The following is a 56,550-nucleotide window of genomic DNA, read 5'->3' as shown; positions in this document are numbered from 1 at the left end:
TCGTGGCTCAGCACCTGGTCGGCGGGAAGGCGCCCGCCCAGCACGGCGTGCACGGTGGCCACATGCAGCAGGCCCTTGCCGGTGAAGCTGCCTTCGGCAAAAAAATCCTGGTACACGTCAGACGTCATGGCGCTGTAGGGGTCCAGCCCCTGCTGGCCCGCAAACAGCCACTGCCACAACGAGGTGGTGGCATGCGTGGGCAGTGGCGCAAGCACCCGGGGCTGCAGGATGCCGTAGCCCTGCACCACACGCTGGCTTGTGGCATCCAGGCGGGGCTGGTTTTCGGGGTGTTCGGCCACGCCCACCAGGCTGCGCAGACGGCCCGGGGGCAGTTGCGTATCACTGTCAAGGGTGAGCACATAGCGGGTCTGCAGTGCCAGGCATGAGAGTTCGCCCAGGTCGATGAAGGCGCCGGATACTCCGGTGGCGAGTGCTGCCACCAGCTGTTCGAGCTTGCCGCGCTTGCGCTCCCACCCAATCCACTGCTGCTGCGTGGGGCTGTAGGTGCGCGCGCGGTGCAGCAGCACAAAACGCGGTGTACCGCCCGTGGTGGGCGGGTGCTGCGCATTCAGGGCCAACATCAAGCCCTCGGCGTGGGCCAGCAGCGCGCCGTCTTCGGGCAGGTCTTGCACATCGGCATCCACACCGTCGGTCAGCAGCGCAAACTGCGCACAGGGCTCGGGGTTGGCCAGGTAGTGCAGGTGCAGGCGGTGCACCAGCCGGTCGATGGTGCCGGTGCTGCTGAGCAGGGCCGGGATCGCCACCAACACGCGAGCCGAAACCGGAATGCCCGCTGGCAGCAGGTAGCGTGGCATGTAGGTGGGCCGCACGGATTCGCCAATGAGCCGGTTGACCACGGCCACCACAATCTCGGACACGGGAAGCAGCAACAAGACAGCCAGCAGCGCCAGGCCCGCAAGATGCGCTGCGCTGGCAGAGGGTTCTGGTGGGAAGCCCCACAGCGGCGCCATCAGCCAGGCCAGCAGGCCGAGCGAGCCCAGCAGCAAGGCGCCCAGGTACAACGGCACACGCGACATGCCCACGGCAGAACGCCACAAAGCCACTGCATCGGCAGCATGGCGGCGTGCGCCCAGGGAGTGCTCCAGCTGGCTGCGCCCTGCGCCTTGCAGCCAATAACCTGCCAGCGCCTTCACACCTCCAGGCACATCCTGAGACTCATGGTCTGCGCTCGACATCAACGCCAGCAGCGTCTGTGCGACCGCCGCCTCGCCCAGCCCGCTGCGGGCCGACAGGTTTTCTATGCCGTGCAAGGTGGTGTTGCGAGTGGACTCGTCTTCAGCCGCGAACACAGGCGACTGCAGCATGGCGCGCAGCACCAGGCTCGTCTGGCTGATGATGTCGGACCAATCGGCCGCGCCAATCAAGCGCAGCGCCGTGACGGCATTGCCCATACTCAGCTGGTCGGCAGCCTGGTTGATCTGCTGCTGGGCCTGCAGCGCCACCAGGTCGGGCACAGCGGTCAGCAACCAATGCTGCACCGGCAACAGCGGTAGCCCCGGTGTGTGCCCCCCCGGCGTTCTGCGACCTGCCATGGACTGCGCCAGATGGGCCAGGAACACAGGGGCCACGCCGCGCTGCGCCATGGTGGCGCACGCAGCGTCGAGCGTGTCGGCCGTCAATGCTTCGCAGCGGGTGGCACACAGGCTGGCCAGCTCCTGCGCAGCCTTGTGGCTGGCCAGGCGCTCGGCCAGGCGGCGCAAGTTCTCCACCAGCACCACGCGCAGGGTGGTGGGCAACGCCCAGAGTTCACCCTGGCTCAGCTCGCGGGTCTCCTGGTAGGCGTTGAGGTAGTGCACCAGCAGCGATTCATCAAAGGCACTGTCGGTGTGGGCCACAAACGACCACGCCACGCCGTACACACGCGGCAAGCCTACCAGTGGGGCGTCTTTGAGCACCGGCAGCGATCGGTAGTAACGCGGTGGCAGCCCGGCCCGGATCTCCTTGAGCTGGCTTTCGATCAGATGGAAGTTGTCAAACAGCCATTCAGCGGCGGGGCTGATGGCATGCTCATCGTGCGGCGCGTCAAACAGGTAGCGGTACGCGGCCCGCAGCGCGCGGATATTGCTCTGCAGGCGCGGGTAGAACGTGGTGCGGCCAAAGGGCGCCTTGCCCGCATCGTGGGACGTGCCCAGGTGCCGGCCATGCTCTTCGAAGCGGGCCACACCAAACACTTCGGCCCGCAAGGGCTCCAGCACCGGGCCTGCCCGGGCATCGAGCATGCGGTCCAGCGCGGAAGGAACCCAGGGCCATGGTGTGCGTATGCCCATGTGCGCGCCCCCTACCGCACCAGCGATACGGCCCCCGCCAGCAACGTGACCAAGAGTGCAACGGTGACCACATGCTCGGCCACCAGGGCCTGCAGCCATGCAGCGCCGGCGAGCAACTGGTCCAGCGGCCCGCGCAAGGCGCCACAGTGCGCCAGATGTTCACCCAGGTGGGAAAGCTCCAGCAGCGATATGTCTGCTGGCTGCCCGACGCAAGACGTGTCCCACGCAGAGGCAAGGGTAGGTGGATGGGACATGGGCGGCTCCTGGTACACAAGTGAATGGCGCCACCGCATTGCGGCAGCGCTCTGATCCTCTTGTACAAGGGGCTGGGGCCGGGTGTCTGTGCGGTGTCGAACAAACCTCCCGCGCAGGCGTTTTCAACGCGGTGGCAACAGGCCAGCAAAACCGGTAGTCACCAGTCAAACAGCGACGCGGTTCCGCCCGGACACGCGCCTTCGATCTGCAGCATGCGCAGCTTGGTCAGCGCGCCGCCACCCGCCGAAAACCCGCCGGGCCGGTCGCCCGCCGCCAGCACGCGGTGGCATGGCACCAAGGGCGCAAACGGGTTGTGGCCCAACGCCTGACCCACGGCACGCGCAGCACCTGGCTCGCCCAGCGCGGCTGCCATCTCGCCATAGGTCATGGTCTTGCCGGGCGGAATACGGCGGGCCAGTTCGTACACACGGGCGTGGAAGGGTGGCACGGTATTGAGCGCCAAAGGCACATCGCACAGGTCATCGTGCGCACCTTCGAGCAGAGCCACCACGCGCGCCGCCCAGGCGGCCACCTCGGGTGGCATCACACTTTCAGCAAGCTGCGGAAACCGGCACTGCATGCGGGCACGCGTCTGCAGCTCGCTTGCATCTTCCGGCAACTGCGCCCCCACCAACTGCGCCCCCTGCCACGCGATGCCACAGTGGCCGATGGCAGTGGGGAACAGCGCATAGCCGCTTGCGGGTTGGTGCGCTGAATCGATGGTGACCAGCTCAGCAACCATTTGCTATATTTTTAATAGCTTTCAGCACATATATATCAAGCGCCTGGTGCTTATTCAGCCCTCAGAGCTGCCCGCAGCTGTGCACCCAGCTCGGGCTTGGCGGCAAACGGGTCTGTGGGGTTGCGGCCCATCATCACGTCTTCCATGCGCGTCTGCACCGAAGCCAGGGCCTTGGGGTGGCTGTAGATGTAGAACTGACCTTGTGCCGCTGCATCGAACACTTTTTGCGCTACCTCGGCGGCGGTCACCTTGCCGCTGCCCACGGCCTTGTCGCTCATGGCCTGACCGATGAGCTGGCTCTTGGTGGGCTTTTCGGCAGGCAGGTCGCCGGGGCGGTTGCGGTGGCTTTGGTTGATGCCGGTGGGCACAAAGAACGGGCACAACACGCTGGCGCCGATCTGGTCAGTGACCAGCGACAGATCCTGATACAGCGTTTCCGACAGGCTGACCACTGCGTGCTTGCTCACGTTGTAGATGCCCATGTTGGGCGCCGCCAGCAGGCCCGCCATGCTGGCGGTGTTGATGATGTGGCCGCGCCAAGTGGGGTCGGCCTTGGCCGCTGCCAGCATCATGGGGGTGAACAGACGCACGCCGTGCACCACACCCCACAGGTTCACGCCCAGCACCCACTCCCAGTCCTTGACCGAGTTTTCCCACACCAGGCCGCCCGCACCCACGCCTGCGTTGTTGAACACCAGGTGCGGTGCGCCAAAGCGCTGCTGCACGTCGGCGGCGAGTTGCTCCATCTGCGCAGCGTTCGATACATCCACCTTGCGGGCCAGCACCTGGCTACCTGCGGCCTGCATCTCGGCAGCGGCGGCGTCCAGCGCGTCCTGCTGCACATCCACCAGCACCAGGTTCATGCCGAGGCGGGCACCGATGCGCGCGCATTCCAGGCCAAAGCCCGAGCCTGCGCCGGTGAGGACGGCGGTTTTACCAGCAAAGTTGTCGATCATATTTTTTGTCTCCTAGGGATTGTCGATGGATGATGGGGTGCGATCATGAAACACGGGGCGGCTCTGATGCTGGCACACAGCTTCGACCAACGCCGCCCGAACGCGCAGAACGAATCGGGCGCGATGCGATAAAAAAGGCCGCTGTTGTTCAGGACGCCGTCGGCCGCAACACGTAGCCGATGCGGGGGAAGTGAACGTGCACCGTGCCCGCGCGCGGGTCGGTGCGCCGCAGCGTGTAGCGGGTGCGGGTGGCGGCGATCAGCTCGCCCTCGGTGGGCTCAGTGCCAAAGCTCTCGGCGGAAATAGTGACCGGGCTGCCCAGCGGAATGCCGTGCTCGTCCTGGAACACGTCATCCGTCAAGGGCAGAGGGTCCATGCCTGCAGCCACTGTGATGGCGTCGGCGGCACTGAACTTCTCCATGCGGCCGTGGCCCAGCGCAGCGATGCGGTCCATCCACTCCAGCACGGCGGGTGTGGCGGCAAAGATGTCAGCCATCACCGGCACACACTGGCGCGTGAACCACAACGGGTGATAAGCAGCAAAGTCGGCCAGACAAGGCTCTGCGCCAAACAAAAAATCATGCTCTTCAGCCATGTGGGCGATGCGGCGCAGGTACGAGCGGTAGGCGGCGGTGGCATCGGCCGGGCGCAGGCGCTGCATGCCAGCGCTCATCTCGCGGCGGTCTTCGCCAAACACTTGCGCAGCAGCAGGCGGCAGGTTGGCAAACAACACGGCGGCGCCCTTGGGCTGCAGGTTGTAGGCCATGGCAGCCCAGAACAGCGTGGTGTCGGCCCACTGCGCAAACACGCGCGACACGCCTTTGAGGTGCGGCGGGTACAGCACAGGTTCGGGATGCTCGTGCTCCAGCACATCACAGATCAGGGCTGAGTCGCAATAGATGTCGGCACCAATCTGCAAAAACGGCGTCTTGCGATAGCCCCCCGTCAACGCCACCACATCGGGCTTGGGCATGACGCTGGGGATGATGACGGACTTCCAAGCCAGTTGCTTGAAGCCGAGCACCGCACGGATCTTTTCAGAGAACGGTGACGAGGGGTAGTGGTGCAGGATGAGGTGGGACATGGGGTTCTCCGCAGAAAAAATGTGTCAAGCAGGCAAGGCGCGTGAGAGCAAGGTATCCAGATCGACGCCCGTACCCAGCGTGCCAAAGCTGTAGCCCCAGTCTCCGCCCAGGCGCGATTCGCAGAAAGCGCCGAACACTGCGCTTGGGGCACTGCGGTACAGCAGCGCGGCCTGAACGGCCAGGGCCACGTCCTGCGCGAGGCGGCGGGCCTCGGCCTCGGTGGTCATGGCGTCCACGCGCAGGGGCAGCGCACTGGCCATGCGGTCCAGCGCCGGGTGGGCGCCGCGTGCGGGGGCCAGTTCGTCAGCCAGTGCGGCAGCGGTGTCTGCGCGGCGCACGGCGCGCAGCAGGTCCAGCGCCATGATGTTGCCCGCACCCTCCCAGATGGAGTTGAGCGGCATCTCGCGGTAGATGCGGGACATCACGCCCTCGCCGCCCTCTTCCACATAGCCGTTGCCGCCCAGGCATTCCATGGCCTCTTGCGCAAACACGCTGCCACGTTTGCAGACCCAGAACTTGGCCACGGGCGTGAGCAGGCGGGCCATGATGGCCTCGTGCTCGCTCTTATCCTTGTGGTCAAAAGCGCTTGCAAGCCTGATGGATAGCGCGGTAGCCGCTTCACTTTCAAGAGCAAGGTCGGCCAGCACGTTGCGCATCAGTGGCTGCTCAATGAGCTTCTTGCCAAAGGCCGAGCGCTGGCGCGTGTGGTGCAGCGCAATGCTGAGCGCCTGCCGCATGAGGCCGCTGGTGCCCAGCGCGCAGTCCAGCCGCGTCATGGTGCCCATCTCCAGGATCTGCGCCACCCCCCGGCCCTCTTCGCCCACGCGCCATGCCATCGCGTCGATGAATTCGACCTCGGAGCTGGCGTTGGCGTGGTTGCCCAGCTTGTCCTTGAGGCGCTGGATGCGGATAGCGTTCACGGTGTCGTCCGGCAGCACACGCGGCAGGAAGAAGCAGGTGAGCCCGCCGGGTGCCTGCGCCAGGATCAGGAAGGCGTCGCACATGGGGGCCGAGAAGAACCATTTGTGGCCGGTGATGCGGTAGCGTGCGCCCCAGGCATCGTCGCCATCGTGCACAGCCTGTGTGGTGTTGGCGCGCACGTCCGATCCGCCCTGCTTCTCGGTCATGCCCATGCCCATGGTGAGCGCGGATTTCTGCGAGAACAGCGCCAGGTGCGGGTCGTACTGCGTGGCTGCGAGGCCCTTGCTCCAGTCCGCCCACACGGCTGCATTGCCCCGCAAGGCAGGCGTGACGGCGTAGCTCATCGACACAGGGCAAAGAATGGAGGGCTCGGCCTCAGTGAACAGCATGAAGCCTGCAGCCCGCTCGATATGGGCGTGGCCCGTGTTCTGGCGCGACCAGGGCGTGGCATGCAGGCCGTGGCGCAACGCTGCGCCCATCAGCGCGTGGTAGCTGGGGTGGAACTCCACCACATCGGTGCGGTGGCCGAAGCGGTCGTGCGTACGCAGCTGGGGCTTGTAGGTGTTGGCAAGGCGCGCATGGGTGGCCATCTCCGCCGAACCCATCTCCGCACCCAAGGCCGTCAGGCTCGCCAGCGGCAGGCTGGGGGCATGCAGGCGCAGCGCGTCCTGCAAGGGCTGGTTGGTCATGAAGAGGTTGGCATCGGCCCAGGGCGTGCTCTGGTTGAACACTTCATGGGTGGCGGCAGGGCTGGCAGCGGTCATGGCGGCTCCTCAGACGGTGGGGCTGTCACCCCGCCTCAGCATTTCAACGTGCGGGATATCGTCTTCCAGGTACTCATCGGACACGGCCACAAAGCCCAGGCTGCCATAGAAGCCCTGCAGATGGGCCTGCGCGCTGATACGGATGCCCTGCCCCGGCCACGCCTGGCTGCAGCGGGTGATGCCTTCCTGCATCAGCGCCCGGCCCGTGCCGTTGCCACGCGCTTCCTTGGCGGTCACGACGCGGCCAATGGAGGGCTCGGGGTAGTTCACACCAGGGTCCGCCACGCGCAGGCAGGCCTGCAGCACGCCCATCTCGTCGTAGCCCAGCAAGTGGTAGGACTGCTTGTCCGCTCCGTCCGGGTCCTGGTAGGGGCCCTGCTCCAGGATGAACACCTTGCAGCGCAGGGCCAGGGCGTCATGCAGCGCATGCACGCCCAGGTCATCGAAGCGGCACCAGGTCCACTTCAGCATCATCAGATCAGCTTGACCAGTTGCTTGCCAAAGTTCTTGCCCTTGAGCAGGCCCAGGAAGGCCTCGGGCGCGGCGGCAATGCCTTGGGCAATGGTTTCGCGCGGGCGCAGCTTGCCGGTGCCGACCAGCGTGCCCAACTCCTTGAGGGCATCAGGCCAGACTTCCATGTGCTCGCTGACGATGAAGCCTTCAACCTTCATGCGGTTGATGAGCATGAGCGCGGGGTTGGCCATGGGCAGCGGTGCACCGTCGTAGCCGGCGATCATGCCGCACAGGGCGATGCGGCTGAAGGCGTTCATGCGCAGCATGACAGCGTCCATGATCCAGCCGCCCACGTTCTCGAAGTAGCCATCGATGCCGTTGGGGCACGCTTCCTTCAGGGCCTTGGACATGGCCTTCACGTCGCTGTGCTCTTTGTAGTCGATGCAGGCGTCAAAGCCCAGTTCTTCCACTGCGTACTTGCACTTGTCGGCACCGCCCGCAATGCCCACCGCGCGGCAGCCACGGGCCTTGGCCAGCGCGGCAAAGGCGCTGCCCACGGCGCCCGTGGCGGCGCTCACCACCACGGTGTCGCCTTCCTTGGGCGCGATGATCTTGACCAGGCCGTACCACGCTGTCACGCCCGGCATGCCTACGGCGCCCAAGTAGTGCGACAGCGGTACATGGGTGGTGTCCACCTTGCGCAGCGCACCGGGCTGCTCGGCATTGACCACGCTGTATTCCTGCCAGCCGCCCATACCCACGACCTTGTCGCCCACGGCGTACTTGGGGTGCTTGCTCTCGGCCACTTCACCCACGGTGCCGCCGATCATGACTTCGCCCAGCGCCTGCGATGCGGCGTAGCTCTTGCTCTCGTTCATACGGCCGCGCATGTAGGGGTCCAGGCTCAGGTAGTGGTGGCGCACCAGCACCTCGCCGTCCTTGAGCGCGGGCGTGTCAGTGGCCACCAGCTTGAAGTTGCTGGCCACCGCTTCGCCCTGGGGGCGGTTGTCGAGAACGATTTGTTGGTTGCGTGGCATGAAAAGCTCCTTCAGAAAATTAAATACTATGTTTTTGATAGCTACCAGTACATATAGACAATGCGCCTGCAGGCGAAAAGGCTTTAAACCACTGGCTCAGTCGGTAGAAATGACCTTGAGGTCATTGACATTGCGCCCGTCCACCGGCAGACGCTTGACGTACTTGAACGTGCCGGTGGCGTGGCAGCACACCTTGCCTTGGGCGTCGTACACCGTGCCCTCGGTGAACGCCATGGTGGCGGTGCGGTGAATCAACCGCCCCTTGGCCAACAGCGGTCCGCGTGCGGGCTGCATGAAGCTGGTCTTCATCTCGATGGTGACCACACCCATGTCCGGCGTCACGCTGCGCGCGGCCGTGGCCATGGTCACATCCAGCAACGTCATCGACGCGCCGCCGTGGGTCACGGCAAACGAGTTCAGGTGCTCGGGCTGCGCCTCGTAGCGCAGCTCGGACTCGCCGTCCTCCATGCGGTGCAGCGTGAAGCCAAGGTGGCTGACAAAGGGGATTTCGACACCAAAACTGATCAAGGTTTTTTCCTTTGGAAATGTAGGTCGCAACGGGCGCGGCACAGGCGAGGGACGCAGAGCAAGGGCCGCCCCGCAGCGATTGCGTCGTCCCCCTTCCCGAATCGCTCAGCGATTCGAGAGAAGGGGGAAGCGGCGCAGCCGCTCAGGGGGATCTTCACCCGCCAGTCACAATGCTCACGCCGCCGTCCACCGCCAGCCACTGACCGGTGATGTGCTTGCCCGCATCCGACGCATACAGCGCGCACAGGCCCTTCAGGTCTTCATCATCGCCCAGGCGGCCCAGGGGGGCGTGGGCCGCCAGCGCTTCTTCGCCCATGGCCTTGAGTGTGCCCACCGTCATCTTGCTCGGGAAGAAGCCCGGGCAGATCGCGTTGACGCGGATGTTGTAGGCCCCCCATTCGGCCGCCAGCGCCCGTGTGAAGTTGATCACCGCGCCCTTGGAGGTGTTGTAAGCAATGGTGTTCATGCCCTTGGGGTTGCCGCCCAGGCCGGCGATGGACGCCACATTGATGATGCTGCCGCTGCGGCGGCCGATCATGCTGTGCTTGGCGATGTGCTGGCTCAGGATGAAGTACCCACGCACGTTGAGGTTCATCACCTTGTCCCAGGCCTCCACGGGGTGGTCTTCAGCCGGAGAGCCCCAGGCCGCGCCCGCGTTGTTGACCAGGATGTCCACATGGCCCAGGCGCTGCAAGGTCTCGTCGGCCAGGCGGCGGATGTCCTCTTCCTTGGCGCAGTCGGCGGCAATCCAGCGCGCGTCGATGCCTGCGGCTTGCAGGTCGGCCGTGGCTTCCTCCAGGTCAGACGCCTTGCGCGAGCTGAGCACGATCTTGGCGCCCGCCTCGCCCAGCGCGTGGGCCAGTTGCAGGCCCAGGCCGCGCGAGCCGCCGGTCACCAGGGCGGTCTTGCCCGTCAGGTCAAACAGTTGTTGGATGGTGCGTGTCATATGAATGTCTCCTTGGATTTTTGCCAGTCGATGGATGTTCTCGGACCACAGCCCGGCGCTGGAATGCGCCAGCCAGGGGGTGGAATACAGGCGGCCATTGTGCGGCGCCAGAAGGCTGCATTGTGTCGCCGCCGCGTCCGCTCCGCACGGGGCCCGCCAGGTGGCTGCAGCGGTGCCGCAGCGTCAGCCCTGGGGGTCGGCCTTGAGCCGCGCACGCACGGCAATCAGCACCACGCCCGCGGCAGCCACCACGCCCCCGCCCACCATCAGCACCCAGCCCGTGGCCGGGTCGGTGCGGGCGGTGGCAATGCCCAGCACCAGCGTGAGCAGGCCGCCGTAGATCAGGGCCCAGATGATTTTGTGCAAGCGCTGCAGGGTGTGCGCGGCGGCCATCAGAACGCCTCTTCAGGAAAGCTGGCGCAGGTCGCGTCGCGTGCGCTGACCACTTGCAGCCAGGCGCCGATCTTGGGCAGCTCGTAATGGAAGAAAAAGCGCATGGCGCCCATGCGGCCCACGCTGGCGGGCTGTGCCAGGGCTGCATCGGCCGCCAGGGTGGCCAGCGCCACGTCCAGCCACACCCAGGCCAGCACCGTGTGGCCAAAGGCCTGCATGTAGGGCACGGCGTTGGACAGCGCATCAGCGGGTTGGCCCGTGGCCCAGGCGGCCTTGGTGGCAGCGCCCACGTCCTGCAGCGCCTTGCCCAGCGCGTTGGCGTGGGCAGCCAGCGCGGGCACCTGGATGGCGCGCTCGATGGTGGCGTTGATGCGCCCGGCCAGCAGTTGCAGGCCACGACCGCCCTCCATCAGCACCTTGCGGCCCAGCAGGTCCATGGCCTGGATGCCGTGGGTGCCTTCGTGGATCATGTTCAGGCGGTTGTCGCGCCAGTACTGCTCCACCGGAAAGTCGCGCGTGTAGCCGTAGCCGCCGTGGATCTGGATGGCCAGGCTGTTGGCCTCCAGGCACCATTCGCTGGGCCAACTCTTGGCGATGGGGGTCAGCACCTCCAGCAGCAGGCGGGCCTCGTCGGCCGCGGCGGCATCACCCGTATGTTGCTCGTCCACCAACCGCGCGCAGAACAGGTTGAGCGCCAGCGCGCCCTCGCCATACGACTTTTGCGCCAGCAGCATGCGCTTGACGTCTGCGTGCTCGACGATGCGCACCTGGGGCTGGGCGGCGTCCTTGACCACCGCTGCGGCGCCGTCTTTCGGACCTTGAACTGGGCGGCCCTGGGGTCGGTTCTTGGCGTAGTCCAGGCTCGCGTAGTAGCCCGCCAGGCCCAGCATGGTGGCAGCCATGCCGATGCCGATGCGCGCCTCGTTCATCATGTGGAACATGCAGTGCAGGCCCTTGCCGGGCTGGCCGACCAGGTAGCCCACGGCGCCTGCCTGACCACCCACGGGGTACTTGCCCTCGCCAAAGTTCAGCAGCGTGTTGGTGGTGCCGCGCCAGCCCAGCTTGTGGTTCAGGCCCGCCAGCGCCACGTCGTTGCGCACGCCGGTCAGCTGGCCGTTGGTGTCCACCAGCTTCTTGGGCACGATGAACAGCGAGATGCCCTTGGTGCCGGGCACCAGCTTGCCGTCCGGCCCCGGAATCTTGGCCAGCACTAGGTGCACGATGTTTTCGGTCAGCTCATGGTCGCCCGAGCTGATCCACATCTTGTTGCCCTTGAGGCGGTAGCGGGGACCGAGCGGGTCGCTCTCAAAGCCCTCGCCATCCGGCACGGCGCGTGTGGCCACGTCGGACAGGGACGAGCCCGCCTGTGGCTCCGACAGGCACATGGTGCCCGACCAGCGGCCGTTGAATTCATTGAGCGCAAACACCTGCTTTTGCAGGTCGGTGCCATGCACCATGAGCAGGTTGGCGTTGCCCGAGGTCAGCAGGTTGGAGCCAATGCTGATCGAGGCGGCCGCAAAAAAACTGTTGGCCGCAGCCTCCACCGTGTAGGGCAGCTGCATACCGCCAATGTCGTAGTCCTGCGCGGCGCTCAGCAGGCCCGACTCGGCGTAGGCGCGCCGTGCTTCGTAGGTGGCTTGCGGCAGCACCACGCGCAGCGTGCCGTCGGGCTCGGTCTCGGTGCGGGGTTCTTCGGTGTCCACCACGCGGTTGAAGGGGGCGTACTTCTCGCGGGCGATGCGCTCGGAGGTATCGAGCACCGCGTCGAAGGTTTCGCGCGAGTGGTCCGCAAAGCGCTCGCGGGCTTGCAGCTTCTCGGCGTCGAGCCACTGGTACAGCAAGAAATCGACGGTAGGGCGTAGGCTCATGGCATTTACATTCAAAATGGCTTCTAGCGCTTATCCATCAAACGCTAGCAGCTATAAAAAGAGGAGCTTCACAGTCCATAAAAAAACCCCGGTACAGCATCACTCAACACAGTGGCACTGCACGCGGGGCTGTCCCGGTCGCGAAACCGCTGCGGGGTCAGAACACTTCAAAGATACCCGCAGCGCCCATGCCGCCGCCAATGCACATCGTTACGCACACCTTCTTGGCGCCACGGCGCTTGCCTTCGATGAGGGCATGGCCCGTGAGGCGCTGGCCTGACACGCCGTAGGGGTGACCCAGGGCGATGGCGCCGCCGTTCACGTTCAGACGGTCCGCCGGGATTCCCAGCTTGTCGCGGCAGTACAGCACTTGCACAGCAAAGGCTTCGTTCAACTCCCACAGGTCGATGTCCTGCACCGTGAGGCCCAGCTTTTTCAGCACCTTGGGCACGGCAAACACGGGGCCGATGCCCATTTCGTCAGGCTCGCAACCGGCCACCGCAAAGCCGAGGAAACGGCCCAGGGGCTTGAGGCCCTTCTTGCTGGCGTACTCTTCGCTGGCGATCACGCAGGCGCCGGCGCCGTCGGAGAACTGGCTGGCATTGCCGGCCGAGATCAGGCCACCTGGCAGCGCAGAACGCAGGCCACTGATGGCCTCCACCGTCGTGCCTTCACGCGTGCCTTCGTCGCGGCTCACCGTCACTTGCTTGGTGATCAGGCCCAGGGTCTTGTCAGCCACACCGGCCGTCACCGTGATGGGGGCGATTTCTGCATCGAACAGGCCGGCAGCCTGGGCCGCACAGGCCTTTTGCTGGCTGCCCGCACCGTATTCGTCCATGGCTTCGCGGCCGATGTTGTAGCGCTTGGCCACCTGCTCGGCGGTCTGCAGCATGCTCCAGTAAATCTCGGGCTTTTGCTTGGCCAGAGCCAGGTCCTGGATCATGTGCAGGTTCATCTCCTGCTGCACGCAGGAGATGCTTTCGACACCACCGGCCACGAACACATCGGCTTCGCCAGCGATGATGCGCTGGGCGGCCATGGCAATGGTCTGCAGGCCCGAAGAGCAGAAGCGGTTGACCGTGACGCCGGAGGCGGTGATGGGCAGACCGGCCTTCAAGGCGATCTGGCGCGCGATGTTGCTGCCGGTGGCGCCTTCGGGTGTGGCGCAACCCATGATGACGTCGTCCACGTCAGCGCCATCAATGCCGGCGCGCAACACGGCGTGCTGCACGGCATGGCCGCCCAGGGTGGCGCCATGCGTCATGTTGAACGAACCCTTCCAGCTCTTGGCGAGTGGCGTGCGGGCGGTGGAAACAATCACTGCGGAGGTCATGTGAATTCCTTTGATTCTTTAGATGGGTGCACGCGTGCGGCTTACTGGAAGGCCTTGCCTTCAGCGGCCAGCTTGGCCAGCAGCGGAGCGGGCTTCCAGAACGCTGCGTCATCCAGCGGGTTCTTGGCAAAACGGTCCATGGCCTGCACCACGTTGAACAGACCCACTTCGCTGGCGTAGTGCATGGGGCCGCCACGGTGAATGGGGAAGCCATAGCCGGTCAGGTACACCATGTCAATGTCGCCGGACTTGCTGGCAATGCCGTCTTCCAGGATGTGCGCGCCTTCGTTGACCAGAGCGAACACCAGGCGCTGCACAATTTCTTCGTCCGAAATCTTGCGCGGCGTGATGCCCAGTTCCTTGCGGTGGTCTTCGATCATCTTGTTGACCAGGTCGCTCGGGATAGCGTCGCGCTTGCCGGCCTGGTAGTCGTACCAGCCTGCGCCGGTCTTCTGGCCGAAGCGGCCCAGTTCACACAGCTTGTCGGCCGTACGGCTGTACTTCATATCGGCACGCTCCACGGCGCGGCGCTTGCGGATGGCCCAGCCGATGTCGTTACCCGCCAGGTCGCCCATGCGGAACGGGCCCATGGCAAAACCAAACTTCTCGACGGCCTTGTCCACCTGCTGGGGCGTGCAGCCTTCGTCCAGCAAAAAGCCGGCCTGGCGGCTGTACTGCTCGATCATGCGGTTGCCGATGAAGCCATCGCACACGCCCGACACCACCGAGGTCTTCTTGATCTTCTTGCCGATGGCCATCACGGTGGCCAGCACGTCCTTGGCAGTCTCTTTGCCGCGCACCACTTCGAGCAGCTTCATCACGTTGGCAGGGCTGAAGAAGTGCATGCCCACCACGTCCTGCGGACGCTTGGTGAAGGCCGCAATCTTGTCCACATCGAGCGTGGAGGTGTTGGAGGCCAGGATGGCGCCGGGCTTGGCTACAGCGTCGAGTTGCTTGAACACGGCTTCCTTGACGCCCATCTCCTCGAACACGGCTTCGATGATGAGGTCGCAGTCCTTGAGATCGTCGTAGCTCAGCGTGGTGCTCAGCAGGGCCATGCGCTGCTCGTACTTGTCCTGCTTGAGCTTGCCCTTCTTGACCTGGGCTTCGTAATTCTTCTTGATCGTGGCCACGCCACGGTCCAGGGCTTCCTGCTTCATTTCCAAAATCTTGACGGGAATGCCGGCGTTCAGGAAATTCATGGAGATGCCGCCACCCATGGTGCCCGCGCCAATCACGCCCACCAGCTTGATGTCGCGCTTTGGGGTGTCGGAGGCCACGTCGGGGATCTTGCTCGCCGCACGCTCAGCCATGAACAAATGGCGCAGCGCACGCGACTCGGGCGTCCACATCAGGTTGATGAAGATCTCGCGCTCGACCAGCATGCCCTCGGCAAACTTCTTCCTGGTGGCGGCTTCGACCGCGTCCACACACTTGGCGGGCGCGGGGAAGTTCTTGGCCATTCCCTTGACCATGTTGCGCGCGAACTGGAAGTAAGCATCGCCTTCGGGGTGCTTGCAGGGGAAGTTGCGCACCAGCGGCAGCGGACGGGTATCCGCCACGCTCTGTGCAAACGCCAGGGCTTCTGCCGCAAGCGACTCTGCCGATGCGGCCATCTTGTCGAACAGTTTCTGGCCGGGCACGGCGCCGATCATTTCACTCTTGACGGGCTCACCGCTCACGATGAGGTTGAGCGCAGCTTCCACACCAATCACGCGGGGCAGGCGCTGCGTGCCGCCCGCGCCGGGGATCAGGCCCAGCTTGACCTCAGGCAATGCAATCGAGCAGCCAGGCGCTGCAATACGGTAGTGGCAACCCAGGGCCAGTTCCAGCCCGCCGCCCATGGCGACGCTGTGCATGGCAGCCACAACGGGTTTGGCCGAGTTTTCGATGGCGGCAATCACCGACAGCAGGTTGGGTTCTTGCAGCGACTTGTCGGTGCCGAACTCCTTGATGTCGGCACCGCCAGAGAACGCACCACCGGCACCAGTGATCACGATGGACGTGACCGCTGCATCGGCATTGGCACGGCCAAGGCCGTCCACGATGCCCTGGCGGGTCGCCAGACCGAGTCCGTTGACGGGAGGGTTGGCCATGGTGATCACGGCAACGGAGCCGTGGACTTTGTATTCAGCGGTCATGGTGCTGTTGTTCCTTGGAAAGTGAAAAAGAACGATCGTGCGTTTTTATTGTAGAGACTTCAAAGCCATTTGGCGTGTCAATTTGTCCCGGGCGGGACAAGGGGGTTTGCAGTGCAACATTTGGTAGAGCAAAAAAAGAGGCGCCTTCAGCTATCGGGCGCCTCTTTTGGCCATGGTTTTTCAGAAATCGTCAGACTTCAAGCCATTCCTTGCGGATGTAGTTATCGGCCCGCAGACTGTCCGGCGTACCCTGGAAAACGATAGAGCCGTGGCCCATCACCAGCGCGCGATCCGAGATCTTCATGGCGATGGTGAGCTTCTGCTCGATCAGCAGCACCGAAATGCCGCGCGACTTGATGGTCTGCAGGTACTGCCCCACCAGTTCGACGATCTTGGGCGCCAGGCCTTCGGTGGGCTCGTCGATGATGATGAGGTCCGGGTCGCCCATCAGCGTGCGGCACAGCGTCAGCATCTGCTGCTCACCGCCCGACATTACACCCGCCTCGGTGTGCTGGCGCTCCTTGAGGCGCGGGAACATCTCGTACATGTCGTCAAACGACCAGCGGCTGTTCTTGCCACTGCCCTTTTGGCCGAGCATCAGGTTCTGATGCACGGTGAGGTTAGGGAACACATCGCGGCTTTCAGGCACGTAACCCACCCCCAGGTGGGCGATCTCGTAGGCCTTCCTGCCATTGAGGTCCTGCCCCTTCCAGTTGAGTGTGCCCTCCCAGTCCACCAGACCCATGATGGCCTTGGCGGTAGTGGAGCGGCCCGAACCGTTGCGCCCCAGCAGGGCCACGATTTCACCGGGTTGTACGTCGAAGGTCACGCCATGCAGCACATGGCTCTTGCCGTAATAGGCGTGGAGATTTTCGATTTTCAGCATGTCAGTGTCCCGCCCCTTGCTCGTCCGCAACGACCGAGCCCAGATAAGCCTCTTGTACGCGCTGGTTGGCGCGCACCTTGTCGGGCGTGTCAAAGGCAATCACCTCGCCATACACCACCACAGCGATCTTGTCGGCCAAGCCGAACACCACGCCCATGTCGTGCTCCACCGTCAACAGCGTGCGGCCTTCGGTCACTTCCTTGATGAGGTGGATGAAGCGTGAGGTCTCGGTCTTGCTCATGCCGGCTGTCGGTTCGTCCAGCAGGATCACATTGGCACCGCCCGCGATGGTGATGCCAATCTCCAGCGCGCGCTGCTCAGCGTAGGTCAGGTTCATCGCCAGCGTGTCGCGCTTCTTGTCGAGCTTGATCATCTCCATGAGCTGCTTGGCGCGCTCGTTGGCGTCATGCAGGTTCGACAGGAAACGCAGGAACGTGTACTTGTAGCCCATGCTCCACAGCACGCCGCACCGCAGGTTTTCGAACACCGACAGCTTGGGAAAGATGTTGGTGATCTGGAAGCTGCGCGAGAGCCCTCGCCGGTTGATCTCGTACGGTGCCATGCCGTTGATACGCTGGCCGTTCAGGATCACGTCGCCGCTGGTGGGCGCAAAGCGCCCGCTGATCAGATTGAACAGCGTGGACTTGCCCGCACCGTTGGGGCCGATGATGGCCACCCGTTCGCCGGGCGCTACGGCCAGGTTGGCCCCACGAATGATCTCGGTCTTGCCAAAGCTCTTGCGCAGGTCGCGCAGTTCGAGCGCATAGGTTGCGTTGTCAGCCGCCATGGTTACAAAGCCTCCCCGCGCTTGATTTCATGTTCTATTTCTTCCTGGATCCTGCCCCACTGGCGCACAAACTGGCGGCGGCAGAGTTCAAACAGGGCAAAGCCCGTCAACATCACAAACACCGCGCCAAACCAGCTGGTCAAGCCCTTGGCGTTGAGCGTGGCCCTCAGGAAGGTCAACTCTGGCCCCAACGCCGCATTGAGCTGCAGGTGGTAAGTCATCTCGATCATGCAGGCCGCGCCCATCACACCCACCAAGGCGGTACCGCCCAGCGCGAGGTACGACGCCCACAGCTGGCGCAACTTGCCAAACTTGGCCAGGCGCAGGTTCATCATGATCAGGCTGGCCACGCCGCCAGGCGCGTACATCACCATGAACAGGAACACCAGGCCCAGGTACAGCAGCCAGGCTTTGGACAGCTCGGACAGCAGCACCGAGGCCAGCACCAGCAGCACCGCACCAATGATGGGGCCGAAGAAGAAGGTGGCACCGCCCAGGAACGTGAACAGCAGGTAGCCACCCGAGCGCACAACGTTCAGGCTGTCGGCACCCGTCACGATCTCAAAATTGATCGTGGCCAGACCACCACCGACGCCGGCAAAGAAGCCCGCGATGATGAAGGCGAAGTAGCGCACCCGCTGCGTGTTGTAGCCAATGAACTCCACACGCTCGGGGTTGTCGCGCACCGCATTCAGGATGCGGCCCAGCGGCGTACCGGTGAAGGCAAACATCGCCGCCGTGCACACGAAGCAGTACGCAGCAATCAGGTAGTACACCTGGATAGCAGGCCCGAAGGTGATGCCGAAGAACGACTGGCCGTACACGCGGTCGGTGGTGATGCCGCCTTCGCCCCCGAAGAACTCGGGGAACATCAGCGCCATCGAAGCCACCAGCTCGCCAATGCCCAGCGTGATCATGGCGAATGTGGTGCCTGACTTCTTGGTCGTGACGAAGCCCAGCAAGATGGCAAAGAACGCCCCCGCCAGCCCGCCCACGATGGGGATCAGCACCAGCGGAATGCTGAAGCTGCCTTTGCTTGCCATGTTCATGGCGTGGATGGCTATGAACGAACCCAAACCGGTGTACACGGCATGGCCGAAGCTCAGCATGCCGCCCTGCCCCAACAACATGTTGTAGGACAGGCAGATGATGATGAGGTAGCCGATCTGCGAGAGCATGGTCAGCGCCAGGCTGCTACGAAACAGCATGGGCGCCACGATCAGTGCTGCGGCAAACAGCGTCCAGATCACGAAGCGCCCGACGTTCCAGGGCTTGAACCGGTAGTGCGACGTGGCACTGGAGACAGGATGAGTGGTTGAATTCATGGCGTCAGTCCTCCCGCGTGCCCAGAAGGCCCTTGGGGCGGAAGATCAGGATCAGCACGAGGAACAGGTACGGCAGGATGGGCGCCACCTGCGAAATCGTGAGCTTGAGCAAGGGATAGCCAAAGGTCTGGTCGGTCACCGCCACACCCACGGCCTTGAAGACGTGGATCAGCGAGTAGTCCAGCGCCACGGCAAAGGTCTGTACCACGCCAATCAGCAGCGAAGCGATGAAAGCACCGGCGAGCGAGCCCATGCCGCCCACCACCACCACCACGAAGATGATGGAGCCCACAGACGCCGCCATCGCAGGCTCAGTCACATAGGTGTTGCCACCGATCACGCCCGCCAGGCCCGCCAGCGCGGCACCGCCACCAAACACCAGCATGAAGACACGCGGCACGTTGTGGCCCAGCGCTTCCACCATTTCTGGGTACTTGAGAGCCGCCTGGATCACCAGCCCGATGCGGGTGCGTGTGAGCAGCAGCCACACCGACAGCAGCATCAGCAGCGCCACCAGCATCACAAACGAACGCGACTTGGGAAACTGCGTGCCGTACAGCGAAAACAGCGGGCCCTGCAATTGCTCTGGCAGGCCGTAAGGCACCGTGGAGCGACCCCAGACCAGCTGCACGACTTCCAGAATCAGGTACGACAGCCCGAACGTGACCAGCAGCTCGGGCACATGGCCAAACTTGTGCACCCGGCGCAGGGCATAGCGTTCAAACGCAGCACCCAGCACAAACACCACAAGCGGTGCCAGCACCAGCGCCGGCCAAAAGCCCACCACCCCGGAGATGGTGAACGCGAAATAGGCACCCAGCATGTAGAAGCTGGTGTGTGCGAAGTTGAGCACGCCCATCATGCTGAAGATCAGCGTGAGGCCGGAACTCAGCATGAACAGCAGGAGCCCGTAGCTCACGCCGTTCAGCAAAGAGATCACGAAAAACTCAGGATTCATTGGAATTTTTCATCACGGAGGGAAAAAAAAGGCCCGAGTACGTCGGGCCTCGAAGTTCTGGCGCCGAAACGCCAGCGCCGGATTTAGGGACGCTTCATCTGGCACGACGTGGGCGTGCTGGCCACGTAGGGCTCGTAGTACTTCAGCGGCACGAAGGTGTAGCCGGTGTTTTCCGAGTCGATGGGGTACTTGCCGCCGGCTTTTTCCCACTTGGAAATGAACAGGCCCTGTTGCAGCTGGTGGTCGGTCTTGCGCATTTCGACTTCACCGTTGAAGCTCTTGAACTTCATGCCTTCAAAAGCTGCAGCCACCTTGACGGGGTCGGTGGACTTGGCCTTCACGAAACCTTCGGACAGCATGGTGAAGGCGTGGTACACGGCACCGGTGTACATGTCGTCGTTGAACTTCTTCTTGTAGTCCACAACGATCTGGTTCAGCGGGCCAGGCAGGTTCATGTGGGCGTAAGCCACCATGTACACGCGGCCTGCAGCGGCAGAGCCCATGGCGGTGGGGCTGCCGGTGACAGAGCCGTAGTAGGTGTAGAAGTTGACGTTGTTCAGGCCCGCGTCGTTAGCGGCCTTGATCAGCAGTGCCAGGTCAGAACCCCAGTTGCCGGTGATCACGCTGTCAGCGCCCGACGCCTTGATCTTGGCGATGTAGGGCGAGAAGTCGCGCACCTGGGCCAGGGGGTGCAGGTCGTCACCCACAAACTGCACGTCGGGGCGCTTGCGCTGCATCATCTCCTTGGCGAACTTGGAGACCTGGTGGCCGTGCGAGTAGTTCTGGTTGATCAGGTAAACCTTCTTGACCTCTGGCAGGTCCTTCATGTAAGTCGTCAGCGCTTCCATCTTCATGGAGGTGTCTGCATCCAGACGGAAGTGCCAGTAGCTGCACTTGCTGTTGGTGAGGTCTGGGTCCACGGCAGCGTAGTTCAGGAACAAGACCTCCTTGCCGGGATTGCGTGCGTTGTGCTTTTCGAGCGCGTCCATGATGGCCAGTGCGGGACCAGAGCCGTTGCCCTGCACCACGTAGCGCGCACCCTGGTCCATGGCCGAGCGCAGGGCGCTGGTGGTTTCCTGCGGGCTGAGTTTGTTGTCGATGCCGATGATTTCAAATTTGACGCCGGCAGGGTTCTTCTTGTTGAACTCTTCAGCGATGAACTGGAAGCTCTTGAGCTGGTTCGTTCCCACGGCCGCCATCAGGCCAGACAGGGGGTCGAGCCAGGCGATTTTGACCGTCTCGCCCTTTTGAGCGAAGGCCCCGCCAGCGCTTGCCAAGATTACCGAGGCTGCTACAGCCTTAATAGCGAACTTCATGCTTTTGTCTCCTTGTAAATCGACACAACGCAGCGTACCGCGTTGCAACAAAGCGATGCTCAGGGATTGCCCCTACCAGCGTCGCACACGTGACTGGCGCTGCGCTCCCCCGAGCGCGCACCAGCCTGGGGCAGCGCAAAAAATGGCGCTCGCAAGCGATGCGCGCACATGCATTGCCCCACACTGATCACAGGCCGGGAAGCTTGTAATCCTTGAGCTGCTCACGCAGCTTGGTCTTGAGCATCTTGCCGGTGGCACCGAGCGGAATGGCATCGACAAACACCACGTCGTCAGGGATCTGCCACTTGGCCGTCTTGCCTTCGTAGAAGGCCAGCAGCGCTTCGCGCGTCACCTCTGCGCCAGGCCGCTTGACCACTGCCACAATGGGGCGCTCGTCCCACTTGGGGTGCGGCATACCCACACACGCTGCCATGGCAATGGCGGGATGGGCCATCGCAATGTTCTCGATGTCGATGGAGCTGATCCATTCGCCACCGGACTTGATCACGTCCTTGCTGCGGTCGGTGATCTGCATGAAGCCGTCGGCGTCGATGGTGGCCACGTCGCCCGTGGGGAACCAGCCCCTGCCCTGCGCGTCGCGCACCAGCGGGTCACCGCCCTCGCCCTTGAAGTAGCTGCCCACGATCCAGGGGCCCTTGACCAGCAGGTCGCCATAGGTCTTGCCGTCCCAGGGAAGCTCGTTGCCGTCGCCACCCACGATCTTCATGTCCACGCCATAGATCGCACGGCCCTGCTTCTGCAGGATCTTCATCTGCTCGTCCTTGGACATGACGAGGTGTTTGTTCTTGAGCGTGCACAGCGTGCCCAGCGGGCTCATCTCGGTCATGCCCCAGGCGTGCAGCACCTCCACGCCGTAGTCTTCCTTGAAGGCGTGGATCATGGCAGGCGGGCAGGCCGAGCCGCCAATGACCGTGCGGCGCAGCGTGGAGAACTTGAGGCCCGCAGGCTTCATGTGGCCCAGCATCATCTGCCACACGGTAGGCACGCCTGCGGCATAGCTGACCTTCTCCGCTTCTATCAGTTCGTAGATCGACTTGCCGTCCATCGCCGGGCCGGGGAACACCAGCTTGCAGCCGGTGAGCGCGGCCGAGTACGGAATGCCCCAGGCATTGACGTGGAACATGGGCACCACGGGCAGCACCGAGTCGCGGGCCGAGAGGCACATCACATCGGGCAGCGCCGCAGCGTAGGCGTGCAGCGTGGTGGAGCGGTGGCTGTACAGCGCGGCCTTGGGGTTGCCTGTGGTGCCGCTGGTGTAGCACATGCTCGATGCAGAGTTCTCATCAAACTCGGGCCAGGCGTAGTCCGAAGACTGCGCACCAATCCAGGCTTCGTAGCTGGTCAGGCCGGGAATGCCGGTGTCTGCAGGCAGCTTGTCGGCGTCGCACAGGGCAACCCATTTCTTGACGGTGGGGCACCTGGCATGCACCGCTTGCACCAGGGGCAAGAAGGTGGTGTCAAAGCACATCACCTGGTCTTCTGCGTGGTTGATGATCCAGGCGATCTGGTCGGGGTGCAGGCGCGGATTGACGGTGTGCAGCACGCGACCCGATCCGCTCACGCCGAAATACATCTCCATGTGGCGATAGCCGTTCCAGGCCAGCGTGGCCACCCGGTCGCTGAACTGGAGCTTCAGGTCATTCAGCGCGTTGGCCAGGCGGCGGGCACGTGCGGCGAGGTCGCGGTACGTGTAGCGATGGATGTCCCCTTCCACCCGTCGGGACACGATTTCGGCGTCGCCGTGGTGGCGCTCTGCGAATTCGATCAGCGACGAAATCAGCAACGGTTGACTCTGCATCAAGCCCAGCATGAATACTCCTTGGATGTTGTAGTGAATGGAACGGTCATCGTAGCGCGCGTATCAGCGTCCGGGTGTCGCCCGCGTCGTGCCCCCGCACGCCGCTGGGATGAACCCACACACGCCGCACCACCGCACTGGCATGGCATCGGCGGCATGGTTGCGCAGTCGCTGGTCTCCGTGAACCGCAGCGGAGTGTGCGCCCGGCGGGCATGGCTGCCAACACTTGTCGTCCCACTGACAAAGGGCAAGGGAATACCCTGAACCGTCGGCACCGCTGCAGCGACAATCGGGCCCATGCTCTGCGCTGCCCCATCCGCCCAACGATTCATAGCCGCCCAGCCCTGGTTCGCGGGCCTGCCTGCCGCCATGCAGGAGCGGCTGCGCGAAGAGGTGTTTGCCGAGCAGGCCGACAAGGGCGCGGTGATGATGCCCGCCGGCAGCGCCGTGCGGGGCTGGCATGCGGTGCTGTCGGGTCTGGTGATGCTGCAGAGCCCCACCAGCAAGGGCCGGTCGTCCGCCTTCATCGGCGTACCTGACGGTGAATGGTTTGGCGAGGGCTCGGCCATGAAGCCCGAGCCCCGCCGGTACCACGTGGTGGCACTGCGCCCTACCACCCTGCTGTGCCTGCCCCTGCCGCTGTTTGCCACGCTGCGCGAGACCAGCCTGGCGTTCAACCAGTTCCTGGTGCTGCATCTGAACATGCGGCTGGGCCAAGCCATGACCATCATCGAAGCCGGGCGCACCCAGTCCACCGAGCACCGCGTGGCGCTGTACCTCAGCCGCCTGTTCTGGCGCAGCACCCGGCGGCTCAACCTCACGCAGGAAGAGCTGGGCCAGCTGGTGGGCCTGTCGCGGCAGACCGTGAACAAGGTGCTGCAGTCGCTGGAGGGCATGGGCATTGTGTCGCTGGACTTCGGGCGCGTGGCCATCGTGGACGACGAGGCGCTGAACGCATACCTCGCCGCCACGGCCGCGCACTGAACACCCGCATTCGGCCGAGGTCTGTTCGACATCTGCAGCACGCGGGTCATTGCACGCTCAGGCGCACCGCCTTCTGGTCTGCATCAAAGATGAACTTGCGGGGCCAGGGCTGCCAGGTCTGGCCCAGCGTGGCGTTGTTGGGATCGCCGGTGTGCACAAACGCACGCAGGCTGTCCATCATGGCCCGCGACAGGGCCAGGCGCCCCGGCTGGTTGGCGGTGCTGTTGGTCGCCTTCGCAAACACCGAGGGACCGAAGTTGCCAAACACAAAAGGCAGGTCGAACGCATGGGCCGCGCCGTACACATCGTTCCACGGTGCGGGCTGCTGGGCCCAGTTGAATTGGTAGTTCCACACATTGCTCTGCTGGCTGCGCAGGGCGTTCAGCAGGTTGTCGCGGCTGGCGCCAATGAACACATTGCCCAGCAGCTGGGTGCGTGCGTTGTAGCCCGTGCCCGGGGCTGTCACCGGCAGGTACGACGCATCCAGAATGTCCGCCGCAGTGAGGGTGGTGGGGGCATCAGGGTCGAAGCGCTGCATCATCGCAAAGCGCTCGGCATCGCCGATCTTCATGCCGGGCTTGCCGCCCAGCAGCATCAGGAACGGGGCAAACAGCTTGCCCTCCTCGGCCGTGTAGCCGGACAACACAGGCACTTTCTGATAGCGCCCCGCAGAAATCTCCGTGATCGGATCGGCCGGAACCACCACACCGTCCGGGATCGGGCCAGAACCTGTCAGCCCCTTTGCCAGCACCGTCTGCAAAACGACCCGCGCATCCTTGCCACGCAGGTAACTGGCCACCTGCGCGGGGGGCCAGCTGGCCACCAGGGTCTGGGCTTCGGGCAGGCCAGGTGCCAGGCCATCGGCCACGGCCAGATGCGCCAGCAACTGGCTGGCCTGTGTGGCGTAGCGGGAGACCGGGTTGAGCGTGGGGATGGACCCGGCGGGCAGGTTCGACGCCAAGGAGATCCCGCCACTGATCGGTACCAATTTGTGGAACAGCCCGGTGGCCTGCGGTGCGGTCAGCAGGGCCAAGGCGTTGATGGCCCCCGCCGACTGCCCCATCAACGTGACGTTGCCCGCATTGCCGCCAAACCGGGCGATGTTGCCCTGGACGAACCGCAGCGCCTGCACGACGTCCAGCAGCGCGTAGTTGCCGGTATAGGTGCTGCCGCCTGCGCTGCTTCCACTGCCGTTGTTGCCGGCATGCAGGGCGCGCAACTGCAGATACCCCAGCACATCCAGCCGGTAGTTGGCTGTGACCACGATGGCATTGGCCGACTTGGCCAGCGCGGCGCCGTCGTACACCGGGTCGGCGGTGTAGCCCGAGATGGCACTGCCGCCGTGGACAAAGACCAGCACTGGCAGGTTGTCCTGCACGGTGGCCGGACGCCAGATGTTGAGGGTCAGGCAGTCTTCACTGCCCAGCGGGGTGTTCAGCGTCTGGCCAATCGTGTCGTCAAAACGGTTGTTGGCGCCCGGGCCGTAAATGCGGCCCATCTGCAGGCACGCACTGCCAAACCGGGTGGCGCTGCGCTCGCCCGTCCAGGCGGCGGGCTCCGCAGGCGGCTGCCAGCGCAGGGCCCCGACAGGGGGTTGTGCGTAGGGAACGCCCTTCCAGGCATAAGTGCCGCTGGTGGCGCTGTCATCCGTGCCGCGCACCATGCCGTAGCGGGTTTCGCGCAGTTCGGGCGGCGTACCGCCAGAACCACCACACGCCGTGGTCATCAAAGCGGCGAGGCATGCTGCGCCCCAGCGCAGGCTCTTTGCAAAATAGGCCATGTTGTTTGTCTCCTTCGGGGTTTTCAGGAATGGGGCGGGCCCGCAGAACGCATCACACTCACGCCTGGGACCGACCTCGACGCCGATTGTGGAAACGCCCGGCCCGCAACCCACTATCGCAAACACACCAAAACAGTGACTTCAGAACACCACCCGCGCGTAAACCCTGAGACGGGTGCTTGCCCATGAACCCACTGCCGCAGCGCACCAGCTCTGCCGCCTGGGTGCGCGGCATTGCGGAGCTGTTTGCAGCCGAAGGACTGCCGGTGCAGGCCCTGTGCGCGCATGCCGACATCGACCTGGAGAGCCTGCAACACCCCCACACGCGCGTGGATGTGGACCGCGTCAGCCGCTTGTGGGAGGCCGCAGCCCAGCACTACGATCGCCCGGGGCTGGGCCTGGACCGCCAGCTGGCCGCGCGCTACGGCAAGCTGGACCTGGTGGGCCACGCACTGGCCTCGGGGCCCAACCTTCTCGAAGGCTTCAAGCACCTGGACCGACACATGGCGCTGATCTCGGACGCCACCACGTTCTCGATGGAGCGTGACCCGCGCGGCTACTGGATGGTGCTTAACCACATCGGCGCCTCGCGCCCCATACCGCGACAGCGGGTGGAGTTTGCGGTGCTGACCCTGCTGACGCTGTGCGACTGGCTCACCCGGCGCGACCTCACTCCCCTGGCCGTGGAGCTGGTCACCCCAGCGCCAGCCGAAGATACGCGACACCGCGCTGCATTTGGCGTACCACCCCACTTTGGCCAGCCAGTAAACCGTTTCCTGATGGCCGAAGCCGACCTGCTGCAACCCATCCCCACCCACAACCCGAACCTGTGGGCGCTGCACGAGCAACTGGTAGAGGCCGAGCTGGGGCAGTTGGGCCCGTTGGGCCAATCGCTGGTCAGCGCCAAGGTGCGCACCGAGATATCGCGCATGCTGCATCTCGGTGAACCCCGCCGCGAGGACGTGGCTGCGCGCCTGCACCTCACCGATCGCACCTTGCAGCGCCGCCTGCAGGCAGAGTCAGTGAGTTTTCAGCAACTGCTGGACGACACCCGCAGCGAGCTGGCCCGCCAATACCTGGCCGACCCGCGCCGCAGCCTGGCCGAGGTGGCGGACCAGCTGGGTTTCAGCGACCAGAGCAACCTGTTTCGGGCCTGCAAACGCTGGTTTGGCATGCCACCAGGCCAATACCGCCAGCAGCTGCTGCAGCCAGCGTCAGGCCCGGCCTGCCTGACGGCGGCAGCGTTGTTGTAGCGGTCGCGGTGCAGGCCCTCCCCGCCCTGCCATGGCCCTGTGGGCGCCGGGGCATCCGGCCTGCGAGACAATCCAGCCCATGACCCTGACTGCCGACAGCGACGCCCACACCAACCTCGGCCTCGCTTGGGACCACCGCTTTGCCGCGCTGGGCCCCGACTTTTTCACCGAACTGCGCCCCACCCCTCTGCCCACGCCCCATTGGGTTGGCACCAGCCCCGCCGTGGCGCGACTGCTGGGGCTGGATGAAGCCGTCCTACGCAGCGATGAGGCCCTGCAGGCCTTCACCGGCAACCGCCTGCTGGCAGGCTCGCGCCCCCTGGCCAGCGTGTACAGCGGACACCAGTTTGGCGTCTGGGCTGGTCAGCTGGGCGATGGGCGCGCCATCTTGCTCGGGGAGACGGCTACGGGGTGGGAGGTGCAGCTCAAGGGAGCAGGCCGCACGCCCTATTCGCGCATGGGCGATGGCCGTGCGGTATTGCGCTCCAGCATCCGCGAGTTTTTGTGCAGCGAAGCCATGCACGGCTTGGGTGTGTCGACATCGCGCGCGCTGTGCATCACCGGCTCTCCCGCTCACGTCCGCCGCGAAGAAATCGAGACCGCTGCCGTCGTCACCCGCGTGGCACGCAGCTTTGTGCGTTTTGGCCATTTCGAGCACTTTGCTGCCAACGGCCAGGAGGCCGCGCTGCAAACGCTGGCCGACTACGTCATCGACCGCTACTACCCCGAATGCCGGGACAGCACCGACCTGGCAGGCAACCCCTACGCCGCCCTGCTGCAGACCGTGAGCGAGCGCACCGCACGCCTCATGGCGCAATGGCAGGCGGTCGGCTTTTGCCATGGGGTGATGAACACCGACAACATGAGCATCCTGGGCCTGACAGTGGACTACGGGCCCTTCCAGTTTCTCGACGCGTTTGTGCCCGGCCATGTGTGCAACCACAGCGATTCCCAAGGCCGCTACGCCTACAACCGCCAGCCCAATGTGGCGTACTGGAACCTGTTTTGCTTGGCGCAGGCGCTTCTGCCCCTGATCGGCGACCAGGAGCTGGCCAAGCAGGCCCTGGAGTCTTACAAAACGGTATTCCCCGAGGCCTTCATGGCCCGCATGCGCGCCAAGCTGGGGCTGCTCGAGGCGAGCGACGGCGATGGTGCACTCATCGACGGCGTCTTGCTGCTGCTGGCCCAGAACCGGGTGGACTACCCCATCTTCTGGCGCCGCCTGTCGCAGGCCGTGGGCACCCAAGACATGGAGCCCGTGCGCGACCTGTTTGCGGACCGTGCTGGCCTGGACCAATGGTTGCTACTATATTCAGAGCACTCAAGGCATACGGATGTAGCGCATCAAGCCGATTTGATGCTCAAAACCAATCCCAAGTTCGTGCTGCGCAACCACCTGGGCGAACAGGCCATTCGTGCGGCGAAACTTGGCGACTTCGGTGAACTCCAAACCCTGCAGCGGCTGCTGGAGCGCCCGTTTGACGAGCACCCGGGGCATGACGCCTACGCCGCCTTCCCGCCCGACTGGGCGTCTTCCATCGAGATCAGCTGTTCATCATGACCCATCCCATCCAGAAGACTGACGCCGAATGGCAAGCCGTACTGCGCGAAAAAGGCGCAGAACCCGTGGCCTTCCAGGTCACGCGCCATGCCGCCACCGAGCGCCCTTTCACCGGCAAGTACGAAGCCCACTGGGCCGACGGCAGCTACCACTGCGTCTGCTGCGGCGCCAAGCTGTTCGACTCGGTCACCAAGTTTGACGCGGGCTGCGGCTGGCCCAGCTTTTCCGAAGCCATCCCCGGCGCCATCACCGAAATCGTGGACCGCAGCCATGGCATGGTCCGCACCGAAACGGTGTGTGCACAATGCGGGGCGCACCTGGGTCATGTGTTTGAAGATGGCCCAGCGCCCACCGGGCTGCGGTATTGCATGAACTCGGCCTCGCTGGACTTCGAGTCCGGCGACCGCTGAAGCACGGGACTCTTTGCTGACTCCATGAAAATTCTGATCGACTTTTTCCCCATCCTGCTGTTCTTCGGGGCCTACAAGTTCTACGGCATCTACGTGGGCACCGCCGTGCTCATGGCGGCCACGGCCTTGCAGATGGCCATCATCTACGCCATCGACCGGCGCCTGCAGACCATGCACAAGGTCACCCTGGTGCTGATCCTGCTGTTTGGCACGCTCACGCTGGTCCTGCAGGACGACCGGTTCATCAAATGGAAACCCACAGTGCTCTATGGCGCTATGTCGGTGGCCCTGGCGGTGGCGCTCTGGGCGCTCAAAAAGAATTTCCTCAAGATGCTGCTGGGTAGCCAGCTGGACTTGCCTGACGCCGTCTGGCAGAGGCTGAATGTGGCCTGGATCATCTACTGCGCCTTCATGTCTGCCATCAACGCGTACGTGGTGATGAACTTCAGCACCGAAGCCTGGGTGGACTTCAAGCTGTGGGGCTATGCGTTTCCGCTGGTCTTCCTGGTGGCCCAGGGCATCTACATTGCGCCCCATCTCAAGGGCGACGAGCCCACCACCTGAACGAGTGTGAAGCCCATGAACTCCATCGCAGACCAGATGCACCAGACACTGGCCGACCGCCTCACCCCCAGCCACCTGGAGGTGCTGGACGAAAGCGCCGCCCACGCAGGCCATGCGGGTGCCAACGGCACGGGATTCGGTACCCATTTTCGGGTGCGAATTTCGTCACCTTTCTTTACAGGACGCTCCCGCGTGGCCCAACACCGCCTTGTGTATGATGCGCTGCAAGAATTTATTGACCAAGGCGTTCACGCCCTCGCCATTGAAGTTCTCTGAGCCGGCCCCAAGTCAACATCTGCCGGATTTCAGTCGGCAAACAACCCCTCATTTTTTGGATTCCGCATGAAGAAACAGCTCCTGTCCGGCCTCGTCGCCGCTGCCGTGCTGGGCACGTTGGCCCTGCCCGTTTCCGCCCAGAATGTCGCCATTGTTAACGGCAAGGCGGTTCCCAAGGAGCGCGTCGAAGCGCTCAAGCAGCAGGTCGAACGCTCGGGCCGCCCCGTGACGCCCGACATCGAAGGCCAGATCAAGGAAGAAGTCATCGCCCGTGAAATCTTCATGCAGGAAGCTCAAAAGCGCGGCCTGGAAACCTCGGCAGACTACAAGGCCCAGCTGGACCTGGCACGCCAGGCCATCCTGATCCGCGAACTGTTCGCCGACTTCCAGAAGACGAACCCCGTCACCGACGCTGAAATCCAGGCCGAATACGATAAGTTCGTGGCAGCCAACAGCGGCAAGGAATACAAGGCCCGCCACATCCTGGTGGAAAAGGAAGCCGACGCCAAGGCCATCATCGCGTCCATCAAGAAGGGCGCCAAGTTTGAAGACATCGCCAAGAAGCAATCCAAGGACCCAGGCTCCGGCGCCAAGGGCGGCGACCTCGACTGGGCCAACCCATCGAGCTACGTGAGCGAGTTCACCGAAGCGCTGGTCAAGCTCGAAAAAGGCAAGATGACCGAGACGCCCGTGAAGAGCCAGTTTGGCTGGCACATCATCCGCCTGGACGATGTGCGCCAGGCCGAGCTGCCAAAGCTCGAAGAGGTGAAGCCACAAGTCGCACAGCAGCTGCAACAGCAAAAGCTGGCCAAGTTCCAGGAAGACCTGCGCGCCAAGGCCAAGGTGGAATAAGCCAGCTGGCACTCGGTTTCGGCCGTTTTGGCAACAAAAAACGCGACTTCGGTCGCGTTTTTTTATGCCTTCCAGCCTTTCAATGCGAAATTCAGACCCGCCCCAGCACCCACACCACCGCCATCAGCAGGCCGATCATGACCGGCTGGTGGACCATGTAATAGCTCAGGCTCCACCGACCCAGCGTCGCCAGAGGCCTCAGCACATAGGGCAATCGCCATTGCAGCCAGTACTTACGCGCGCGCAACGCCCATTGGCCGGCTGCGAGCCCCCACCAGAGCACGCCCAACCAGGGCAGCACCGGCACATAGTCTTCCGTGAACGGTTTGCGGGACACCAGCCCCAGCCAATTCAAGACTCGCCCGTTGAACCACGGCGCTGCGTCGGGCCACACCCCGGTCAAAAACTGCTGCGCGCCCCACGGCAAGGCCACAGCCACCAGCCCTGCAAGCCACAGCCAGCGCCCCCACCCCGACGTGCAGCGCGCTATGAGCAACATCACAGCCATGCCATGCAGCACACCAAAATAGATAAAGCTGGCCGGAAACATCACAAACGAGCCTGCAGACACCAGCAGTGCACAACCAGCAATCTGCCCCCAGCGGCGCCTAAAACGACTCCAGCCCTGCCCTTGGTGCAACGCGATGGCCTGCCCCAACCCGGCGCAGAACAGGAAAAGACTCACGATGAGGGTGCGCTGCGTGGTCCAGAAAGGATCCACACGGAAGTTCTGCGGCCACAAGCCAAAGTGGCTCAGATCAAAACAAAAGTGGAACGCCGTCATCCAGAGCATGGCTACCCCCCTTAGCGCATCAACCGTGTCGTAACGCTGCACTGCAAGCGGTTCAGGCGCTTTGGAATGTGGTGATGGTGCGGCAGCAGCTACAGAGACAGAGGGCACAGGGAAGGTCATGGAGATACCGGCAAGCGCCGTGCGCGGTACACGGCAGGATCGGGTGCGAATGGGCGTCCAACAGCAGTGGCCGCTATGGTACGTAGATTCAGCAAGCCTGCTGGCAGTACCGGCCGAACAAAACCTCAATCCGTCTCCAGGAGAACCTGGTTGCCCGGCTGTGAGGACTGCAAGCGGGCAAGAAAAAAGGCCCTGCAGCATGTGCTGCAGGGCCTTCAAACATTGGTCGGAGCGGCGGGATTCGAACTCGCGACCCTCTGCTCCCAAAGCAGATGCGCTACCAGGCTGCGCTACGCTCCGACAGCTCGTATTCTAACCCGCCAATTCCCCTGTTTTTGGCTCATCGCCTGCTTTTTTGACTTTTTTTAGAAAGTGGCAGGGCGAAGAGATCACAGGAGAGAGCGGTCGCGCAAACGCGACGTGGCAAGAGACGAACCAGAAAAACTATAAAACCGCCTCGGTCTGCCACAGACCGAGAGCGGAAAGATCAGCGGCTGGAGGAAGGGCCAGGACCGCGACCGGCGAGGTGGCGGAACGTGATGCGGCCCTTGGTCAGGTCGTAAGGCGACATCTCGAGCGACACCTTGTCACCCGCCAGGATGCGGATGTGGTGCTTACGCATCTTGCCGCCGGTATAGGCAATCAGTTGGTGACCGTTGTCCAGCGTGACGCGAAAGCGCGAGTCAGGCAAAACTTCCGTGACGGAGCCCTGCATTTCAATGAGTTCTTCTTTGGCCATGTGTTTCTCTATCTCTTCAAAGCAAATGTTCTGTGGTCGGCGCCTGAGCGGTTTTATTGCATTCACCACGGCAGCTGCAGCGTTGTCGAAACTCGACACACGGTGCATGGCGGGCGGTGGGAGTCGCTGCACCCAGGGCGCAGATCAGGCAGAGGGCCGGGAGACGGCTTCAATGAACAGGCGTCAGCGCTGCGCAAAGCCTGTCGATTGTACCGCGACAAGCCATGTTTTGCCTATGGGATGCCCGGCGCGCCCTGCGGCACGGGCGCAGCGCCCACACCACAGGCCTCAGGTGCCGCCTGCTATCGGCCTTGCACCGCCGAGGCCAGGGTACGTACCAGATCAGTCTGCGTGATGATGCCTACGAGGTGATCCACATCATCCACGATGGGAATGTGATGGTGCCCGCCTTGCGAAAAGAGCGGCACGAGGTCCATCGCATGCTGTGCCGAGCGCGCCACCTGAACCGGGTGGGACATGATCTCGCCCACTGCCTGGGGCTGCCCTCCACGCCCCATGACCAGTGTGCGCAACCGCTGCCCCAGCCCTTCGTGGGTGTCGAGGTTGGCCAGTCGCATGAAGTCCGCCACCGTCACGATTCCAATGACATGTCGCTGCGCATCCACCACTGGCAGCGCCTTGATTTGCTGTAACCGCATCAGTGCCCAAGCCTCCCTGAGTGACACTCCGGCCTCCACAGCGTAAGGCGGGCTGGACATGATGTCAGCGCAGCGCAACTCTCCCAGGGTCCGCTGGAATGCCGCGCGGCCCGCCAGGTGCAACAGCCCCTCCAGATCCGCCCGGCTCACGTCGAGCACCTGGTTGTAGTGGGCCAGCGCCGCATCCACATCCGACGCGGTGAAAGCGCCCTGGCTCGTCGCCACCTGCGACGCGACACGTTGAGGATGTGGGTAGCGGCGACCCGTCAGCCCGTTGTAGACCACTGCTGCGGTCAACAGCAGTACCACGTTGAACAACACCGGGAACGCCGCGAGATGCCATCCGTCCCCCGAGGTCAGCACCACGTACAACGCCATGGCCCCACCCGGAGGATGCAGGCAACGCAGTGGCACCATAAGCGCAATGGCCAAGCCCACGGCAATCGCCCCCGCCAAGGCCTTGTCCGGAATCACCGCAGAACAGACCGCGCCCACCAGAGCCGACAGGGTACTGCCACCCAACACGGGCCATGGCTGGGCCAGCGGGCTGGAGGGCATGCCAAACACCAGCACGGCACTGGCCCCCAACGACGCCACCATCCACGGGCCAGTGCCACTGCCCTGGGCCCACCAACGGCTCAGCCATGCCGTGAGCAGCACGCCAATCACCGCGCCCACCACAAAGCGCAGGCGCTCTCGACCATCGATGCCCAGCGGGGCGGGCCAGAAATGCCGCAGCCATTCGGTCAGGCGCACAGCCAGTGACCGGCGAGACGTTGCCGAAGGGGGAAAGTCGGAGTGTGAAGAAGGCATACAGAACGAAACGCGGGTGCGGCTGCAAACTACATCAATACCGGGCTGACTGGAACGTTGCGAGCCCCCCGTGCAGCGCACTTACAAACAGCTTGTTGGGCCAACTTGCAAGGTGCGCCCGCTTGGACGATGGTGTGCCATTGTGCAGGCAGAGCCACGGAGCAAGAGCACGGGAGGTCGTCAGCGTCACGGAAGCGTATCCAAACGCCGGTCAGTACCAGTGGAGCAACTCGATGCTGGAAACTACCTAGAACCCAGGATTGAATCGCTCACCCCAACCCCAAAACACGATCTATACTGCACAAAAATAGCAAACATGCATTTTACTTCATGCGCAAATTTTCCCTTTCACATGCAGCTGCAACGGCAAGTTACCACCATGTCGCGGCTGTTACGTAGAACGTCAGAGACATGGCTTCAATAGCCGGATTGGGCCATGTTCGCGGAACCCAATGCCAGCTCCGGTACGGGTAACCCATAGGTATTCAGCACCGAACGCTTGCAGTAAATTACTTTAAGCCTAAACAAAGGAGACAATCCCCATGACCACCCGCCGCCTTGTCATCAGCCGCAGTGCCGCCCTCGTTGGCGCAGCATCCACGGGCTTGCTGCTGCCCTCCATCGTGCGTGCTCAAAGCGGCAAGGTGCGCGTGGGGTTCATGTTGCCCTACACCGGCACCTTTGCCCAACTGGGTGTGGCCATCGAAAACGGCGTGCGCCTGGCCATCGACCAGCAGGGAGGCAAGCTCGGCGGCCGCGAGATCGAATGGTTCAAGGTCGATGACGAGTCCGAGCCCAGCAAAGGTGTGGAAAACGCCAGCAAGCTGGTCCAGCGCGACAAGGTCGATGTGCTGATTGGCACCGTGCACTCGGGCGTGCAGATGGGCATCCAGAAGGTGGCGCGCGACACCGGTGTGCTCAACCTCATCCCCAACGCGGGCGTGCACGCCGCCACCCGCGCGCTGTGCGCGCCCAATGTATTCCGCACTTCGTTCAGCAACTCCCAGCCCACGCTGGCACTGGGCAAGGCCATGGTCGAAAAGGGCCACAAAAAGGCCGTGTGGATCACCTGGAAGTACGCTGCTGGTGACGAGGCGTTTGAGGGCTTCAAGGAAAGCTACACCAAGGCCGGCGGCACCATCGTCAAGGAGCTGGGCCTGCCCTTCCCCAACGTCGAATTCCAGGCGCTTCTGACCGAGATCGCGGCCCTCAAGCCTGATGCCGTGGCCTGCTTCTTCGCCGGTGGCGGCGCGGCCAAGTTCATCAAGGACTATGCGGCGGCCGGCCTCAAGGACAAGATTCCGCTGTACGGCTCGGGCTTCCTTACCGAGGGCGTGCTGGACGCTGCCGGCCCCGCGGCCGACGGCATCATCACCACCATGCACTACAGCGATTCGCTGGACACGCCGCGCAACAAGCAGTTCCGCTTGGAATACGCCAAGGCCTTTCGCAGCCAGCCCGACGTGTATGCCGTGCAAGGCTACGACACCGGCCTGCTGCTGGTGCAGGGCGCCAACGCGGTCAAGGGCGACCTTTCTGCCAAACCGGCCGTCATCAAGGCGATGGAAAGCGCAGTCATCGACAGCCCACGCGGCAAGTGGACGATGAGCAAGTCGCACAACCCCGTGCAGGACATCTACCTGCGCCGCGTCGAGAACAAGGAAAACAAGGTGATCGGCGTAGCCGCCAAGGCGCTGGCCGACAGCGGCGCCGGTTGCAGGATGGGATAACACCCCCCTGAGGCGCTGCGCGCCTTCCCCCCGCTCTCGCAGCGCTGAGCGCAGCGGGCAGGGGATGCAGCCCTCGCTGCGGGGCGGCCCTTGCCCGGCTGCCCTCCATGGGGCCGCGCCAGTTACCAACTCCACGGGTACATCGCCCGCACAAAGCCCTTTTCACCAGTGGCTGCCAGCCACATCGCGGCAGGTCGCCAACATCACCACATTCATGGACTTCGCCACCTTCCTGATCCAGCTGCTCAACAGCGTCCAATACGGCCTGCTGCTGTTCATGCTGGCGGCCGGGCTCACGCTGATCTTCGGGATCATGGGCGTGGTGAACCTGGCGCACGGCAGCTTTTACATGCTGGGTGCTTACCTCGCGTATTCGCTCTCAGGGCATTTCGGCAGCCTGGCGTTGGCCATCGTGGGTGGCGCGCTGCTGTCGGTGGTCTTCGGGCTGGCGCTTGAATGGCTGCTCTTTCGCCACTTCTACCACCGCGACCACCTGGACCAGGTGTTGCTGACCTTCGGGCTGATCTACATCTTTGAAGAACTGCGCTCCATCCTGTGGGGCGACGATGTGCACGGCGTGCCCATCCCCCAAATGCTTGACTGGTCGATCCCGCTCACCGACACCCTCTCCTACCCGGTCTACCGGCTGTTCATATCGGGCGTGTGCATCGCGCTGGCTTTGGCGCTGTACCTGCTGATCTCCAAGACGCGTTTGGGCATGAAGATCCGCGCGGGCGCCTTCAACCGCGACATGGCCGAGTCGCTGGGCGTGAACATCAAGCTCATCCATGCCATCGTGTTCGCGTTGGGCGTGGGCCTGGCGGCCGTTGCCGGCATGGTGGCTGCACCGGTATCCAGCGTGTACCCCAACATGGGCTCATCGGTGCTCATCATGTGTTTTGTGGTGGTGGTGATTGGTGGCATCGGTTCAGTGCGGGGCGCGCTCATTGCGGCGCTGCTGGTGGGCTTTGTCGATACGTTTGGCAAGGTGCTGCTGCCGCAGGCAGCGGGCATGCTGGTCTATATGCTGATGGCGGCCGTGCTGCTGTGGAAACCCGAAGGCCTGTTTAAACAATGATTACCCCCACGCTCATCACTTCGTGTATCTCGCTGCCCCCCAAGGGGGCCTTCGCTGCCTTGGGGCGGCCCGGCGGCCACTCATGAGCACCCCGCGCGCCAATATCGAAGTGCTGCCGCGCAGCGTGCAGTTCGCCCTGGCATTGGGGCTGGCTGCGTTGCTGCTGTTCCCTGTGGTGGGTAGCGACTTTTACGTACAGATGGTCACCCGCATGATGATCATGGCCATCTTTGCCATGAGCCTGGATCTGCTGCAGGGCGTGACCGGGCTGGTATCGCTGGGCCATGCTGCGTACTTTGGCGTGGCGGGCTACGCCCTCGCCTTTCTCACCCCTGCAGACATGCCGGTCAGCCTGTGGTGGTCGCTGCCGCTCGCGGTGGCTGTGTCCGGCCTGGTGGCAATGGTGATCGGGTTCTTTGTGGTGCGCACCCACGGCATCTACTTCATCATGGTTACCATGGCGTTTGCCCAGATGGTCTTCTACCTGTTCTTCGACAACAAGGTGCTGGGTGGATCGGACGGGCTGTACATCAACTTCCGGCCTGATGCGTCGCTCTTCGGCTGGCTGCCGTTCGATCTGGAGGGACGCAAGACCTTCTACTACTTCACGCTGGCGCTGGTGGTGCTGGTGTACGTGTTGCTGCGCCGCCTGCTGTGGAGCCCGCTGGGCCGCGCGCTCGCGGGCATCCGTATCAACGAGCACCGCATGCGCGCCATGGGCTTTGGCACACGGGGCTACAAACTCACCGCCTTCACCATCGCTGGAGCGCTGGCAGGCCTGGCGGGTTACCTGTGGGGCGCGCAGACCGGCTATGTGAACCCTGAGCTCATGGGATTTCACATGAGCGCGCACGCCATCATGATGGTCATTCTGGGCGGCATGGGCAACTTTGCAGGCGCCATCGTGGGTGCGTTTGCCTTCGAGTACCTGCTGCATGTGTTCAAGGACATCTCCAAGCACTGGCAGCTGCTGATGGGTGGCTTCATCGTGCTGGTGGTAGTGGCCGCGCCGCGTGGCCTGCTGGGCATGTTTGCGCAGCGGGGCGCAGCCAAGGCTTCGGAGGGATCGCACCATGGCTGAAGTCCTGTTGTCTGCACAGAAGGTCACCAAACGCTTTGGTGGCCTGGCCGCCGTCAACGGCGTCTCCGTGGACCTGTGGCGGGGCAAGATCCACGCCGTGATAGGACCGAATGGCGCCGGCAAGTCCACCCTGACCAATCTGCTCTCTGGCGACCTGTCCCCCACCTCGGGCCAGGTGTTGCTGGGCGGCACGAATGTGACCGGCTGGGCGCCCGAACGCATCTCGCGCCAGGGCCTGGGCCGCAGCTACCAGAAGACCAACATCTTCCTGCCGCTCACTGTGCACGAGAACGTGCGCCTGGCGGCCCAGTCACGCGATGCACAGCAGCCCTGGAACCCGTTGCGCTGGTGGCAGGACACCCGCTCGGACACTATCAAAAACAGAGCAACCAGCGCACGTCTTGAAAGCGCTATCGAGCTGTCCGGCCTCAAAGACCGGCGCATGGCCATTGCGGGAGCCATGAGCCATGGCGAGCAGCGCCAGCTGGAAATTGCCATGACCCTGGCCACCGAGCCGCAGGTGCTGCTGCTCGACGAACCTCTGGCCGGCATGGGCGTGGCCGAGGCTGAGCGCATGGTCGAGCTGTTGCAGCGCCTCAAGCCCGCCCACGCCATCATGCTGGTGGAACACGACATGGATGCCGTGTTTGCGCTGGCTGACCGCCTCACGGTCATGGTTAACGGCGAGGTGATTGCGCATGGTACACCGCCCGAGGTGCGCGCCGATGCCACCGTGCAGGCCGCCTACCTGGGGGAGGACCACTGAGATGACCACTCCATGGATTGATGCCAAGGGCATCCACACCTTTTACGGCAGCAGCCACATCCTGCACGGCATTGACTTCACCGTGGGCCAGGGCGAGACCATCGGCCTGATGGGCCGCAACGGCATGGGAAAGAGCACCCTGCTCAAATCTCTGATGGGCCTGGTCAAGCCCCGCTCGGGCAGCGTGGCCGTGGCCGGCCGCGACATGACGGGCAAGCCGCCCTACGAAGTGGCCCGGCTCGGCATTGCCTACGTGCCGGAGGGCCGAGGCATCTTCGGCAACCTGAGCGTGGTCGAAAACCTGCAGATGGCCGCGCGTGCCGGCACGCGCGGCCAGCGCGACTGGACCTACGAGCGCGTGCTGGAAACCTTTCCGCGCCTGAAGGAGCGCCTGGGTCACGGCGGCCAGCAACTCAGCGGTGGCGAGCAGCAGATGCTGACCATTGGCCGTGCGCTGATGACCAACCCCGACGTTCTCATCCTCGATGAAGCCACCGAGGGCCTGGCGCCGCTGATTGCGCGAGAGATCTGGCGCATCTGCAGCCTGATCAAGGAGAGCGGCATCAGCAGCGTCATCGTGGACAAGAACTGGAAACACGTCACGCAGATCACCGATCGCAACGTCATCCTGGTCAAAGGCCAGGTGGTGTTTGATGGCAGCTCGGATGCGCTGCATGCGCAGCCGCTGCTGCTGGAGCAGTACCTGGGCGTCTGAGCCCCCACCTGCCAACACGCCTGGCGCATCGATGCCCCGGACAAAGGCTACGGCCCAGGACTCGCGCAGCGACCTCTCATGCCTTACCGCAGGTTGATCGTCACCGGCACAGTCAGTTGTGCAGACAAGCCCGCCGAGTCCTTGGCCGTGACCACCAACTGATAGCTGCCAGCCACCGGCTTGGACCAGATGGCTGTGATGGTGCTGCCCGACACGGCAAAGCCCATTCCCAAAGGCACCCCAGCGATGGACACCGACAGCGACGTGGCGCCCGGTGATGTAACGTCGATGCGGCCGGACAGAGGCTGACCCGCCACGCCGACCATGGCAGAGGCAGTGATCACAGGCCCCGCTGCGGCGATTTTGACCGTGAACACGCCCTTGCCGGACAAGCCCGTCTTGGTGTCCTTGGCGGTCAAGGTCACGCTGTACACACCCGCCACAGGCTTGGGCCAGCTCACCGTGCCATCGGCAACCACCACCATTCCCGACGGAGCCCCCGCCAGGGAATACGTGACAGCGTTGGCAGACGTCACGTTGGCCTTGAAAGCCAGAGCCACGCCAGGGCGGCCGGCAATGCTGGCGCTTTCGACCATCGGAGCAACCGGAGCGGCCACACTGATGCTGTAGACGCCCTGACCTGTGAGCCCTGTCTTGGTGTCCTTGGCCACGACGGTGACTGCATAGGCCCCTGCCACCGGCGCCGGCCACGAGACCACACCGGCAGCGCTGATCGACATGCCCGTGGGTGCGCCCGACAGGCTCATGGACACGGGATTGGACGCATTGACGGCCGCCGTGAAGGTCAGGGCCGTGCCCACCTTGCCGCTGATGCTGGCAGACGTGACCACCGGCGCGGGGGCAGGCGCCGTGGCGCCGGTCAGCAAACTCACCAGCGCTCCTGCATTGGGTGTGCCCAGGCCTGTCAGCTGGTCGTATCCGGGCGTGGCAGAACAGGTGCTGCAGGTGCCATGACTACCCAGCCGAATGTCAGCAAACCCGCTGGCGTAGCTCGACGCCACCGCACCGATCTGCCCGTACAGCAACGCGTGCCCCCCGGCCATCACAGGCAGTGTGGCTTGCTGCCGGTTTGCGTTGGCAACGGCCACCAGACCTGCCCACATGGGTGCGGCCAGGCTGGTGCCGCCGGCACTGATCCACTGCACCGTGCTGCTGCCGGGCTGCATGACGGCCACGTATTGGCCGGTGGCGGGGTCTGCATTCATGGCAACGTCGGCCACCGTCCGGCGCGCCAGCGAAGCGGTGCCCGGCACAGACGACTTCTGGTATGCCGGCACACCGATGAAGCCACTGGTGCCACCACCGGTGCCCGACCAGCTCACCTCACTGCGTGCGCCGCTGCCGGAATAGGTCAGCGTTGTACCGCCGACCGCAATGACATTGGGAGAGACCGAAGGCCAGTTCACCCCTGCGCCGGAATCGCCCGTGGCCGCCAGGTAGGTCATTCCGGCTGCAGAAAAGGCTGAGTCCACAGATCCCGTCCAGGCCCCCTCCTGGGCTCCAAAACTCATGGACACCACACCCGGACCCATGGCGTTGGCCAGCCGGATAGCGCCCAACAGGCTGTTGAGCGACGGATCGGGCGCTTCGATGAGAACGATGCGCGCAAGCGGTGCGATCGCATGCACCCACTGCACATCCAGCGCCATTTCAGTGGCCCAGCCCGCATCGTAGGCGGGGGCCGTGGACGCAATGGCGCCAGACGCCGTACCGTAAGCCACCCACAGTTCGCACCCCGTTGCAGGAGAGGCGGAAGCCAGAGGCAAACCAGTGGTGGCGGGCAGTACCTTGGCGGGGCAGGCGGGCAACCCGAACTTCTGGTTGAAGGCTGCCAATTCGGCCGCCACATTGGGGTTGTGCTTTGCACCGACGACATACACCGTCTGCCCCGCCCCCAGTTGTACGGCCTGCACGCCCGAAGGTTTGGACCCCACGGCAGGCAAGGCGCCAAAACCATAGGCTGCGCGCACTTGCGCGACCGAATAGGTGGTGACGACGCCGGTGCCAGCAAGGGGCGCTACCGCTGCGTCCTTGGGTGCTGCCCAGGACATGCTCGCAGACTTCTGCTGAACCTCCTCCAGCGTGTAGGGAGTGAGGCGGCGGGTGGATAGCGCCTTGAACACCTCAGGCACCTGCTGGGACTTGGGAGCACTCAGAGCGGACTGATTGGCATCCTGCACATCCATGTCGTCAGGGGCCTCCAGCACCACGGGCGCGATATGGAAGGTAGGCTGCGCCAACAATCCCTCCACCTCTGGCGCGAGCGTGTCAGCAGACACCTGGAGCGTAGTGGTTGTGGAGGCCAATTCGTTGGAGCCTTCGGGGTCGGCCGAGCCACCGCAGCCCATCACCACCAACGGAATGACCGACAACAAGGCCCAGCGAGCGTGCGGGTGCTCGGCGGTAAAAAGATGACGGCGGTTCTGAGTTGGCATTCTGTTCTCCATGAGATGCGGAAATTCACACCGCACACACCGAAGACAGCCTGGGCTGCAATCACCTGCAAGGGTTGCCGCCGCGCCTGAACGCGCCCCCAGCGAGACACCCCGGAGGACTGTGGCAACCCCGCTGCCGTGCCCCGTTGAGAGGGGGTTAGACCGGTGGCTTTGCGACCCCGACTTTCGTGCGGGTGTGCCTTGATCGGACAAATGTAATTGTTTGAAACACAAAAATCAATAAATTTGATATTTATTTCATATTTATCATCTGCGCTACTGAGGGAGCCCCGCCGCCCACTCGCTCGTCAACAGGCGCACTACCCCTTGATAACCCGGGTCTGCACCACACACCCCGTCGTTAGAATCGTGCGCTCCACTGACTTAGGAAGAACGTTTTGTCCGACCGCCTTGCCGTACTGCCCCAATACGCTCTTCCCAAACGCGCACTGACCACACTGGCTGGCAAATTTGCATCGGCCCGGCTGGGCGGCCTGACCACCGCAGTGATCCGCCGTTTTGTTGCGCGCTACAACGTCAACATGGCCGAGGCGGCCAATCCCGACATTGCCAGCTACGCGTCGTTCAATGACTTCTTCACGCGAGCGCTGAAACCTGGTGCCCGCCCGCTGGCCCAGGCCGATTTGATCTGCCCGGTGGACGGTGCCATCAGCCAGTTCGGCCCCATTGCCAACGATCAGATCTTCCAGGCCAAGGGGCACACCTACTCCACCACAGCACTGGTGGGTGGCGATGCAGCCGCTGCAGCCCGTTTTGACAACGGCCACTTCGCCACGCTGTACCTGAGCCCGCGCGACTACCACCGCATCCACATGCCTTGCGCGGGCGAGCTCACGCGCATGGTGCATGTACCTGGTGATCTGTTTTCGGTGAATCCCACCACGGCACGCGGCGTGCCCGGTCTGTTCGCGCGCAATGAACGCGTGGTGTGCTTTTTTGAATCGGCACAAGGGCCGTTTGTGCTGGTGCTGGTGGGGGCCACCATCGTGGGCAGCATGGCCACCGTGTGGCATGGCCAGGTCAACCCGCCGCGCACGGGCACGCTGCGGCAGTGGGACTACGCCAAGGGGCAGGTGAGCCTGCAACAGGGTGAAGAGATGGGCCGCTTCCTGCTGGGCTCCACCGTGGTGATGCTGTTCCCGCAGGGGCCAATGCAGTTCAACCCGCAATGGGCGCCCATGCACCCCATCCAGCTGGGTGAAGCCATGGCGCAGCGCGCTGGCGGCTAATCTTTAGCCCATCGGACTGGGAGCGGCGCTCACAAACGGTCTGGCGCGCGCGTGAGCTGAAAGGCTGTGGGCGCCAGGTGCAGCGCGTCAGGGTGCACAGGGGACTCATGCCCCACCAGATAGACCATGAGCGCATTGCGCCGCACCACCACATGGCTCACGGTCTCGCGCTGGTGGTTCCATTGCACAAAAACACCGGGCTTGAACAAGGGCATGTAGTAGTAAGCGGTGGGATCCATGGGGTGCGGCTCCTCCCGCTACGACGGGCCGATGCGTGAATGCGGGCCCAAGCGCCGGCCCATGAAGGACCGACCATCCCATACTAGCACTGATACACCCCGTCGCGGGGTGCCACCGTCAAACTGATCGGGCTGCCGCAAAGGCCAGCGTGGCCTGCAGCATGCGGCGCAGGTGCGGCTGCACGCCTGCAGCCACATCGGGCAGATAGTCAAACGGCAAGGCCTCCTGCATGTAGCTGCACTGCGTCATCTCCAGCTGCACCGCGTGGATGTTCTGCGCGGGCTGGCCATAGTGGCGCGTGATGTGCCCCCCCTTGAAGCGACCGTTGAGCACTGCGGTGTAGCCCTTGGCCTCTTTGGCAATGGAAAGCAGTTCCTGGGCCAGCACCGGATCGCAGCTCTCGCCGTTGGCAGTGCCCAGGTTCAGGTCGGGCAGCTTGCCTTCAAAAAAGCGCGGCAGTACCGAGCGAATCGAGTGCGCATCCCACAGCACAGCCACGCCGTGCTGGGCGCGGATGCGGTCCAGCTCGGCACGCAGTTGTGCATGGTACGGCGTCCAGACTGCGTCGCGCCGCGCAGCCATCTCCGCGTCATCGGGCACATCACCATGGGCATAGATGGGCGTGTCGGCAAAGGTATCGACCGGGCACAGGCCGGTGACGCTCTGGCCGGGGTACAGGCTGGCTCCGTCAGGCGGGCGGTTCAGATCGACCACATAACGCGAGTGCGTAGCAACCAGAATGGAGGCGCCCATGTCTTTGGCAAACGCATACAGCCGTTCCATGTGCCAGTCGGTATCAGGCACCTGGCGGGCCTCATCCGTAAACCGTGCCGCGAGCGCCGCAGGCACATAAGTGCCCGCATGGGGCATGGACACCAGCAGCGGCGCGGTGCCAGGGTAGAAGACAAAAGGTGGTGGAGAGGTATCGGTCATCACTAGTTCGAGGGTAGGGGTTCAATCTGGCGCAATGGTGGCCGAGCGCGCGGCCACGAACGCATGGGCCGCTGCGTCATGCAGCGTGTGCCGGCCGCTGGCGATGCGCCGCTGCCCCGCCACCCACACGCTGTCGATGGCCGAGGTGCGGTGGCTGCCAAACACGTGGGCCGACAGCATGCTGTGCGCAGGCAAATCGCGCAGCGCCAGGTGCTGCGCATCCACCGCCACCAGGTCCGCCTGCTGGCCCACGGCGAGGCCGCCAATGGCGCGGCCCGCGGCCTGCGCCCCGCCCTGCACGGCCTGCAAGGTCATGGCCGTGGCCACCTCGGGTTGCACAGCGGTGGCCAGCACATTGCGCTGGCGCAGCGACAGGCGCTGGCCGTATTCGAGCATCAGCAATTCCTCTGCCGCATTCACGCAGGCATGACTGTCCGAGCCCACGCCCCAGCGCCCGCCGTGCTGCAGCCACAGCGGCATGTCAAAAATGCCGTCGCCCAGATTGGCCTCCGTTGTGGGGCAAATGCCCGCCACGGCGCCAGTGCGGGCAGCATCGGCGTATTCCTGCGGCATCATGTGTGTGGCGTGCACCAGGCACCAGCGCTCGTCCACCGGCAGGTGCTCCAACAGCCACTGCACGGGGCGCTGGCCGCTCCAGGCAATACAGTCATCCACCTCCTGCGTCTGCTCTGCAATGTGGATGTGGATAGGGGCCCGGGGATTGAGTGCCGAGAGGCCCTGCACGGCGGCAACCAGGCTGTCGGGCGGCACAGCACGCAGCGAATGCGGCGCCAGGCCCAGACCTGCCCCTTGCGCTTGTGCCATGGGCGCGAGGCGCTCTAATAAGGAGAACATGTTGTCCGTTCTGCGGATGAACCGGGCCTGGTCCGCACGCGGTGGCTTGGCGCCAAAGCCGCTGGTCTGATACAGCACCGGCAGCAGCGTGATACCCATGCCCGCATTGCGCGCAGCGCGCAGCAGTGCCAGCGACAGCGTGGCATCGTCAGCATAGGGCGTGCCGTCCTGGTCGTGGTGCACATAATGAAACTCGCACACCGACGTGTAGCCTGCTTCCAGCATCTCCACATACAGCCAGGTGGCGATGGCCTCCAATGACTCGGGCGTGATGCGGGCGGCAAACCGATACATCAGGTTGCGCCAGCTCCAGAAGCTGTCTTCGGCCTGGCCCCGGAATTCAGTCAAACCCGCGAACGCACGCTGGAAGGCATGAGAGTGCAGGTTGGGCATGCCGGGCAGCAGCGGGCCTGGCGCCTGCGCCACGCCCGCAGGGGCGCTGCTGCCAGGGGTGGCCTGGGTGATGCGCCCTGCCTCATCCCACTCAATCAACACATTGCGCGCCCAGCCGGTGGGCAGCAGTGCGTCGGCGGCAAACAGTTGCTGCGTCATGGCAAGACTCCGTGAATGCGCCCTTGCCGCACGATGGTGCAGGCAGGCTTGTGCCCCAGCCAATAAGCCAGCTCGGACGCCTCGCCCACGGGCCACAGGACAAAATTGGCGGGCCTGCCAGATGCGATGAGACCGTGGGAATCTTGCAAGCCCAGCGCGCGCGCGGCATGGGTGGTGATACCGGCCAGCGCCTCGGGCACCGTCAGGCGGAACAGGGTGCAGGCCATGTTGGCCATCAGCAGCAGGCTGAGCGCGGGCGAGGTGCCGGGGTTGTGGTCGGTGGAAACGGCCATAGGCACGCCCGCCTCGCGCAGCTGCGAAATCGGCGGCAGGTGCGTGTCGCGCAGCGTGTAGTAGGCGCCGGGCAGCAGCACGGCCACGGTGCCTGCGGCCTTCATGGCGGCGATGCCATCGGCGGACAGGTGTTCGATGTGATCGCACGACAGCGCGCCATAGCGCGCGGCCAGCGCCGCACCGCCCATGTCCGAGAGCTGCTCGGCATGGAGCTTGACGGGGATGCCCAGCTTTTGGGCGGCCTGAAAGACCTGCTCGGTCTCGGCCAGCGTGAAGGCGATGCGTTCGCAGAACACATCTACGGCATCCACCAGGCCTTCGGCGGCCAGTGCGGGCAGCATCTCGCTGCAGACCAGGTCGGTGTAGTCCTGGCTGCGGCCTGCGTACTCCGGCGGCAGCGCGTGGGCGCCCAGAAAGGTGGTGCGCACCGTCACGCCCAACGCCTCGCCCAAGCGGCGGGCCACGCGCAGCTGCTTGCGTTCATGCGCAAGTGCCAGGCCGTAGCCAGACTTGATCTCGATGGCGCACACGCCCTCTTCCAGCAGCGCTTGCAGGCGCGGCGCGGCCAGGGCAAAGAGCTCGTCTTCGCTGGCCTCGCGCGTGGCGCGAACTGACGACACGATGCCCCCACCCGCCTTCGCCACCTCTTCATACGTGGCGCCCGCGAGCCGCATCGCGAACTCGTTGGCGCGCTGCCCGCCGTACACCAGGTGAGTATGGCAATCGACCAGGCCGGGGGTGGTGACGGCGCCCCTGCCGTCAATGCGAGGCAAGGCGGCATAGGCCGCAGGCACCTGGGCCTGGGGCCCTGCCCACTGCACCACGCCGCCCTGCACCACCACACACGCCAGCGCGCCATCGGGCACGGGTACATCCGTAGCCCACAACGCGGCCACGGGCTGCAGGTTGGTCCACACGCCATCGGCACTGGGTGCGGAAGATGCTGGCGGGACAACGCCCTGCTTGTTGCTAACTGCTGCTGTGTTCATGGATTGATTTGCTATTTTTTATATAGCTACTGGCGCATATTCCACCAGCGCTTGCAGCTCATTTGATTCAAATTATGGTGCAGAGCCCCTGCGCAAGGCCACCCAGGCCAGCACGGGTGCATCGTCGGCAGACCCACCGCTTTCGGCGCGGCGCACGGGGGTGATCGACGGCGCTGTTTCTCCCCCTTCGTTCACCCACCACAGGCCCTGCCCCGCTGCCAACATCCGCACTTGGTGGGTATCGCAGTCCTCGCATCGCCAGGCGCCCCGCAGCACCATGCACAGGCCCGCTGCAGCCCCCTCAGCGGGCGGCGGCACATCGCGCAGCACCTTCAGGTTCCCGGTCCACTCACCCCGGCGCAGCATCAGATTGAAGTCGGTGGAAACACCGCCCAGCATGCGGCAGTCCACCGGCTCTGCACCGGAGAACGCAAACGGCTCCCAGCGGTGCGTCAGCGCGTGCTGCCAATGTCCTTCTGCGCCTTGCAGATGTACGCCATCGCCATCCAGCAACATGATTTGCCGATCCACCCCCACAAACGCCGAGAAAGGCCCGGGGCGCGCAATGGTGGCAACGCTCACGCGCCATGCAAAGCTGTCCATGCCCGCGCCGGGCGGCCAGCACGCCAGCTCGCGTGTGCTGCCGCCGCCGTTCTTCCACGGCACTGGGGGCGTGGAGGCCAGGTCCAGAAACTGCTTCACGCGCGTTCACCTCGCTGCACATCGTTGCTGTCCACCAGCAGCGGGAACAGCGGGTGGTCCAAGGCTGCCCCAGCGGGCAGCTGGTCCGCCAGCCCCGGGAACTCGGGCGAGGTCTTCCACGGCCTTGGCGCGTGGCGTGTGTCATCGCCCAAGAACCGCACCGAGAACACGCGGCGCCGGTTGGGTCCCTCCACCCCGCCCGAGGCATGCAGCGTGAGCATGTGAAAACACACCACGTCACCGGGCTCGATCTCCCAGCCCACGATGGGGAAGGCACCGCGGTCGGCCTCCACGTCGGGCAGATCCTGCAGGCTGCCTTCAGGGAACCACTTGGCCTGGTTGTCCATGAAGGTGCGCGGCATGAGCCACGGCCCCTTGTGCGATCCCGCCACAAACTCCAGCGTGGCCGCACGCGAGACCGGGTCCACCGGTATCCACATGCTCACGTTCTGCCTGCCTTCGATGTTGTAGTAAGGCTGGTCCTGGTGCCAGGGGGTCTTCTGGCGCGTGCCAGGCTCCTTCACCAGCACATGGTCGTGGTACAGCCGCACGGTGCGTGACTGCATCAGGCGCTGCGCGGCCAGGGCCAGGGGCGTGTCGCGCACAAAGCGGCCAAACTGCGGGATGTCCTGCCAGTTGCAGAAGTCCTCGAAGAAGCGGCCCGGGTCATCCGGCCTGCTGGCCACTTTGGCGCGCGGGCTGGGCGCAGCCAGGTTGGCGTCGATGCCGTCGCGCAGCAGCGCTACCTCTTCGGGCGTGAGCAGCTGTTTGATGCAGATGGCGCCGTCGCGGTCAAACCGCGCGATGTCGTCGGCGGTCAGGCGCTCCTGCAAGCGCTGTTGAAAGTGCTGTTGTTGGCTCAGGTCACTGGCAGGTGAAACCGGGTGCATACGAGCTGTCTCCTTGTAGGCTATTGACCGTTGTCGTGCATCACGCACACCCAGCCTCAGGCGCGCGTGAGCACCGCCTGCAGAAAGGAGCGCGTGCGCTCCTGTGTGGGGTTGGTGAAGATGGTGGCAGGCTGGCCGGACTCGATGATCCCTCCGCCGTCCATCACCACCACCACATCGCCCACCTCGCGTGCGAAGTCCATTTCGTGCGTGACCACCATCATGGTCATGCCTTCGCTGGCCAGCAGCTTCATGACCTGCAGCACCTCGCCCACCAGCTCCGGGTCCAGCGCCGACGTGGGCTCGTCGAATAGCATCACGCGCGGCTCCATGGCCAGCGCGCGGGCAATGGCCACACGCTGCTTCTGTCCGCCCGACAGGCTGGCGGGCATGGCCGTGGCTTTGTGCGCCAGGCCCACCTTGGCCAGCAGGGCCTGGGCACGCTCCTCGGCCTCCTTGCGCGACAGGCCGTGCAGCTTGCGTGGGCCCAGCGTGACGTTATCGAGCACCGACAAGTGCGGGAACAGGTTGAACGACTGGAACACCATGCCCACCTCCTCGCGCAGCGCGTTGAGGTCATGGTCGGGCAGCATGCGGCCGTCCTGCACCAGCGTGCGGCCACAGATCTCGACCGTCCCGCCCTCGGGCTGCTCCAGCCCGTTGCAGCAGCGCAAAAAAGTGCTCTTGCCCGAGCCGCTGGGTCCGATGACCACCACCACCTGCGACGGCAGCACGTCAAAGTCGATGCCGTTCAGCACCACGTGGTTGCCAAACGACTTGCGCAGTCCGCGAATGCGCACGATGGGCTCGGCGGATTGGCTTGCTCCAGTCATCACAGAATTTTTCTTCATTGCACCATCCCCCCGGCACGCAGGCGCAGCTCCATGCGGCGCAGCACCAACGAAGTGACACCCGTGAGGATGAAATACACCACCGCAATCGCCAGGTACACCTCCAGCGAGCGGTACGACACACTGATGATCTTCTGCCCTTCGTGCATCAGGTCGTGGATGGTGAGCAGCGACACCAGCGCCGAGTTCTTGATGAGCGCGATGAACTCATTGCCCAGTGGCGGAATCATGCGCACCACGGCCTGTGGCAGCACCACAGTGCGCATGGCCAGGCCCGACGACATGCCGATGGAACGCGCGGCCTCCATCTGCCCCTTGTCAATGGACTGGATGGCGCCGCGTACCACCTCGGACACATAGGCGCCCGAGTAGATGCCCAGGCCGATCACGCCACACACGAAGGCAGGCAGGAGGATGCCAAACTGAGGCAGGCCAAAGAACAGGATGAACAGCTGCACCAGCAGCGGCGTGCCGCGTATCGCGGCCACGTAGGCGGTGCACAGGGCGTAGACCACGCGGCGCTTGGGGTTCAGGCGGCCAATGCCCACCAGCAGGCCCATGACGCAGCCCAGCAGCAGCGAGGCGGCCGTGATTTCCACAGTGACCAGCGCACCCGCCAGCAACTGGGGCAACCCGGCCCAGACAGGAGAAAAATCGAGTTCCATGGCTCAGTTCGGCAACGTGTGGCTGCGGTTTACTTGGCAGCGCTGTTGCTGAACCACTTCTTGACGATGGCCGCATAGGTGCCATCTGCCTTGAGCTTGGTGATGGCACCGTTGACGGCCTTCGTCAGCTCAGGCGTGTCCTTGCGCAGGGCCATGCCGTACTCTTCGGTGGTGAGCTGCTCGTCGAGCACGCGCAGGCCCGGGCGGGTGCGCACATACTGGAACGCGGCGGGCTTGCCGGTCACGGCAGCGTCGGCGCGGCCGATGTCCACCAGGTTGAACATCTCCTGGTTCTTTTCGACCTCAACGCGCTGCACCTTGGGGAATTTTTCGGTCAGGTACGCCACCGACTTGGTGCCCACCTGCACGCTGACCTTCTTGCCGTCCAGGTCGGCCAGCTTGTTGATGGCCTTGTTGTCGGCCTTCACCATCACCACCAGGCCACCGGCGTAGTAGGAATCGGTGAAGTCCACCACCTTCTTGCGCTCGTCGGTGATGTAGATGGCCGAGACCGCCATGTCGAAGCGCTTTGAGATCAAGCCGGGAATCAGGCCCTTGAAGTCGATGTCCACCCACTCGACCTGCTTGCCCATGGTCTTGGCGATGGCCTCCACCAGCTCGATGTCGAAGCCCGTGCGTTTGCCGTTCTCGACAAACTCCATGGGCGGGAACGTGGCATCGGTGCCCACACGCAGGACGTTGTCCTGGGCCTGTGCACCCGTGGTGCAGAAGGCTGCGGCGGCCAGGCTGGCCAGAAGAAGGTTGCGGCGAAGGTTCATGGGAAAAACTCCTGAGGAGGGGTGAGGGAAATCAGGGAGAAGTGAGCTGGCGGGAGATGCGCGCTGCGGCGACGACGGCCATGCCGGTGAGTGCGGTCTCCTGCCCCTGAGCCCGCAAGAGCGGGGCCATCAGGGTGATGGCCCCGGCGGCCTGCCGGGGAGAACCGAACACGGGCACGCTGACGCCCCAGACACCGGCATCCACTTCGCCGGAGCTGACGGCGTAACCCGCCTTGGCAATGCCTTCCAGCTCTGTCAGCGCCGCCTGGCGCTCAGCAGTGTCTGCGCCGTAGTGCAGGTCCAGAATGGCATTGCGCGTGGCCGGGGCCACATGGGCAAGCAGGCACTTGGCGGAGGCACCCGCGTGCAGCGGCACGCTGCGCCCTTTTTCAAACGAGCAGCGCAGGGCCTGCGTGCTGTCCACCATGTCCAGGCACACCACGCTGTCATTCACGGCCACCACCAGCCCCACGCTTTCGTGGGACTGCCGGGCCAGGGCCTGCATGTCCGGCCGCGCGTGGTGCACCAGGTGCGACGCCATGTCAAAGCCCAGGGCCAGTTGCAGGCTCAGCGGCCCGGGCGCGTAGTGCCCGCTGCTCTCCAGCACAAAGCCCCACTGCTTGAGCCGCGCCAACTGGCGGTACAGCGTGCTGCGCGCCAGGCCCGTGGCCTCCATCAACTCGGCCGCCGACATGGGCTGCCCATGTTGCGCCAGCACCGCCAGCACGTGCAGAACACGGTCGGCGGCGGCAACGGAGGTTGGTCCACGGGTGGGCATGGACTCAGTATCAAAGGATTGCAGCGGCATTCAAACCCAACATTCCCAACGAATGGGAATGCAGTTCCCTTTTTTCACATTCCTGTCATTCCCTCCCTCACCCCTTCACTTCACCATGGGCAGCTTCAAGCCCTGCTTCTTGGCCGTCTCCACCGCCAGTTCGTAGCCGGCATCGGCATGGCGCATCACGCCGCTGCCGCAGTCGTTGACCAGCACATTGGCAAGGCGCTGGGCCGCTGCTTCAGTGCCGTCGGCCACGATGACCATGCCCGAGTGCTGCGAGTAACCCATGCCCACGCCCCCGCCGTGGTGCAGGCTGACCCAGGTGGCGCCGCCTGAGGTGTTGAGCAGCGCGTTGAGCAGCGGCCAGTCGCTCACGGCGTCGGTGCCGTCCTTCATGCCCTCGGTCTCACGGTTGGGGCTAGCCACGCTGCCGGTGTCCAGGTGGTCGCGGCCGATGACGATAGGCGCCTTCAGCTCTCCGTTTTTCACCATCTCGTTGAAGGCCAGGCCCGCGATGTGGCGCTCGCCCAGGCCCAGCCAGCAGATGCGTGCGGGCAGACCCTGGAAGGCGATGCGCTCGCCCGCCATGTCGAGCCAGCGGTGCACGTGTTTGTTCTCGGGGAACAGTTCCTTGATCTTGGCGTCGGTCTTGCGGATGTCTTCCGGGTCACCCGACAAGGCGACCCACCGGAACGGGCCCTTGCCTTCGCAGAACAGCGGGCGGATGTACGCGGGTACGAAGCCGGGGAAGTCGAATGCGTCCTTCACGCCCTCGTCAAACGCCACCTGGCGAATGTTGTTGCCGTAGTCCACCACCGGGATGCCCATGTGCTGGAAGTCGAGCATGGCCTGCACGTGCACGGCGCACGACTTGGCGGCGGCCTTCTTCAGCACCTCGTGCTGCGTCACGTCCTGCTGCGCGGCGCGCCACTGGGCCACCGTCCAGCCTGCAGGCAAGTAGCCGTTGACGAGGTCGTGGGCCGAGGTCTGGTCGGTCACCAGGTCGGGTTGGAGGCCACCGGCCTTGGCGCGGCGCACCAGCTCGGGCAGGATTTCTGCGGCGTTGCCCAGCAGGGCAATCGACACGGCCTCTTTGGCAGCCGTGTGCTGCTGGATGAGCTCGAACGCATGGTCGATGTCGCGCGCCTGCTTGTCCACATAGCGCGTGCGCAGTCGGAAGTCGATGCTGCTTTGCTGGCATTCGATGTTGAGCGACACCGCGCCCGCAAACGTGGCTGCCAGCGGCTGCGCGCCGCCCATGCCGCCCAGGCCTGCAGTCAAGATCCAGCGCCCTTCGAGGGAGCCACCAAAGTGCTTGCGGCCCGCCTCGGCAAAGGTCTCGTAGGTGCCCTGCACGATGCCCTGGGTGCCGATGTAGATCCAGCTGCCCGCCGTCATCTGGCCGTACATGAACAGGCCCTTCTGGTCCAGTTCGCTGAAGTGCTCCCAGTTGGCCCACTTGGGCACGAGGTTGGAGTTGGCCAGCAGCACACGCGGCGCATTGGCGTGGGTCTTGAACACGCCCACGGGCTTGCCGGACTGAATGAGCAGGGTCTCGTCGTCGTTCAAATCCTTGAGCGAGGCGAGGATCTGGTCAAAGCACTCCCAGTTGCGCGCGGCACGGCCAATGCCGCCGTACACCACCAGGTCCTGCGGGCGCTCGGCCACCTCGGGGTCGAGGTTGTTCTGGATCATGCGGTAGGCGGCCTCGGTGAGCCAGCTCTTACAAGTGAGCTGGCTGCCGCGCGGCGCGCGGATCACGCGGCTGGCGTCGTGGCGGGGGTCGGTGTTGGAGGCTGCGGCGATGATGGCGTCGTTGGCGTTCATGGTGGGCTCCTGTGAATCAATGGGGTATGCGTAGAGAAAGTCAGGCGAAGCTGGGCAGGCACTGGGTGAGCGCTGCAGGCCAGGTGGACTGCTGGGCCCATGCGCGCATGGCTTCGATGTCAGGGGCGAGGTAGCGGTCCTGCTCCAGGTAGGCCACGCGCTCGCGGATGGCGGCGAATTGCGCTTCGACGAGGGGTGAACTCTTGAGCGAGCGGTCGAACTCCATGCCCTGCGCGGCAGCCATGGCTTCGATGCCGACCATCACGGCCGCGTTGCGCACCATGTCGCCCAGTCGGCGTGCGCCGTAGGTGGCCATGGAGACATGGTCTTCCTGGTTGGCTGAGGTGGGCAGGCTGGTCACGCTGCTGGGGTTGGCCAGGCATTGGTTCTCGGCCGCCAGCGCGGCGGCGGTGACCTGGGCGATCATGAAGCCGGAGTTCACGCCACTGTCTCGGATCAGGAAGGCGGGCAGGCCCGAGAGGCCCGGGTCCAGCAGCAGCGACAGACGGCGCTCGGAGATGGCGCCGATCTCGGCCACTCCCAGCGCGATGATGTCGGCCACAAAGGCCACGGGCTCGGCATGGAAGTTGCCGCCGGAGATCACGTCGCCGTTGTCAAAGACCAAGGGGTTGTCCGACGCTGCATTCGCCTCGATGGTCAGCACGCGTGCGGCATGGTGCAGGTTATCAAGGCACGCGCCCATCACCTGTGGCACGCAGCGGATGGAGTACGGGTCCTGCACGCGGCCGCAGTTCGGGTGCGACGGGTCGATAGCGCTGCCATCGAGCAGTGCACGCACGGCAGCGGCCACAGCGATCTGCCCGGTCTGGCCGCGCGCCTCGTGGATGCGCGCGTCAAACGGCTTGACCGAGCCCTTGATGGCTTCGAGCGACAGGCAGCCTGCCACCAGCGCGGCGGAGAAAACGTTCTCGGCACCAAACAGCCCGGCCAGCGCGAGCGATGTGGACACCTGCGTGCCGTTGAGCAGCGCCAACCCTTCCTTGGGGCCCAGCACAAACGGCGCAAGGCCGATGGAGCGCATGGCCTCTGCCCCCGGCACCACCTTGCCGTCTACCTTGGCCTGCCCTTCGCCGATCAGCACACAGGCCAAGTGCGCCAGCGGCGCCAGGTCGCCCGACGCGCCCACCGAGCCCTTGGCCGGAATCACGGGCAGCACGTTGGCATTGGCCAGAGCCAGCAGCGCGTCCACGAGTTCAGGCCGCACGCCCGAGTGGCCGCGCGCCAGGCTCACGGCCTTGGTGGCCAGGATGAGGCGCACCACGTCGTCGGGCAACGCATCTCCCGTGCCCACGCTGTGCGAAAGCACCAAGTTGCGTTGCAACTCGGCCAGGCGCTCGTGGGCAATCTTCGTGCTGGCCAGCTTGCCAAAGCCGGTGTTGATGCCATAAACCACCTGGTCTTCATCAACGATGCGCTGTACCGTGGTTAGGGACTGCTGCAACCCTGCGTGGGCCGATGCGTCCAGCACCAGTTGCACCGGCCCCGCATGAATGCGGCGCAACTCGGCCAGCGTGACGCGGCCGGGGTGCAGGGGGAGGGATGAAGTGTTGTGTGTCATGGCGTTGATCCTGTATATACAAGTAGGTACAAGCGAAAAAAGTCCGGACTTTTGGCAAAAAACTTTCAACCAGCGACGGGGTTGCCGTCCGCTCGGAAGCGGCTGCCCAGGCGGTAGCGGGTGGCGGGGTGCAAACAACGCACCACGGTGATGGGCACCCCGCGCGACCAGGTGCGGCGGGTGAGCAACAGGCAAGGCTCCTGCGGAGACATCTCCAGCAGCGCGGCCTGCTCGGCGGTGGGCATGACAGCGTCGACCACATGTTCGATCTGGTCGAAGGGCACATTGCGCACCAGGTATTCGGAGGGTTGCAGTTGCGTGAAGTCCTGCGCGGCGAACTGTGGCACCTGGCGCGGGTTCACGTGCCGGTCTTCCAGCTGCACGGGCAAGCCATCCTCGCGGTGGATGCACATCGAGTGGAACACCGACTCGCCCGTGCGCAGGTCCAGCGCAGCGGCCACCTCCAGCGTGGCGGAGATACGCTCCACGGCCAGTACGTCGCAGCGGTAGTCATGCCCGCGCTGGCGGATCTCGCTGGCCAGGTTGGCGATCTGCAGCAGCGTGGACTGTGGCTTGTCCTCGGCCACAAAGCTGCCCACGCCCGCCACGCGCACGATGCGGCCCTGCTCCACCAGCTCGCGCAGCGCGCGGTTCACCGTCATGCGCGAGATACCAAACTGGGTGACCAGCTCGTTCTCGGACGGCAGGCGGTCGCCCGCGCGCCAGATGCCTTCCTGGATCTTGCGCGAGATGTGGTCCTTGATCTGCTCGTACAGCGCCATCGCTTGCGCGGGCGCAGCCACGGCTGCCAGGGCCTTGGCGGGCGGGGCACTGCGGGGTGCAGTGGCTGCTGTGCGGCGGGAAGGACGGGCACTCATGATGCGATAGGGCTCGTAGGGCTCAGTGCAGATCCGCCGCCATGGATTCGGCGCGAATCTCTTCTGTCAGGCGCGCCTTGAGGTCCATGAACTCGGGGCTGGTCTTGATCGTGTAATGGCGCGGGTGTGGCAGGTCCACCGCCAGCTCGGTCTTGATGCGGCCGGGCCGGGCGCTGAACACGGCCACGCGGTTGGCCATGAAGATGGCTTCGTCGATGTCGTGAGTGACGAAGAGCACGGTCTTGCGCTCGGCCTCCCAGATGCCCAGCAGCAGCTCTTGCATGAGCACACGGGTCTGGTTGTCGAGTGCGCCGAAGGGCTCGTCCATCAGCAAAATCTTGGGGTCGTTGGCCAGCGCGCGCGCAATGGCGGTGCGCTGCTGCATGCCGCCCGACAGCTGCTTGGGAAAGTGCTGCTCAAAGCCGCGCAGGCCCACCTTGGCGATGAAATATGCGGCGCGCTCTTTTTGCTGTGCCTCGGGCATGCCGCGCTCGCGCAGCCCAAAGCGAATGTTCTGCTCAATGGTGAGCCAGGGGAACAGCGTGTAACTCTGGAATACCATGCCGCGGTCGGCGCCGGGGCCTTCGACCGGCATGCCATCGAGCAGCACGCGACCGCTGGTGGCGTGGTCCAGCCCCGCCACGATGCGCAGCAACGTGGATTTGCCGCAGCCCGAGGGGCCGAGGATGGTCACGAAGTCGTTGTCACGCACTTCAAAGTCCACCGGCTGCAACGCCTGTGTGCGCTGGCCTTTGGCACTCTCGAAGACACGCGACACAGCTTGAATGGATACGCTGCTCATCGCACAAAACTCCAGGCAAACAGACGGTGGTTGAGCGCCTTGAAGGCGAAGTCGGACACCAGCCCGATGAGACCGATGATGATGATGCCGAAGATGATCTGGCCGGTGTTGAGCAGCGACTGGCTGTCAGTGATCATGTGGCCGATGCCGCTGGACGACCCGATCAGCTCGGCCACGATCACATACGTCCAGGCCCAGCCCAGCACGAGGCGCAGGGTTTCGGCAATGTCAGGGGCGGCACCGGGGATCAGC

The 56,550-nt window shown here is 64.3% G+C and carries 53 protein-coding genes, 1 tRNA gene and 1 riboswitch (2 of these 55 running past the window's edge); of the genes, 13 read left to right on the top strand and 41 right to left on the bottom strand.

All coding sequences use genetic code 11. From position 1 onward, the window contains the following. From AC1Q64_RS19570 to AC1Q64_RS19475, 20 genes are all read right to left on the bottom strand, one after another. Window positions 1-2,240 carry the 5' portion of a glycoside hydrolase family 94 protein gene (locus AC1Q64_RS19570; RefSeq protein WP_492252505.1) on the bottom strand. Its footprint begins 6,376 nt before the window's first position, so only the first 2,240 of its 8,616 coding nucleotides appear in the window; it begins with the start codon at window positions 2,238-2,240; the stop codon falls past the left edge of the window. Window positions 2,241-2,299: 59 nt separating this feature from the next. After that, the gene (locus tag AC1Q64_RS19565) at window positions 2,300-2,542 is read right to left on the bottom strand and encodes a hypothetical protein (RefSeq protein ID WP_492252484.1); all 243 of its coding nucleotides are present in this window, start codon (window positions 2,540-2,542) and stop codon (window positions 2,300-2,302) included. 158 nt (window positions 2,543-2,700) lie between these two features. Then, window positions 2,701-3,285: a methylated-DNA--[protein]-cysteine S-methyltransferase gene (locus AC1Q64_RS19560; RefSeq protein ID WP_492252483.1), complete on the bottom strand. Its 585-nt coding sequence runs from the start codon at window positions 3,283-3,285 to the stop codon at window positions 2,701-2,703. Window positions 3,286-3,335: 50 nt separating this feature from the next. Then, window positions 3,336-4,241 (bottom strand): SDR family oxidoreductase, encoded by a 906-nt coding sequence (locus AC1Q64_RS19555; RefSeq protein WP_492252482.1) that lies wholly within the window; start codon window positions 4,239-4,241, stop codon window positions 3,336-3,338. A 148-nt stretch (window positions 4,242-4,389) separates the two neighbouring features. After that, complete coding sequence (locus AC1Q64_RS19550; RefSeq protein ID WP_492252481.1) at window positions 4,390-5,325, bottom strand: glutathione S-transferase family protein; 936 nt, start codon at window positions 5,323-5,325, stop codon at window positions 4,390-4,392. A gap of 24 nt (window positions 5,326-5,349) precedes the next feature. Continuing rightward, entirely contained in the window at window positions 5,350-7,011 is a 1,662-nt protein-coding gene (locus AC1Q64_RS19545; protein ID WP_492252480.1) for an isovaleryl-CoA dehydrogenase, read from the bottom strand. A gap of 9 nt (window positions 7,012-7,020) precedes the next feature. Beyond that, window positions 7,021-7,485, bottom strand: coding sequence for a GNAT family N-acetyltransferase (locus tag AC1Q64_RS19540; protein WP_492252479.1), 465 nt, complete (start codon window positions 7,483-7,485; stop codon window positions 7,021-7,023). Next, window positions 7,485-8,501, bottom strand: coding sequence for an NADP-dependent oxidoreductase (locus AC1Q64_RS19535; RefSeq protein ID WP_492252478.1), 1,017 nt, complete (start codon window positions 8,499-8,501; stop codon window positions 7,485-7,487). The genes AC1Q64_RS19540 and AC1Q64_RS19535 overlap by 1 nt, the downstream gene beginning before the upstream one ends. Before the next feature lie 96 nt (window positions 8,502-8,597). Next, complete coding sequence (locus AC1Q64_RS19530; protein WP_291439701.1) at window positions 8,598-9,029, bottom strand: PaaI family thioesterase; 432 nt, start codon at window positions 9,027-9,029, stop codon at window positions 8,598-8,600. Window positions 9,030-9,183: 154 nt separating this feature from the next. Then, window positions 9,184-9,975: an SDR family oxidoreductase gene (locus tag AC1Q64_RS19525; RefSeq protein WP_056063500.1), complete on the bottom strand. Its 792-nt coding sequence runs from the start codon at window positions 9,973-9,975 to the stop codon at window positions 9,184-9,186. A gap of 183 nt (window positions 9,976-10,158) precedes the next feature. Then, complete coding sequence (locus AC1Q64_RS19520; RefSeq protein WP_492252477.1) at window positions 10,159-10,368, bottom strand: hypothetical protein; 210 nt, start codon at window positions 10,366-10,368, stop codon at window positions 10,159-10,161. After that, window positions 10,368-12,236 (bottom strand): acyl-CoA dehydrogenase, encoded by a 1,869-nt coding sequence (locus AC1Q64_RS19515; protein ID WP_492252476.1) that lies wholly within the window; start codon window positions 12,234-12,236, stop codon window positions 10,368-10,370. Before AC1Q64_RS19515 ends, AC1Q64_RS19520 begins: the two co-directional genes overlap by 1 nt. A 157-nt stretch (window positions 12,237-12,393) precedes the next feature. Then, on the bottom strand, window positions 12,394-13,569 hold the full coding sequence (locus AC1Q64_RS19510) for an acetyl-CoA C-acyltransferase (protein WP_492252475.1): 1,176 nt from the start codon (window positions 13,567-13,569) through the stop codon (window positions 12,394-12,396). A 41-nt stretch (window positions 13,570-13,610) separates the two neighbouring features. Further along, window positions 13,611-15,710, bottom strand: a complete 2,100-nt coding sequence (locus tag AC1Q64_RS19505; RefSeq protein ID WP_492252474.1) for a 3-hydroxyacyl-CoA dehydrogenase NAD-binding domain-containing protein — start codon at window positions 15,708-15,710, stop codon at window positions 13,611-13,613. 190 nt (window positions 15,711-15,900) lie between these two features. After that, window positions 15,901-16,596, bottom strand: a complete 696-nt coding sequence (locus AC1Q64_RS19500) for an ABC transporter ATP-binding protein (RefSeq protein ID WP_056063513.1) — start codon at window positions 16,594-16,596, stop codon at window positions 15,901-15,903. Window position 16,597: 1 nt separating this feature from the next. After that, window positions 16,598-17,383, bottom strand: a complete 786-nt coding sequence (locus AC1Q64_RS19495; protein WP_015014388.1) for an ABC transporter ATP-binding protein — start codon at window positions 17,381-17,383, stop codon at window positions 16,598-16,600. 2 nt (window positions 17,384-17,385) lie between these two features. Then, the gene (locus AC1Q64_RS19490; protein ID WP_492252473.1) at window positions 17,386-18,708 is read right to left on the bottom strand and encodes a branched-chain amino acid ABC transporter permease; all 1,323 of its coding nucleotides are present in this window, start codon (window positions 18,706-18,708) and stop codon (window positions 17,386-17,388) included. A gap of 4 nt (window positions 18,709-18,712) precedes the next feature. Further along, on the bottom strand, window positions 18,713-19,666 hold the full coding sequence (locus tag AC1Q64_RS19485) for a branched-chain amino acid ABC transporter permease (RefSeq protein WP_056063520.1): 954 nt from the start codon (window positions 19,664-19,666) through the stop codon (window positions 18,713-18,715). 83 nt (window positions 19,667-19,749) lie between these two features. After that, complete coding sequence (locus tag AC1Q64_RS19480; RefSeq protein ID WP_108499645.1) at window positions 19,750-20,982, bottom strand: branched-chain amino acid ABC transporter substrate-binding protein; 1,233 nt, start codon at window positions 20,980-20,982, stop codon at window positions 19,750-19,752. Between the two features lie 187 nt (window positions 20,983-21,169). Further along, window positions 21,170-22,813, bottom strand: coding sequence for a 3-(methylthio)propionyl-CoA ligase (locus tag AC1Q64_RS19475; RefSeq protein WP_492252472.1), 1,644 nt, complete (start codon window positions 22,811-22,813; stop codon window positions 21,170-21,172). A gap of 285 nt (window positions 22,814-23,098) precedes the next feature. On the opposite strand from AC1Q64_RS19475, the gene AC1Q64_RS19470 reads away from it, so the two are divergent. Further along, window positions 23,099-23,785 carry a Crp/Fnr family transcriptional regulator gene (locus AC1Q64_RS19470; protein ID WP_056063530.1) on the top strand — a complete coding sequence of 229 codons (687 nt, stop codon included), beginning with the start codon at window positions 23,099-23,101 and terminating at the stop codon, window positions 23,783-23,785. Between the two features lie 46 nt (window positions 23,786-23,831). Here the strand turns inward: AC1Q64_RS19470 and AC1Q64_RS19465 are convergent, their stop codons facing one another. After that, window positions 23,832-25,565 (bottom strand): carboxylesterase/lipase family protein, encoded by a 1,734-nt coding sequence (locus AC1Q64_RS19465; protein WP_492252471.1) that lies wholly within the window; start codon window positions 25,563-25,565, stop codon window positions 23,832-23,834. A gap of 185 nt (window positions 25,566-25,750) precedes the next feature. On the opposite strand from AC1Q64_RS19465, the gene AC1Q64_RS19460 reads away from it, so the two are divergent. From AC1Q64_RS19460 to AC1Q64_RS19435, 6 genes are all read left to right on the top strand, one after another. Beyond that, window positions 25,751-26,818 carry an AraC family transcriptional regulator gene (locus AC1Q64_RS19460; RefSeq protein WP_492252470.1) on the top strand — a complete coding sequence of 356 codons (1,068 nt, stop codon included), beginning with the start codon at window positions 25,751-25,753 and terminating at the stop codon, window positions 26,816-26,818. A 79-nt stretch (window positions 26,819-26,897) separates the two neighbouring features. Continuing rightward, complete coding sequence (locus tag AC1Q64_RS19455) at window positions 26,898-28,379, top strand: protein adenylyltransferase SelO (RefSeq protein WP_492252469.1); 1,482 nt, start codon at window positions 26,898-26,900, stop codon at window positions 28,377-28,379. Next, on the top strand, window positions 28,376-28,789 hold the full coding sequence (msrB, locus tag AC1Q64_RS19450; protein WP_056063540.1) for a peptide-methionine (R)-S-oxide reductase MsrB: 414 nt from the start codon (window positions 28,376-28,378) through the stop codon (window positions 28,787-28,789). The genes AC1Q64_RS19455 and msrB overlap by 4 nt, the downstream gene beginning before the upstream one ends. A gap of 24 nt (window positions 28,790-28,813) precedes the next feature. Next, window positions 28,814-29,353, top strand: a complete 540-nt coding sequence (locus tag AC1Q64_RS19445; RefSeq protein ID WP_056063543.1) for a septation protein A — start codon at window positions 28,814-28,816, stop codon at window positions 29,351-29,353. 15 nt (window positions 29,354-29,368) lie between these two features. Next, window positions 29,369-29,629 carry a BolA family protein gene (locus AC1Q64_RS19440; protein WP_056746271.1) on the top strand — a complete coding sequence of 87 codons (261 nt, stop codon included), beginning with the start codon at window positions 29,369-29,371 and terminating at the stop codon, window positions 29,627-29,629. Between the two features lie 66 nt (window positions 29,630-29,695). Next, window positions 29,696-30,481 carry a peptidylprolyl isomerase gene (locus tag AC1Q64_RS19435; RefSeq protein WP_056063551.1) on the top strand — a complete coding sequence of 262 codons (786 nt, stop codon included), beginning with the start codon at window positions 29,696-29,698 and terminating at the stop codon, window positions 30,479-30,481. A 91-nt stretch (window positions 30,482-30,572) separates the two neighbouring features. On the opposite strand, the gene AC1Q64_RS19430 is transcribed toward AC1Q64_RS19435, so the two are convergent. The 4 genes from AC1Q64_RS19430 to AC1Q64_RS19415 all read right to left on the bottom strand — a co-directional run bounded on the left by AC1Q64_RS19430 (window position 30,573) and on the right by AC1Q64_RS19415 (window position 33,605). Beyond that, entirely contained in the window at window positions 30,573-31,394 is an 822-nt protein-coding gene (locus AC1Q64_RS19430; protein ID WP_492252468.1) for an acetyltransferase domain-containing protein, read from the bottom strand. Between the two features lie 223 nt (window positions 31,395-31,617). Continuing rightward, window positions 31,618-31,694 (bottom strand) — tRNA-Pro (locus AC1Q64_RS19425). A 187-nt stretch (window positions 31,695-31,881) separates the two neighbouring features. Continuing rightward, window positions 31,882-32,133, bottom strand: coding sequence for a translation initiation factor IF-1 (infA, locus tag AC1Q64_RS19420; protein ID WP_015014402.1), 252 nt, complete (start codon window positions 32,131-32,133; stop codon window positions 31,882-31,884). 302 nt (window positions 32,134-32,435) lie between these two features. Further along, the gene (locus tag AC1Q64_RS19415; protein ID WP_291436050.1) at window positions 32,436-33,605 is read right to left on the bottom strand and encodes an HPP family protein; all 1,170 of its coding nucleotides are present in this window, start codon (window positions 33,603-33,605) and stop codon (window positions 32,436-32,438) included. A 542-nt stretch (window positions 33,606-34,147) separates the two neighbouring features. Between AC1Q64_RS19415 and AC1Q64_RS19410 the strand changes: the two genes are divergently transcribed. The 5 genes from AC1Q64_RS19410 (at window position 34,148) to AC1Q64_RS19390 (ending at window position 38,975) form a co-directional block, all read left to right on the top strand. Then, on the top strand, window positions 34,148-35,335 hold the full coding sequence (locus tag AC1Q64_RS19410) for an ABC transporter substrate-binding protein (RefSeq protein ID WP_015014404.1): 1,188 nt from the start codon (window positions 34,148-34,150) through the stop codon (window positions 35,333-35,335). 214 nt (window positions 35,336-35,549) lie between these two features. Next, window positions 35,550-36,413, top strand: coding sequence for a branched-chain amino acid ABC transporter permease (locus tag AC1Q64_RS19405; protein ID WP_492252467.1), 864 nt, complete (start codon window positions 35,550-35,552; stop codon window positions 36,411-36,413). 82 nt (window positions 36,414-36,495) lie between these two features. Then, window positions 36,496-37,494: a branched-chain amino acid ABC transporter permease gene (locus AC1Q64_RS19400; RefSeq protein ID WP_291436056.1), complete on the top strand. Its 999-nt coding sequence runs from the start codon at window positions 36,496-36,498 to the stop codon at window positions 37,492-37,494. Continuing rightward, complete coding sequence (locus AC1Q64_RS19395) at window positions 37,487-38,260, top strand: ABC transporter ATP-binding protein (RefSeq protein ID WP_291436058.1); 774 nt, start codon at window positions 37,487-37,489, stop codon at window positions 38,258-38,260. Before AC1Q64_RS19400 ends, AC1Q64_RS19395 begins: the two co-directional genes overlap by 8 nt. Before the next feature lies 1 nt (window position 38,261). Further along, window positions 38,262-38,975: an ABC transporter ATP-binding protein gene (locus AC1Q64_RS19390; protein WP_492252466.1), complete on the top strand. Its 714-nt coding sequence runs from the start codon at window positions 38,262-38,264 to the stop codon at window positions 38,973-38,975. An 83-nt stretch (window positions 38,976-39,058) separates the two neighbouring features. On the opposite strand, the gene AC1Q64_RS19385 is transcribed toward AC1Q64_RS19390, so the two are convergent. Next, complete coding sequence (locus AC1Q64_RS19385; protein WP_492252465.1) at window positions 39,059-41,431, bottom strand: S53 family peptidase; 2,373 nt, start codon at window positions 41,429-41,431, stop codon at window positions 39,059-39,061. A 120-nt stretch (window positions 41,432-41,551) separates the two neighbouring features. Further along, a riboswitch (cyclic di-GMP riboswitch) is annotated at window positions 41,552-41,642 on the bottom strand. Between the two features lie 187 nt (window positions 41,643-41,829). Between AC1Q64_RS19385 and asd the strand changes: the two genes are divergently transcribed. Next, on the top strand, window positions 41,830-42,681 hold the full coding sequence (asd, locus tag AC1Q64_RS19380; protein ID WP_291436061.1) for an archaetidylserine decarboxylase: 852 nt from the start codon (window positions 41,830-41,832) through the stop codon (window positions 42,679-42,681). 29 nt (window positions 42,682-42,710) lie between these two features. On the opposite strand, the gene AC1Q64_RS19375 is transcribed toward asd, so the two are convergent. The 15 genes from AC1Q64_RS19375 to AC1Q64_RS19305 form a co-directional block, all read right to left on the bottom strand. Next, window positions 42,711-42,920 (bottom strand): hypothetical protein, encoded by a 210-nt coding sequence (locus tag AC1Q64_RS19375; RefSeq protein WP_291436062.1) that lies wholly within the window; start codon window positions 42,918-42,920, stop codon window positions 42,711-42,713. Window positions 42,921-43,038: 118 nt separating this feature from the next. Continuing rightward, window positions 43,039-43,854, bottom strand: a complete 816-nt coding sequence (gene hutG / locus AC1Q64_RS19370) for an N-formylglutamate deformylase (protein WP_492252464.1) — start codon at window positions 43,852-43,854, stop codon at window positions 43,039-43,041. Window positions 43,855-43,875: 21 nt separating this feature from the next. Further along, window positions 43,876-45,261, bottom strand: a complete 1,386-nt coding sequence (locus tag AC1Q64_RS19365) for a formimidoylglutamate deiminase (RefSeq protein ID WP_492252463.1) — start codon at window positions 45,259-45,261, stop codon at window positions 43,876-43,878. Continuing rightward, window positions 45,258-46,544 (bottom strand): imidazolonepropionase, encoded by a 1,287-nt coding sequence (gene hutI / locus AC1Q64_RS19360; RefSeq protein ID WP_492252462.1) that lies wholly within the window; start codon window positions 46,542-46,544, stop codon window positions 45,258-45,260. The genes AC1Q64_RS19365 and hutI overlap by 4 nt, the downstream gene beginning before the upstream one ends. Window positions 46,545-46,616: 72 nt before the next feature. Beyond that, window positions 46,617-47,246: a HutD/Ves family protein gene (locus AC1Q64_RS19355; protein ID WP_492252461.1), complete on the bottom strand. Its 630-nt coding sequence runs from the start codon at window positions 47,244-47,246 to the stop codon at window positions 46,617-46,619. Next, entirely contained in the window at window positions 47,243-48,136 is an 894-nt protein-coding gene (locus tag AC1Q64_RS19350; RefSeq protein WP_492252460.1) for a phytanoyl-CoA dioxygenase family protein, read from the bottom strand. The genes AC1Q64_RS19355 and AC1Q64_RS19350 overlap by 4 nt, the downstream gene beginning before the upstream one ends. Before the next feature lie 56 nt (window positions 48,137-48,192). Further along, the gene (locus AC1Q64_RS19345) at window positions 48,193-48,969 is read right to left on the bottom strand and encodes an amino acid ABC transporter ATP-binding protein (RefSeq protein WP_492252459.1); all 777 of its coding nucleotides are present in this window, start codon (window positions 48,967-48,969) and stop codon (window positions 48,193-48,195) included. Between the two features lie 14 nt (window positions 48,970-48,983). Then, complete coding sequence (locus AC1Q64_RS19340; RefSeq protein ID WP_010465675.1) at window positions 48,984-49,652, bottom strand: amino acid ABC transporter permease; 669 nt, start codon at window positions 49,650-49,652, stop codon at window positions 48,984-48,986. 29 nt (window positions 49,653-49,681) lie between these two features. After that, the gene (locus tag AC1Q64_RS19335; protein ID WP_010465677.1) at window positions 49,682-50,431 is read right to left on the bottom strand and encodes a glutamine ABC transporter substrate-binding protein; all 750 of its coding nucleotides are present in this window, start codon (window positions 50,429-50,431) and stop codon (window positions 49,682-49,684) included. 31 nt (window positions 50,432-50,462) lie between these two features. Next, entirely contained in the window at window positions 50,463-51,209 is a 747-nt protein-coding gene (locus tag AC1Q64_RS19330; protein WP_492252458.1) for an IclR family transcriptional regulator, read from the bottom strand. A gap of 105 nt (window positions 51,210-51,314) precedes the next feature. Next, complete coding sequence (gene hutU, locus AC1Q64_RS19325; protein ID WP_492252457.1) at window positions 51,315-53,039, bottom strand: urocanate hydratase; 1,725 nt, start codon at window positions 53,037-53,039, stop codon at window positions 51,315-51,317. A gap of 40 nt (window positions 53,040-53,079) precedes the next feature. Further along, a complete protein-coding gene (gene hutH / locus AC1Q64_RS19320; RefSeq protein WP_492252456.1) occupies window positions 53,080-54,618 on the bottom strand; it encodes a histidine ammonia-lyase in 1,539 nt (512 codons plus the stop codon). 65 nt (window positions 54,619-54,683) lie between these two features. Beyond that, window positions 54,684-55,496, bottom strand: coding sequence for a histidine utilization transcriptional repressor HutC (gene hutC, locus AC1Q64_RS19315; RefSeq protein WP_492252455.1), 813 nt, complete (start codon window positions 55,494-55,496; stop codon window positions 54,684-54,686). A gap of 22 nt (window positions 55,497-55,518) precedes the next feature. After that, a complete protein-coding gene (locus tag AC1Q64_RS19310) occupies window positions 55,519-56,298 on the bottom strand; it encodes an ABC transporter ATP-binding protein (protein ID WP_291436088.1) in 780 nt (259 codons plus the stop codon). Next, window positions 56,295-56,550, bottom strand: partial view of an ABC transporter permease gene (locus tag AC1Q64_RS19305; protein WP_492252454.1) — the 3' portion only. Its footprint extends 581 nt past the window's final position; the window shows 256 of its 837 coding nt (coding positions 582-837); its start codon lies off the right edge, out of view; it ends in the stop codon at window positions 56,295-56,297. The genes AC1Q64_RS19310 and AC1Q64_RS19305 overlap by 4 nt, the downstream gene beginning before the upstream one ends.

The sequence above is a fragment of the Acidovorax sp. GW835-FHT14G06 genome (assembly GCF_058793595.1).
Note: the sequence above shows the minus strand (reverse complement) of the source record. Positions and strands in the feature narration are given on the sequence as shown.

Coding starts and splice junctions, on each gene's coding strand:
- AC1Q64_RS19565 (WP_492252484.1), bottom strand. CDS start 2,542: ATGTCCCATCCACCTACCCTTGCCTCTGCGTGGGACACGTCTTGCGTC.
- AC1Q64_RS19560 (WP_492252483.1), bottom strand. CDS start 3,285: ATGGTTGCTGAGCTGGTCACCATCGATTCAGCGCACCAACCCGCAAGC.
- AC1Q64_RS19555 (WP_492252482.1), bottom strand. CDS start 4,241: ATGATCGACAACTTTGCTGGTAAAACCGCCGTCCTCACCGGCGCAGGC.
- AC1Q64_RS19550 (WP_492252481.1), bottom strand. CDS start 5,325: ATGTCCCACCTCATCCTGCACCACTACCCCTCGTCACCGTTCTCTGAA.
- AC1Q64_RS19545 (WP_492252480.1), bottom strand. CDS start 7,011: ATGACCGCTGCCAGCCCTGCCGCCACCCATGAAGTGTTCAACCAGAGC.
- AC1Q64_RS19540 (WP_492252479.1), bottom strand. CDS start 7,485: ATGATGCTGAAGTGGACCTGGTGCCGCTTCGATGACCTGGGCGTGCAT.
- AC1Q64_RS19535 (WP_492252478.1), bottom strand. CDS start 8,501: ATGCCACGCAACCAACAAATCGTTCTCGACAACCGCCCCCAGGGCGAA.
- AC1Q64_RS19525 (WP_056063500.1), bottom strand. CDS start 9,975: ATGACACGCACCATCCAACAACTGTTTGACCTGACGGGCAAGACCGCC.
- AC1Q64_RS19520 (WP_492252477.1), bottom strand. CDS start 10,368: ATGGCCGCCGCGCACACCCTGCAGCGCTTGCACAAAATCATCTGGGCC.
- AC1Q64_RS19515 (WP_492252476.1), bottom strand. CDS start 12,236: ATGAGCCTACGCCCTACCGTCGATTTCTTGCTGTACCAGTGGCTCGAC.
- AC1Q64_RS19510 (WP_492252475.1), bottom strand. CDS start 13,569: ATGACCTCCGCAGTGATTGTTTCCACCGCCCGCACGCCACTCGCCAAG.
- AC1Q64_RS19505 (WP_492252474.1), bottom strand. CDS start 15,710: ATGACCGCTGAATACAAAGTCCACGGCTCCGTTGCCGTGATCACCATG.
- AC1Q64_RS19500 (WP_056063513.1), bottom strand. CDS start 16,596: ATGCTGAAAATCGAAAATCTCCACGCCTATTACGGCAAGAGCCATGTG.
- AC1Q64_RS19495 (WP_015014388.1), bottom strand. CDS start 17,383: ATGGCGGCTGACAACGCAACCTATGCGCTCGAACTGCGCGACCTGCGC.
- AC1Q64_RS19490 (WP_492252473.1), bottom strand. CDS start 18,708: ATGAATTCAACCACTCATCCTGTCTCCAGTGCCACGTCGCACTACCGG.
- AC1Q64_RS19485 (WP_056063520.1), bottom strand. CDS start 19,666: ATGAATCCTGAGTTTTTCGTGATCTCTTTGCTGAACGGCGTGAGCTAC.
- AC1Q64_RS19480 (WP_108499645.1), bottom strand. CDS start 20,982: ATGAAGTTCGCTATTAAGGCTGTAGCAGCCTCGGTAATCTTGGCAAGC.
- AC1Q64_RS19475 (WP_492252472.1), bottom strand. CDS start 22,813: ATGCTGGGCTTGATGCAGAGTCAACCGTTGCTGATTTCGTCGCTGATC.
- AC1Q64_RS19470 (WP_056063530.1), top strand. CDS start 23,099: ATGCTCTGCGCTGCCCCATCCGCCCAACGATTCATAGCCGCCCAGCCC.
- AC1Q64_RS19465 (WP_492252471.1), bottom strand. CDS start 25,565: ATGGCCTATTTTGCAAAGAGCCTGCGCTGGGGCGCAGCATGCCTCGCC.
- AC1Q64_RS19460 (WP_492252470.1), top strand. CDS start 25,751: ATGAACCCACTGCCGCAGCGCACCAGCTCTGCCGCCTGGGTGCGCGGC.
- AC1Q64_RS19455 (WP_492252469.1), top strand. CDS start 26,898: ATGACCCTGACTGCCGACAGCGACGCCCACACCAACCTCGGCCTCGCT.
- msrB (WP_056063540.1), top strand. CDS start 28,376: ATGACCCATCCCATCCAGAAGACTGACGCCGAATGGCAAGCCGTACTG.
- AC1Q64_RS19445 (WP_056063543.1), top strand. CDS start 28,814: ATGAAAATTCTGATCGACTTTTTCCCCATCCTGCTGTTCTTCGGGGCC.
- AC1Q64_RS19440 (WP_056746271.1), top strand. CDS start 29,369: ATGAACTCCATCGCAGACCAGATGCACCAGACACTGGCCGACCGCCTC.
- AC1Q64_RS19435 (WP_056063551.1), top strand. CDS start 29,696: ATGAAGAAACAGCTCCTGTCCGGCCTCGTCGCCGCTGCCGTGCTGGGC.
- AC1Q64_RS19430 (WP_492252468.1), bottom strand. CDS start 31,394: ATGACCTTCCCTGTGCCCTCTGTCTCTGTAGCTGCTGCCGCACCATCA.
- infA (WP_015014402.1), bottom strand. CDS start 32,133: ATGGCCAAAGAAGAACTCATTGAAATGCAGGGCTCCGTCACGGAAGTT.
- AC1Q64_RS19415 (WP_291436050.1), bottom strand. CDS start 33,605: ATGCCTTCTTCACACTCCGACTTTCCCCCTTCGGCAACGTCTCGCCGG.
- AC1Q64_RS19410 (WP_015014404.1), top strand. CDS start 34,148: ATGACCACCCGCCGCCTTGTCATCAGCCGCAGTGCCGCCCTCGTTGGC.
- AC1Q64_RS19405 (WP_492252467.1), top strand. CDS start 35,550: ATGGACTTCGCCACCTTCCTGATCCAGCTGCTCAACAGCGTCCAATAC.
- AC1Q64_RS19400 (WP_291436056.1), top strand. CDS start 36,496: ATGAGCACCCCGCGCGCCAATATCGAAGTGCTGCCGCGCAGCGTGCAG.
- AC1Q64_RS19395 (WP_291436058.1), top strand. CDS start 37,487: ATGGCTGAAGTCCTGTTGTCTGCACAGAAGGTCACCAAACGCTTTGGT.
- AC1Q64_RS19390 (WP_492252466.1), top strand. CDS start 38,262: ATGACCACTCCATGGATTGATGCCAAGGGCATCCACACCTTTTACGGC.
- AC1Q64_RS19385 (WP_492252465.1), bottom strand. CDS start 41,431: ATGCCAACTCAGAACCGCCGTCATCTTTTTACCGCCGAGCACCCGCAC.
- AC1Q64_RS19375 (WP_291436062.1), bottom strand. CDS start 42,920: ATGGATCCCACCGCTTACTACTACATGCCCTTGTTCAAGCCCGGTGTT.
- hutG (WP_492252464.1), bottom strand. CDS start 43,854: ATGACCGATACCTCTCCACCACCTTTTGTCTTCTACCCTGGCACCGCG.
- AC1Q64_RS19365 (WP_492252463.1), bottom strand. CDS start 45,261: ATGACGCAGCAACTGTTTGCCGCCGACGCACTGCTGCCCACCGGCTGG.
- hutI (WP_492252462.1), bottom strand. CDS start 46,544: ATGAACACAGCAGCAGTTAGCAACAAGCAGGGCGTTGTCCCGCCAGCA.
- AC1Q64_RS19350 (WP_492252460.1), bottom strand. CDS start 48,136: ATGCACCCGGTTTCACCTGCCAGTGACCTGAGCCAACAACAGCACTTT.
- AC1Q64_RS19345 (WP_492252459.1), bottom strand. CDS start 48,969: ATGACTGGAGCAAGCCAATCCGCCGAGCCCATCGTGCGCATTCGCGGA.
- AC1Q64_RS19340 (WP_010465675.1), bottom strand. CDS start 49,652: ATGGAACTCGATTTTTCTCCTGTCTGGGCCGGGTTGCCCCAGTTGCTG.
- AC1Q64_RS19335 (WP_010465677.1), bottom strand. CDS start 50,431: ATGAACCTTCGCCGCAACCTTCTTCTGGCCAGCCTGGCCGCCGCAGCC.
- AC1Q64_RS19330 (WP_492252458.1), bottom strand. CDS start 51,209: ATGCCCACCCGTGGACCAACCTCCGTTGCCGCCGCCGACCGTGTTCTG.
- hutU (WP_492252457.1), bottom strand. CDS start 53,039: ATGAACGCCAACGACGCCATCATCGCCGCAGCCTCCAACACCGACCCC.
- hutH (WP_492252456.1), bottom strand. CDS start 54,618: ATGACACACAACACTTCATCCCTCCCCCTGCACCCCGGCCGCGTCACG.
- hutC (WP_492252455.1), bottom strand. CDS start 55,496: ATGAGTGCCCGTCCTTCCCGCCGCACAGCAGCCACTGCACCCCGCAGT.
- AC1Q64_RS19310 (WP_291436088.1), bottom strand. CDS start 56,298: ATGAGCAGCGTATCCATTCAAGCTGTGTCGCGTGTCTTCGAGAGTGCC.